51 protein-coding genes (2 of these 51 cut by a window edge) are annotated in these 56795 nt (G+C 71.3%); 31 read left to right on the top strand and 20 right to left on the bottom strand.

Annotated elements, in window-relative coordinates; all coding sequences use genetic code 11:
• A protein-coding gene (locus tag MKD51_RS13225) for a glycerol-3-phosphate dehydrogenase/oxidase (protein WP_240240763.1) crosses the window boundary here: on the bottom strand, positions 1-437 show its beginning. It extends 1132 nt beyond the left edge of the window; 437 of the gene's 1569 nt are visible here — the first part of the coding sequence; the start codon lies at positions 435-437; the stop codon falls past the left edge of the window.
• On the bottom strand, positions 434-1090 hold the full coding sequence (locus MKD51_RS13220) for a TetR/AcrR family transcriptional regulator (RefSeq protein WP_240240762.1): 657 nt from the start codon (positions 1088-1090) through the stop codon (positions 434-436). The genes MKD51_RS13225 and MKD51_RS13220 overlap by 4 nt, the downstream gene beginning before the upstream one ends.
• Positions 1091-1110: 20 nt before the next feature.
• On the opposite strand from MKD51_RS13220, the gene MKD51_RS13215 reads away from it, so the two are divergent.
• The 4 genes from MKD51_RS13215 (at position 1111) to MKD51_RS13200 (ending at position 6946) form a co-directional block, all read left to right on the top strand.
• Positions 1111-2790, top strand: coding sequence for an FAD-binding oxidoreductase (locus tag MKD51_RS13215; RefSeq protein WP_240240761.1), 1680 nt, complete (start codon positions 1111-1113; stop codon positions 2788-2790).
• On the top strand, positions 2783-3703 hold the full coding sequence (locus tag MKD51_RS13210; protein ID WP_240240760.1) for a diacylglycerol kinase: 921 nt from the start codon (positions 2783-2785) through the stop codon (positions 3701-3703). Before MKD51_RS13215 ends, MKD51_RS13210 begins: the two co-directional genes overlap by 8 nt.
• Positions 3703-5973, top strand: a complete 2271-nt coding sequence (locus MKD51_RS13205; protein WP_240240759.1) for an alpha-glucosidase — start codon at positions 3703-3705, stop codon at positions 5971-5973. Before MKD51_RS13210 ends, MKD51_RS13205 begins: the two co-directional genes overlap by 1 nt.
• A 97-nt stretch (positions 5974-6070) precedes the next feature.
• Positions 6071-6946, top strand: coding sequence for an LLM class F420-dependent oxidoreductase (locus tag MKD51_RS13200; RefSeq protein WP_240240758.1), 876 nt, complete (start codon positions 6071-6073; stop codon positions 6944-6946).
• Here MKD51_RS13200 and MKD51_RS13195 read toward each other — a convergent pair.
• The 4 genes from MKD51_RS13195 to hrpA all read right to left on the bottom strand — a co-directional run bounded on the left by MKD51_RS13195 (position 6943) and on the right by hrpA (position 14944).
• Entirely contained in the window at positions 6943-8679 is a 1737-nt protein-coding gene (locus tag MKD51_RS13195; RefSeq protein ID WP_240240757.1) for a hypothetical protein, read from the bottom strand. The two genes, MKD51_RS13200 and MKD51_RS13195, sit on opposite strands and share 4 nt — an antisense overlap.
• A 285-nt stretch (positions 8680-8964) precedes the next feature.
• Positions 8965-10167: an MFS transporter gene (locus tag MKD51_RS13190; RefSeq protein ID WP_240240756.1), complete on the bottom strand. Its 1203-nt coding sequence runs from the start codon at positions 10165-10167 to the stop codon at positions 8965-8967.
• A 125-nt stretch (positions 10168-10292) separates the two neighbouring features.
• The gene (locus tag MKD51_RS13185; protein ID WP_240240755.1) at positions 10293-10628 is read right to left on the bottom strand and encodes a DUF6804 family protein; all 336 of its coding nucleotides are present in this window, start codon (positions 10626-10628) and stop codon (positions 10293-10295) included.
• Positions 10629-10747: 119 nt separating this feature from the next.
• Complete coding sequence (hrpA, locus tag MKD51_RS13180; RefSeq protein ID WP_277603942.1) at positions 10748-14944, bottom strand: ATP-dependent RNA helicase HrpA; 4197 nt, start codon at positions 14942-14944, stop codon at positions 10748-10750.
• A gap of 165 nt (positions 14945-15109) precedes the next feature.
• Between hrpA and MKD51_RS13175 the strand changes: the two genes are divergently transcribed.
• Together MKD51_RS13175 and MKD51_RS13170 are read left to right on the top strand one after the other, a co-directional pair.
• On the top strand, positions 15110-16054 hold the full coding sequence (locus tag MKD51_RS13175) for a hypothetical protein (RefSeq protein WP_240240753.1): 945 nt from the start codon (positions 15110-15112) through the stop codon (positions 16052-16054).
• Between the two features lie 126 nt (positions 16055-16180).
• Positions 16181-16636, top strand: coding sequence for a GNAT family N-acetyltransferase (locus MKD51_RS13170; protein ID WP_240240752.1), 456 nt, complete (start codon positions 16181-16183; stop codon positions 16634-16636).
• Between the two features lie 214 nt (positions 16637-16850).
• Here the strand turns inward: MKD51_RS13170 and MKD51_RS13165 are convergent, their stop codons facing one another.
• From MKD51_RS13165 to MKD51_RS13155, 3 genes are all read right to left on the bottom strand, one after another.
• Entirely contained in the window at positions 16851-17780 is a 930-nt protein-coding gene (locus MKD51_RS13165) for an ornithine cyclodeaminase family protein (protein ID WP_240240751.1), read from the bottom strand.
• Positions 17777-19144, bottom strand: coding sequence for an MFS transporter (locus tag MKD51_RS13160; protein WP_240240750.1), 1368 nt, complete (start codon positions 19142-19144; stop codon positions 17777-17779). Before MKD51_RS13160 ends, MKD51_RS13165 begins: the two co-directional genes overlap by 4 nt.
• Before the next feature lie 144 nt (positions 19145-19288).
• Entirely contained in the window at positions 19289-19972 is a 684-nt protein-coding gene (locus MKD51_RS13155) for a GntR family transcriptional regulator (protein WP_240240749.1), read from the bottom strand.
• Between the two features lie 131 nt (positions 19973-20103).
• On the opposite strand from MKD51_RS13155, the gene MKD51_RS13150 reads away from it, so the two are divergent.
• On the top strand, positions 20104-20577 hold the full coding sequence (locus tag MKD51_RS13150) for a cupin domain-containing protein (RefSeq protein WP_240240748.1): 474 nt from the start codon (positions 20104-20106) through the stop codon (positions 20575-20577).
• An 87-nt stretch (positions 20578-20664) separates the two neighbouring features.
• On the opposite strand, the gene MKD51_RS13145 is transcribed toward MKD51_RS13150, so the two are convergent.
• Positions 20665-21171 (bottom strand): hypothetical protein, encoded by a 507-nt coding sequence (locus tag MKD51_RS13145; protein WP_240240747.1) that lies wholly within the window; start codon positions 21169-21171, stop codon positions 20665-20667.
• Positions 21172-21383: 212 nt separating this feature from the next.
• Here MKD51_RS13145 and MKD51_RS13140 point away from each other — a divergent pair, with 212 nt between their 5' ends.
• On the top strand, positions 21384-23132 hold the full coding sequence (locus MKD51_RS13140) for a DEAD/DEAH box helicase (protein ID WP_240240958.1): 1749 nt from the start codon (positions 21384-21386) through the stop codon (positions 23130-23132).
• Between the two features lie 47 nt (positions 23133-23179).
• On the opposite strand, the gene MKD51_RS13135 is transcribed toward MKD51_RS13140, so the two are convergent.
• Positions 23180-23803 carry a hypothetical protein gene (locus tag MKD51_RS13135; protein ID WP_240240746.1) on the bottom strand — a complete coding sequence of 208 codons (624 nt, stop codon included), beginning with the start codon at positions 23801-23803 and terminating at the stop codon, positions 23180-23182.
• 174 nt (positions 23804-23977) lie between these two features.
• Here MKD51_RS13135 and MKD51_RS13130 point away from each other — a divergent pair, with 174 nt between their 5' ends.
• Positions 23978-24754, top strand: a complete 777-nt coding sequence (locus tag MKD51_RS13130) for a hypothetical protein (RefSeq protein ID WP_240240745.1) — start codon at positions 23978-23980, stop codon at positions 24752-24754.
• Between the two features lie 15 nt (positions 24755-24769).
• Entirely contained in the window at positions 24770-25432 is a 663-nt protein-coding gene (locus tag MKD51_RS13125; protein ID WP_240240744.1) for a sortase, read from the top strand.
• 4 nt (positions 25433-25436) lie between these two features.
• Here MKD51_RS13125 and MKD51_RS13120 read toward each other — a convergent pair whose 3' ends face one another.
• Positions 25437-26180, bottom strand: a complete 744-nt coding sequence (locus MKD51_RS13120; RefSeq protein ID WP_240240743.1) for a hypothetical protein — start codon at positions 26178-26180, stop codon at positions 25437-25439.
• A gap of 5 nt (positions 26181-26185) precedes the next feature.
• Complete coding sequence (locus MKD51_RS13115; protein WP_240240742.1) at positions 26186-26803, bottom strand: hypothetical protein; 618 nt, start codon at positions 26801-26803, stop codon at positions 26186-26188.
• A 211-nt stretch (positions 26804-27014) separates the two neighbouring features.
• On the opposite strand from MKD51_RS13115, the gene MKD51_RS13110 reads away from it, so the two are divergent.
• Positions 27015-28520, top strand: a complete 1506-nt coding sequence (locus MKD51_RS13110) for an MmgE/PrpD family protein (protein WP_240240741.1) — start codon at positions 27015-27017, stop codon at positions 28518-28520.
• The gene (prpB, locus tag MKD51_RS13105) at positions 28521-29435 is read left to right on the top strand and encodes a methylisocitrate lyase (protein WP_240240740.1); all 915 of its coding nucleotides are present in this window, start codon (positions 28521-28523) and stop codon (positions 29433-29435) included. It abuts the gene before it with no gap.
• Positions 29436-29467: 32 nt separating this feature from the next.
• On the opposite strand, the gene MKD51_RS13100 is transcribed toward prpB, so the two are convergent.
• Positions 29468-30517 carry an Lrp/AsnC family transcriptional regulator gene (locus MKD51_RS13100; protein ID WP_240240739.1) on the bottom strand — a complete coding sequence of 350 codons (1050 nt, stop codon included), beginning with the start codon at positions 30515-30517 and terminating at the stop codon, positions 29468-29470.
• A 167-nt stretch (positions 30518-30684) separates the two neighbouring features.
• On the opposite strand from MKD51_RS13100, the gene MKD51_RS13095 reads away from it, so the two are divergent.
• The 8 genes from MKD51_RS13095 to MKD51_RS13060 all read left to right on the top strand — a co-directional run bounded on the left by MKD51_RS13095 (position 30685) and on the right by MKD51_RS13060 (position 39187).
• Positions 30685-31614 (top strand): polysaccharide deacetylase, encoded by a 930-nt coding sequence (locus MKD51_RS13095; RefSeq protein WP_240240738.1) that lies wholly within the window; start codon positions 30685-30687, stop codon positions 31612-31614.
• Between the two features lie 11 nt (positions 31615-31625).
• A complete protein-coding gene (locus tag MKD51_RS13090; protein WP_240240737.1) occupies positions 31626-32933 on the top strand; it encodes an MFS transporter in 1308 nt (435 codons plus the stop codon).
• Complete coding sequence (locus MKD51_RS13085) at positions 32933-33718, top strand: SDR family oxidoreductase (RefSeq protein WP_240240736.1); 786 nt, start codon at positions 32933-32935, stop codon at positions 33716-33718. The genes MKD51_RS13090 and MKD51_RS13085 overlap by 1 nt, the downstream gene beginning before the upstream one ends.
• Entirely contained in the window at positions 33715-34722 is a 1008-nt protein-coding gene (locus tag MKD51_RS13080) for a 2-dehydropantoate 2-reductase (protein WP_240240735.1), read from the top strand. Before MKD51_RS13085 ends, MKD51_RS13080 begins: the two co-directional genes overlap by 4 nt.
• Complete coding sequence (locus MKD51_RS13075; RefSeq protein WP_240240734.1) at positions 34719-35885, top strand: M20/M25/M40 family metallo-hydrolase; 1167 nt, start codon at positions 34719-34721, stop codon at positions 35883-35885. The genes MKD51_RS13080 and MKD51_RS13075 overlap by 4 nt, the downstream gene beginning before the upstream one ends.
• Positions 35886-36012: 127 nt before the next feature.
• The gene (locus MKD51_RS13070; RefSeq protein WP_240240733.1) at positions 36013-37095 is read left to right on the top strand and encodes an oxidoreductase; all 1083 of its coding nucleotides are present in this window, start codon (positions 36013-36015) and stop codon (positions 37093-37095) included.
• A 165-nt stretch (positions 37096-37260) separates the two neighbouring features.
• Positions 37261-38424 (top strand): acyl-CoA dehydrogenase family protein, encoded by a 1164-nt coding sequence (locus tag MKD51_RS13065; protein ID WP_240240732.1) that lies wholly within the window; start codon positions 37261-37263, stop codon positions 38422-38424.
• Between the two features lie 244 nt (positions 38425-38668).
• Entirely contained in the window at positions 38669-39187 is a 519-nt protein-coding gene (locus MKD51_RS13060; RefSeq protein WP_240240731.1) for a hypothetical protein, read from the top strand.
• A 136-nt stretch (positions 39188-39323) separates the two neighbouring features.
• Here the strand turns inward: MKD51_RS13060 and MKD51_RS13055 are convergent, their stop codons facing one another.
• Positions 39324-41354 carry a BCCT family transporter gene (locus tag MKD51_RS13055; RefSeq protein WP_240240730.1) on the bottom strand — a complete coding sequence of 677 codons (2031 nt, stop codon included), beginning with the start codon at positions 41352-41354 and terminating at the stop codon, positions 39324-39326.
• A 210-nt stretch (positions 41355-41564) separates the two neighbouring features.
• Between MKD51_RS13055 and MKD51_RS13050 the strand changes: the two genes are divergently transcribed.
• The 3 genes from MKD51_RS13050 to MKD51_RS13040 all read left to right on the top strand — a co-directional run bounded on the left by MKD51_RS13050 (position 41565) and on the right by MKD51_RS13040 (position 44400).
• Complete coding sequence (locus MKD51_RS13050) at positions 41565-42725, top strand: bifunctional 2-methylcitrate synthase/citrate synthase (RefSeq protein ID WP_240240729.1); 1161 nt, start codon at positions 41565-41567, stop codon at positions 42723-42725.
• Positions 42722-43564, top strand: coding sequence for an aldo/keto reductase (locus tag MKD51_RS13045; protein ID WP_240240728.1), 843 nt, complete (start codon positions 42722-42724; stop codon positions 43562-43564). Before MKD51_RS13050 ends, MKD51_RS13045 begins: the two co-directional genes overlap by 4 nt.
• Positions 43565-43854: 290 nt before the next feature.
• Positions 43855-44400 (top strand): DUF2695 domain-containing protein, encoded by a 546-nt coding sequence (locus MKD51_RS13040; RefSeq protein WP_240240727.1) that lies wholly within the window; start codon positions 43855-43857, stop codon positions 44398-44400.
• Between the two features lie 50 nt (positions 44401-44450).
• Here MKD51_RS13040 and MKD51_RS13035 read toward each other — a convergent pair whose 3' ends face one another.
• Positions 44451-46286 (bottom strand): phospholipid carrier-dependent glycosyltransferase, encoded by a 1836-nt coding sequence (locus MKD51_RS13035; protein WP_240240726.1) that lies wholly within the window; start codon positions 46284-46286, stop codon positions 44451-44453.
• A 77-nt stretch (positions 46287-46363) separates the two neighbouring features.
• On the opposite strand from MKD51_RS13035, the gene rsmI reads away from it, so the two are divergent.
• The 3 genes from rsmI to MKD51_RS13020 all read left to right on the top strand — a co-directional run bounded on the left by rsmI (position 46364) and on the right by MKD51_RS13020 (position 49364).
• Entirely contained in the window at positions 46364-47185 is an 822-nt protein-coding gene (gene rsmI, locus MKD51_RS13030; protein ID WP_240240725.1) for a 16S rRNA (cytidine(1402)-2'-O)-methyltransferase, read from the top strand.
• 121 nt (positions 47186-47306) lie between these two features.
• Positions 47307-48857 (top strand): methionine--tRNA ligase, encoded by a 1551-nt coding sequence (gene metG, locus MKD51_RS13025; RefSeq protein ID WP_240240724.1) that lies wholly within the window; start codon positions 47307-47309, stop codon positions 48855-48857.
• Positions 48858-48896: 39 nt separating this feature from the next.
• Positions 48897-49364, top strand: a complete 468-nt coding sequence (locus tag MKD51_RS13020) for an SRPBCC domain-containing protein (protein WP_240240723.1) — start codon at positions 48897-48899, stop codon at positions 49362-49364.
• Positions 49365-49412: 48 nt separating this feature from the next.
• On the opposite strand, the gene MKD51_RS13015 is transcribed toward MKD51_RS13020, so the two are convergent.
• Entirely contained in the window at positions 49413-50063 is a 651-nt protein-coding gene (locus tag MKD51_RS13015) for a hypothetical protein (RefSeq protein ID WP_240240722.1), read from the bottom strand.
• Between the two features lie 228 nt (positions 50064-50291).
• Between MKD51_RS13015 and MKD51_RS13010 the strand changes: the two genes are divergently transcribed.
• Positions 50292-51116: a TatD family hydrolase gene (locus MKD51_RS13010; RefSeq protein WP_240240957.1), complete on the top strand. Its 825-nt coding sequence runs from the start codon at positions 50292-50294 to the stop codon at positions 51114-51116.
• 57 nt (positions 51117-51173) lie between these two features.
• Here MKD51_RS13010 and MKD51_RS13005 read toward each other — a convergent pair whose 3' ends face one another.
• Together MKD51_RS13005 and MKD51_RS13000 are read right to left on the bottom strand one after the other, a co-directional pair.
• Entirely contained in the window at positions 51174-51755 is a 582-nt protein-coding gene (locus tag MKD51_RS13005) for a hypothetical protein (protein ID WP_240240721.1), read from the bottom strand.
• A 150-nt stretch (positions 51756-51905) separates the two neighbouring features.
• Positions 51906-52895 carry a hypothetical protein gene (locus MKD51_RS13000; protein WP_240240720.1) on the bottom strand — a complete coding sequence of 330 codons (990 nt, stop codon included), beginning with the start codon at positions 52893-52895 and terminating at the stop codon, positions 51906-51908.
• A gap of 99 nt (positions 52896-52994) precedes the next feature.
• On the opposite strand from MKD51_RS13000, the gene rsmA reads away from it, so the two are divergent.
• Both rsmA and MKD51_RS12990 read left to right on the top strand, forming a co-directional pair.
• Positions 52995-53900, top strand: a complete 906-nt coding sequence (gene rsmA / locus MKD51_RS12995; protein WP_240240956.1) for a 16S rRNA (adenine(1518)-N(6)/adenine(1519)-N(6))-dimethyltransferase RsmA — start codon at positions 52995-52997, stop codon at positions 53898-53900.
• Complete coding sequence (locus MKD51_RS12990) at positions 53900-54430, top strand: hypothetical protein (RefSeq protein WP_240240719.1); 531 nt, start codon at positions 53900-53902, stop codon at positions 54428-54430. The genes rsmA and MKD51_RS12990 overlap by 1 nt, the downstream gene beginning before the upstream one ends.
• Before the next feature lie 219 nt (positions 54431-54649).
• On the opposite strand, the gene MKD51_RS12985 is transcribed toward MKD51_RS12990, so the two are convergent.
• A complete protein-coding gene (locus MKD51_RS12985; protein WP_240240718.1) occupies positions 54650-55054 on the bottom strand; it encodes an MmcQ/YjbR family DNA-binding protein in 405 nt (134 codons plus the stop codon).
• Positions 55055-55171: 117 nt separating this feature from the next.
• Between MKD51_RS12985 and MKD51_RS12980 the strand changes: the two genes are divergently transcribed.
• Both MKD51_RS12980 and MKD51_RS12975 read left to right on the top strand, forming a co-directional pair.
• Complete coding sequence (locus tag MKD51_RS12980; RefSeq protein WP_240240717.1) at positions 55172-56095, top strand: 4-(cytidine 5'-diphospho)-2-C-methyl-D-erythritol kinase; 924 nt, start codon at positions 55172-55174, stop codon at positions 56093-56095.
• A gap of 313 nt (positions 56096-56408) precedes the next feature.
• A protein-coding gene (locus tag MKD51_RS12975; protein ID WP_240240716.1) for an ABC-F family ATP-binding cassette domain-containing protein crosses the window boundary here: on the top strand, positions 56409-56795 show its beginning. Its footprint extends 1440 nt past the window's final position; the window shows 387 of its 1827 coding nt (coding positions 1-387); it begins with the start codon at positions 56409-56411; its stop codon lies beyond the right edge, outside the window.

Genomic DNA, 56795 nt, shown 5'->3' with positions numbered 1-56795 from the left:
CTCGGCGTGCGGGCGAGTAGGCGGAGGCCGTCGCCGACGGCGAACCCGGTGCCGGTGATCACTGCCTGGCGCGCGGTGACCGACGGCACCAGGGGCAGCAGCTGCGGCAGCGGGCGCACCAGGTGCGGCGCGGTGCGCGTCATCAGCACGTGGCGCTCGATCGCGCTCTCGCGTGCGACCGCCACGTCGCCGCTCGCGAGGTAGCGCAGGCCGCCGTGCACGAGCTTCGAGCTCCAGCGGCTGGTGCCGAAGGCGAGGTCGTGCGCCTCGACGAGCACGACCCGCAGGCCGCGTGCGGCGGCATCGAGCGCGACGCCGGCACCCGTGACGCCGCCCCCGATGACGAGCAGGTCGACGGCGCCGCCGCTCGCGAGCGCATCGAGCTCGCGCCGCCGCCGTGCGGCGCTGAGCGCGGGGGAGCCGCTCGCGTCCGTCACGGCGACAGGTGCCCCTCGAGGGCGTGCCGCAGCTCTGCCTGCCACTGCTGCTCGTCGATGAGCGAGGTGACGATCCCGTGCGACAGGATCGCCGCCTGCGCGATCAGCAGCAGCATCACCGCGATGTCGCTGGGGGATCCCCGGCGCACGCTGCCGCCCTGCTGCGCCGTGGTGATCGCGGCCGCGACCCAGTGCAGCAAGACCCGCTGGCTCGCGCCGATGCGCTGCAGCGCGTAGCGCGAGAACGACTCGGGCTCGTGCTCGAGCAGCCGTGCGAACACCGGGTGGCTGCGGAAGCTCGCCGAGAATCGCAGCACGTCGCGCACGATCTCGTCGCGCGTCGTCGGTGCGGCGCCGAGGTCGTCGATGATCTGCGTGACCGCGCGCAGCTGCGCGGCCCGCACGATCGCGTCGGCGTCGGGCCAGCGGCGGTAGACGGTCGGGCGGCTGACGGATGCGGTGCGCGCGATCTCTGCGACGGTCACGCCGCGCGTGCCGCGCGTCGCGAGCAGCTCGGCGGCGGCGTCGAGGATGCGGTGCGCGCTGGCGTCGAGGGCCGGTGCGGTCTCGGGCTCGGCCTCGTGACTGTCGGGCCGGGCCGTGTCTGACGCGGCGCCGGAGGCGACGATCGCTGCAGCGTGACGATTTGCCATGATGTGTCACACTGTAACGCATGACCGACGACACCGCAGTCCCGGAGCGAGAGGCCTCGGCACCGATGCGCTGGAACGGCTGGGGCGACCCCGCCAAGGCGCGCTCGCTGCCCGCAGCCCTGCGCGCGCTGCTGCCGCTGAAGCTCGGCCGCATCCGCCCGCCAGAGCCGGCCGCGGCGCTCGAGGATGTCGAGCTCGCGCCCTCGGCGCTCGAGGGCGCAGCGGGCGAGGCGCTCCGCGACGAGCTTGCGGCCATCGTCGGTGCGACCCACGTTCGCACCGAGCGCGAGGCGCGCATCCGTCACGCCGGTGGCAAGTCGACCCCCGATCTGCTGCGCCGCCGCGCGACGCGCCAGGATGCGCCCGACGCCGTCGTCACACCCGCGAGCGACGCGGAGGTCGCGGCGATCCTGCGCCTCGCCGCCGAGCACGGCATCGCGGTCGTGCCCTTCGGAGGCGGCACCACCGTCGTGGGTGGGGTCGACCCGATCGCGGGAGGACGCCGCGCCGTCATCAGCCTCGACCTCGCCCGCATGAGCGGCCTCGTGTCGCTCGACGAGCTGAGCGGCGAGGCGACGCTGCTCGCCGGCACGACCGGCCCCGACGCCGAGGCCGCGCTCGCGGCGCGCGGCTTCGAGCTCGGGCACTACCCGCAGAGCTTCCTCTACGCGACGATCGGCGGCTTCGCGGCCACGCGCTCGTCGGGGCAGAGCTCTGCCGGGCATGGCCGCTTCGACGCGATGGTGACGGGCCTGCGCGTCGTCACACCGACGGGCGAGCTCGACCTCGGCCGTGCGCCCGGGTCAGCTGCCGGCCCCGACCTCGTGCGACTCTTCCTCGGATCCGAGGGTGCGCTCGGCGTCATCACCGCCGTGCGGGTGCGCGTGCATCCGGTGCCGGCCGTGCGGCTCGCCGATGCCTGGCGGTTCCCCGACTTCGCGACCGGCGCCGACGCGCTGCGCCGTCTGGCGCAGCTGGGCACGGGAGCCACGGTCATCCGCCTCTCCGACGAGGCCGAGACCTCCGTAAGCCTCGCCCAGCACGGCAAGATCGGCAAGGCGTTCGGCTCCGGCTGCAGCGCCGTCACGCTCTTCGAGGGCGAGGCCGAGATCACGGCAGAGCGCCGCGAGCGCACTGCCGCCGTGCTGACGGCAGCGGGCGGCACCCGCCTCGGCGAGCAGCCCGCGCTCGAGTGGGAGCGGGGCCGCTTCAACGCGCCCTACCTGCGCGACGCGCTGCTCGACGCCGGCGTCTTCCTCGAGACGCTCGAGACCGCGACGACCTGGTCGAACCTGCAGGCGCTGAAGGCGGCCGTCACCGAGGCGATCACCGCCGGGCTCGCCGAGGAGGGCGCGAAGTCGCTCGTGCTCTGCCACATCTCGCACGTCTACCCGACCGGCGCCTCGCTCTACTTCACGATCGCTGCGGGTCTGCGGGGCGACCAGCTCGCGGCCTGGGCGCGCGCCAAGGCGAGCGTGAACGACGTGATCCTCGCGCACAGCGGCACCATCACCCACCACCACGCGATCGGCCGCGATCACCAGCCGTGGCTCGAGCGCGAGATCGGCGAGGTCGGCATCCGCGTGCTGCGCGCCGTGAAGGCCGAGCTCGATCCCGCCGGCATCCTCAACCCGGGCGTGCTGATCGCCGACAGCCCGGGCATGCTCATCGCCGACGGTGCGGCGGGCCAGCATGGCTGACGCGGCTCCGCGCATCGCGGTGCTCGTCAATCCGACATCGGGTCGTGGGCGCGGCCGTGACGCAGCGGATGCGGCGATCGCGCGCCTGCGCGAGCTCGGTGCCGAGGTGGTCGCCTACGTCGGCGCCTCGGTCGAGCAGTCGCGCGAGCTGGTCGCCGAGGCCGTCGCCGCGCAGCCGACAGCGCTCGTGATCATCGGCGGCGACGGCACGCTCTCGACGCTGCTCGACGCGCTCGTCGGCACCGAGGTGCCCATCGCGCTCGTGCCGGCCGGCACCGGCAACGACTTCGCGCGCGCCATCGGGCTGCCGGTCGGGTCGGTGCACGCCGCCGACGCCGCGGCGCTCGCGCTGCGCGGCCGGCCGCGGCGCATCGACGTCGGTCGCGTCGAGACGGCGGATGCCGCCCGTCACTTTCTCACGGTCGTCGCGCTCGGCTTCGACGCGCGCGTGAGCGACCGCACGAACCGGCTGCGGTGGCCCCGCGGTCGCGCTCGCTACTACCTGGCGCTGCTGGCCGAGCTCGCGCAGCTGCGGCCCGTGCCGTTCCGGATCGCCGTCGACGAGGCGGCGGCGCGCCCGCTGCCTGGCACGCTCGTCGCGATCGGCAACACCGACAGCTATGGCGGCGGCATGCCCATCTGCCCGAAGGCGCTGCCAGACGACGGGCAGCTCGACGTGACGCATGTCGGCCCGCTCTCTCGCACTCGGCTGCTGCGGCTGTTCCCGCTGCTGCTCGCCGGGCGCCACCTCGAGCGGCCGGAGGTCATCTCGATGCGCGCCTCGCGCGTGCGCGTCGAGGCGCCGGGGCTGATCGCCTACGCCGACGGCGAGCGCGTCGGCACGGGCGCCGTGACGGTGACGCTGCGGGCAGGAGCGCTCACGATGCTGGTGCCTGCGCGGTCGGTGCGCTGATGGCGCAGCGCGCCTCGGGCAGGGCACGCCCACGCCGCATCATGCGGTTCGTCGCGCTCGGCGTGGCCGCGCTGCTCGTGATCGGCCTGGGGATCGTCGGTGTCAACTACGCCGGCCTCCCCTCAGACGACGTCGCGCCCATCGCGGTCGGCGAGCTCTCCGTGCAGGCGAGGTACGACGGCACGGCCGCGGCTGCTCCCGAGTCAGGGGACGACGGCGCCCGCCTGACCGTCTCAGACGACACCGTGCAGGTGCTGCGATCCGGCACGGTCGTCTGGGCGAGCGACGCGGGCCGCGCCTTCGTGACGGCCGCGGCCGGTCGCGTCGACGTCGAGGAGCACCGCGGCTACTTCTGGCCGACCGTGCACCGCGACCGGGTCTGGAGCGACCAGACGATCGACGCGGTCGCTCCGACCGCGGGCGGCTGGATGCTCACGGGCCGCCTCCTCTCCGGCGACGAGGAGACAGCGTACGAGGTCGCGATCATCGACGACGGCACGCGCGTGACGATGGAGGTCTCGGTGCCGGCCGCGACCTCCGTGGCCCTGCACTCCGGGCGAACCGAGCATGCCGGCGTGCACGGCTTCGGCGAGCAGTTCACCGACTTCGACCTCGACGGCCGCGTCGTGCCCCTCATGGTGCGCGAGCAGGGCGTCGGGCGCGGGCTGCAGCCGCTCACGTTCCTCGCGAACCTGACCAACCACGGCGCCGGCGGCACCGACGTCATGACCTACGCCGCCTGGCCCAGCTTCGTCACCGACGAGCTCCGCGGTCTGCGCGTCGCACCGACATCGGCGGGAGCGCACGCGTTCGCCGTCGCCGACCTCAGCGCGCCGAGCCGCGTCGGCGTCGAGCTGTGGAACCCATCCATCACCGTCGAGCTCTCCAGCGGCGCGACGCCGGCCGAGCTCGTCGCCGCGCAGCACGCGGACGACGCCCGCCAGGCACTGGCGCCCTGGACGCAGGAGGGCATGATCGTGGGCGCCCAGGGCGGCAGCGAGGCCGTTCGCGAGCGCGTCGCCACGCTGCGGGACGCCGGCACCGAGATCTCCGGCGTGTGGCTGCAGGACTGGGTCGGACAGCGCACCACGTCCTTCGGCGAGCGGCTGTGGTGGACGTGGCAGCTCGACCGCTCCCGCTATCCGGACTGGGAGCAGCTGGTGGGCGAGCTCAACGACGACGGCATCCGGGTGACGACCTACGTCAACCCCTTCGTCGTCGACGCCGCGCCCAAGGACGACCCCGGCATCCGCAACCTCTACGCCGAGGCGCGCGACGCGCAGTACCTCGTGCGCGATGCGACCGGCCAGCCATACGGACTCGATCAGGGCGACTTCACCGCCTCCCTGGTCGACCTCACGCATCCCGAGGCTCGCGACTGGTTCGCCGACGTGATCGCCGAGGAGGTGCTCGCGATCGGGGTCGACGGCTTCATGGCCGACTTCGCCGAGGGGCTGCCGGTCGACGCCGTGCTGCACGAGGGCTCGGCCGCGCAGCTGCACAACGCCTGGCCGGGGCTGTGGATGGAGACGGTGGCGGATGCGTGCGAGCGCGCGGGCAAGCCGGAGTGCGTGACGTGGTTCCGCGCGGGCTCGCTGGGCGCCTCGCCCGGGCTCGCGTGGACCGGCGATCAGCTCGTGGACTTCAGCCGCGAGGACGGCCTCGAGTCGGCGCTGCTCGGCACGCTCTCGGCCGGCGTCTCTGGCTGGCCGGTGGTGCACAGCGACCTGGGCGGCTACACCTCCATCAACGCGGTGGTGCAGGATCACCGGCGCACTCCTGAACTGCTGCAGCGCTGGGCCGAGTACGCGGCCTTCGGCCCGGTGATGCGCACCCACGAGACGAACCGCCCGGCGGTGAACCTGCAGCCGGATGAGGATCCGGCGGTGGCGAGCCACTTGGCAGAAATGACGCAGCTGTTCACGGCGCTCGGCGACTACCGCGCGCAGGTGCTGGAGGAGGCGGTGCGCACCGGGGTGCCCGCGATGCGGCACGGCTGGCTCGTCGCGCCGGGCACGGAGGCGGCGGGCGTCGACACGCAGTTCTTCCTCGGGCGGGACGTGCTCGTCGCGCCCGTGCTGCGGGAGGGCGCGAGCGAGGTGTCGGTGACCTTGCCGCCGGGGCGATGGCGCCACCTGTTCACCGGCGAGGTGGTCGACGGCGGGCAGACCCTGACGGTGCCGGCGCCGATCGGCCAGCCAGCCGCGTATGTCGCCGACTCGAGTGCGTGGGCGGATGGGCTCATCGAGTCCGTGCAGGCGATCGAGTAGGCGCTCTGGGGTGTTGCCGCTGCTGGCTGCCTGCATGGCAGCGGTGGATACGGTGGGCGTGACTCCTTGACCGCGCCGCCTTTCGATTGGAACCACGATGACTGCTGCTCCTGCTGCTCCTGCTCCTGCCGCTCCCGCCCTCGGCCGCGTCGGCTTCTGGCGCGGCGGTGGGCTGCTCACGCCTGAGCTGGCGGCCGCGGTGGAGCGGCTTGGCTATGGCACGATCTGGATCGGCGGCTCGCCGGAGGCCGACCTGGAGATCGCCGAGCAGCTGCTCGACGCGACCGAGCACGTGACGATCGCCACCGGCATCGTGAACATCTGGAAGTCCCCGGCGGCCGAGGTCGCCGCATCCTTCCACCGCCTCGAGCAGGCGCACCCCGGCCGCTTCCTGCTCGGCGTCGGCATCGGGCACCGCGAGGCGATCGGCGACACCTACCAGAAGCCGTACGCGGCGCTCGTGGAGTACCTCGACACGCTCGACGCCGAGGGCGTGCCCGCAGAGCGCCGCGTGATCGCTGCGCTCGGTCCGCGCACGCTCGCGCTCGCCGCCGAGCGCGCGGCCGGCACCCACCCCTACATGACCACGCCGACGCACACCCGCTTCGCCCGCGACATCGTCGGCCCCGACACGCTCATCGCACCGGAGCAGCGACTCGTGCCGAACACCGATCCCGTGGCCGCGCGCGCATCCGCCCGCGCCTTCCTCGACCGCTACCTGGCGCTGTCGAACTACCGCCGCACGCTCGAGTCCCACGGCTTCACCGCAGCCGAGCTCGACGACGGCGCGACGGACGCGGCGGTCGACGCGCTCGCGCCCCACGGCACCCCGGCGGAGCTGGCGGCAGCCGTGCGCGGACAGCTCGATGCGGGCGCCGACCACGTGTGCGTGCAGCTGCTGCCGGCGAGCGAGGATCCGCTGCCGGCGCTCGAGGCGCTCGCGGGCGAGCTCGGGCTGCGGGCCTCGCGCTAGTCGATCACGGACAGCGCGTGGAGCATGAGGACGCGCGAGGCGGACTGCTCCGATGTCACCAGGTCGCCTCCGCGATGTTCCACCATCCAGCGGGCGTGGCCCTTCAGCTGGTGCAGCGCGGCGCGCAGCGCGGCGTCGTCCACGTGGTCGAGCGTGCTGTCGAACATCGGCAGCACCGAGGCGGCAGAGAGAGGGCCTTCGAACCCGAGGCCGCGAGCGATGGAGAGGGAGAGGCTCGAGGGGCCCGCCACGACATCCTCGGCTCGGCCGTAGACGGTGAGCGCAGACATGGGCTCGAGTGGTCCGCCGAGTGCGCGCAGTCGCGTCTGGGCCTCTTCAGGGCTCAGGATGCGCTCGGCTCGGTCGTAGCGCTCGGAGACCAGCGCGGGAGCCAACAGCAGGGTCATGTCGACGATGCCCTGTTCCGAACCGGAGAAGCTGCCCTCGAGCCGCTGATGGGCGGCGCGAGCGAGATCGAGCTGCATGACGGGATGCAACCCCGTCATGTGCACGCCGATGTGCCCCGCGCCCGCGTGGATCGCATTGCGGTAGCCGAGGTAGACGAGCTCGCTGGCGTTCGTGTCCTTCGCGGATGCGCCGACCGATGCTGCGCCCTTCAAGAGCTGCGCTTCGACAGCGTCGCGGGCCGGGCCGGCCGCAGCGACGGCTTGGGCGAGCGCAGGGATCGTGCGCCAGTCCCAATTGCCCTTGTGGATCTCGGCGCCGATCCCCGTCAGCCCGAAGTCTCTCGTGCGGCCGCGGGAGCCGTTGCGAGGGCCGAAGCCGTCGTAGAAGCCGAGCAGACTCGCAGCCCACAGCGTCAGAGGGCCCTCCGTCGCCGGCGCCATGGTTCCGCCAGCCGGCTTGAGCCCTGAGCCCACAGCCGCCATGAGCTCGAGCGCGATCTCCCGGTCGACGTCGTTGCCGGCCGGCCGGGTGTAGAGGAGGACATCGTTCACGACATCCGTCGCGACGGCACCCGCGAGCACCACCCTCGAGTCGAGGCCGCCCGAGAGGCTCAGCGTGGTCGACCAGCCCTCGACGCCCGCCAGTGTCTGCACGATCCTGCCGACGTTGGATGCGCTGGTCCGCAGCAGCTCTGCCGGATCGCGGTCGGTGCGAACCCGGTCCGTCATCAGCGGTCCGGTCAGCTCGAACCGCAGGCGATGCCGGGTCTGACCGAGTCCTCGGCTTCCTGGCACGTAGAGGATCTCGTTGCTCAAGGTCTCGGTGGAGCACTGCTGGCTGGTGACGAGGTCCCTGACGGCTCGTGCGGCCAACACCTCTTGGTTGAGGGTGATGCGCGCACCGAGCGCTCGCCGCAGCGAGGCGAGCACGAGGAACGAGTCGGATGCGGCGATGAGGCCCCTGACCCGCGTGTGCGCGAGACGCGGCTGACCGAACACATCGCGGTCGATCGTGAGCCTGCCGTCGCTCCACGATGCGGCGATGTACTCACCCGCATGCGAGCCGGGATCGGTTCGCACCTCCTCCGGCGCATCGCGCCAGCCGTCGACCCCGAACACCATGCATCCGTGCACTGTCGACACGAGCGATCCACGGAAGAACTCGCTGCCGCGGATGGAGTGTGCCACCTCCTTGCTCACGACCACGAGCCTGCGTTTGCCCATGCGTTCGACGTGCACATCCGCCGGCGCAGCGTGCTGTCGGAGCCATGCGTCGATTCTCGAGTCATGACGTGCGTCGTGGACGACGAACAGGAAGTTGGACATGGGCCTCACCGTAGTGCCGAGCCCCTCACAACCGATCGATCAGCCTGCTGGAGTCGTCGGCCGCCGGTGGGTCCACCCGTCACCGTCGCGCAGCTACTCGACCCCACGTGCCGCGGCACGCGCCGCGCATCCGCCACCGCGTGCCCTTGCGCCAGACATGCGGGCATCGGCGCCCGATCGCGGCCGTGAAGCGCAGATGGTCACATCTCTGCGGAAGGCGCGGCGGCGGTGGAGCCGGGCGCGGCGCGATCGAGGGACGCGGGCGAGCTACGGCGGCCGCCGTGCCTAGCGCGGCAGCTCCACCGGCGCGGTGTCCGGCGGCTCGCCGATGCCGTGCCGCAGGTCGGGCTGGTGGCGGCGGAAGATCACCGCGACGGAGGCCGCGATCGCGACCATGACGACCGCCACCCAGACCGCGCCGACTCCGCCGACCGCGTCGATCGCGACGCCGGCGATGGCCGATCCGATGGCGGCGCCGAGCAGCTGGCCGGTGCCGATCCAGGCGTAGGCCTCCGGGGTGTCGGCGAACTTCACGGTGCCGGCGATGATCGCCGAGAAGGCTGCGAGGGCCGGCGCGGTGCCGACGCCGGCGATGAAGAGCGCGATCGAGAGGCCGACCACCTCGGTCATCGGCAGCGCGACCGCCATGCCGAGCAGCACGATCGAGAGCCGGATCGCGACCGACCACGGCGTGATGCCGCGGTGGCCCAGCGCGAAGCCGCCCATGAGCGAGCCGAGCGCCGAGACTCCCAGCACGATGCCCGCCTCGAGCGCGCCCTCGCCGAAGGTCGCCACGACGCCGGCCTCGACGGCCGAGAAGCCGCCGATGAACATCGCTGAGACGACCACCGAGAGCAGCACGGGCGGCTTGCGCAGCACCCGGCCGAGCTTGCGCGTCGTCGGTGGGATGCGCAACTTGCGCACCTCCGGCGAGGCGACGAACAGCACGGCGCCGAAGAGCTGGATGCCGATCGTCACCAGCAGCGTAGGCCCGGTGCCCATGGCGGCGACGAGCAGCGTCAGCAGCACGGGGCCGAAGACCCAGATGATCTCCTGCAGCGCCGCGTCGAACGAGAACAGCGGCGCCAGCAGGCGCTGCGGCACCATGCGCGGGTAGAGGGTGCGCACCGTCGGCACGACCGGTGGCATCGCTGCGCCTGCGACGATGCCTGCGAGCGCATCGGCCCACAGCGGCACCTCGAGCACCCCCATCGCCAGCAGCGCCGCGCTGGAGACGAGCGTCGTGAGGGCGAGCACCTGCAGGGTGCCGAAGCGACTCATGAGCCGCGACACGAACGGGCCGGCGACCGCCATGCCGATCGAGAAGGCGGCGAGCACGAGCCCGGCGGCCGTGTAGGAGCCGTGCTCGTGCTCCATGTGCATGAGGATGCCGAGCGAATACATGCCCGCGGGGAAGCGGGCGATGAGCTGCGCGAGCATGATGCGCGCGAGCCCCGGAACCCTCAGCACCTCGGCATATGTGCGCACCAGGACAGCCTAGGGTGCGGAATCGAGCCCGGTGCGACGTGTCCGTGGCATCGGTGGGAGTCGCTGTGGCCGTTGGGTTCGCTTCGGCCGTCTGGCCGGCTCAGCCCGCGTCGTCGCGGCCGAGCTCAGTCCTGGCGCGGCGTCTTGACGAGGAGCCCCGCGGCGAGGAACGCGAGCGCGACGAGGTAATGCGCGCCGATCCAGAGCGGGCCCTCGAGCTCGAAGGGCACGACGGGGTTCCAAGCGACGGCGATCACGGCGAACACCGGCACCCACCACCAGTGCTTCGCCTGGATCGCGAACCAGGCGACGATGAGCGCGAGGATCGCGACGACGTAGCGGAGGATGTCGTCCCAGGCTCCGGCGAGCCACGCCTGCGAGACCAGCAAGGCGAGGGCGGCGAGGATGCCGGGGGCGAGCGCGTTGCGCTGGAAGCTCGGGCCGTAGCGGTTCTGGTCCATCGCACCCAGACTATTGCGCCGCCAGGCCCGGAAGATCCCGCGACCTGAGGGCCTCCGGCTGGATAGTCCCGCTCGGTGGCCCGAGAATCCGGATCCTGCCGGCGGCGACGCTCGGCGGACTATGCGGTCAGGGTCTTGCGGATGCGCTGCAGGCTGACGGGGCCCGAGGTGCCGAGTTGCTGCGCGAACAGGCTCACGCGCAGCTCCTCCAGCAGCCAGCGGGCGGTGACCAGCCGGCGGGCCTTCGCCGACCCGGCCGTGCCGCTGGCCGCATCCGATGCCGTATCCGACGCCCCATCCGACCCTGGCGCATCCGACACCGCGGCATCCGCGACCGCCGCCGACAGCGGCAGCGTGCCGCCCGCCTCGGTGAACAGGGCCGTGGCCTGCTCGACCTCGGTCATCCAGGTGCGGTCGCGGTTGGCGGTCTCCGGCAGGCGCTTGACGCGGTGCTCGATCGCACGCACGTAGACCTCGAGGCGCGCCAGCCGCGAGAGCCCCGTGCGGCTGACGAAGCCGTCGAAGACCAGCTGCTCGAGGTGCGCGCGGGCGTCGGCGAGCGCCGCCATGTGGGCCAGGCTCGCGCCCTCGCGGATCGCGCGGTCGGCATTCCGAGCCGCGGTGAGGATGCGCGCCGCCTGGCTGGCGAGCGCGAACATCCGGTCGACGAGGCCGTCGGCGACGCGGGCCCGCAGCGCCTCGAACTCCTGCGCGGTGGCGGGCGTCTGGGCGCCGAGCTCCGCGTCGATGATCGCCAGCATGAAGTCGTCGAAGAGGCGGTCGGTCGAGGCGTAGGGGCTCGCACCGAGCGCGAGCTTCTCGGCGCCCGTGAGGTTCGACTGCACATAGGGCGACGGGCTCGGCACCTGCCGCAGCAGCAGCTGGCGCACGGCGGCACGCTGCTCGCGCAGCTGCACCTCGCGGGTCGATGCGAGCCTGACGCCGACGACGGCCTTGCCATCGGCCTTGCCGGTCACCGCGTACCCCGGGTAGGCGCGCACGGTGTTGCCGCCCTGCCGCACGTCGATGTGCGCGGGCAGATCCTCCACGAAGCCAGCCACCTCGTCGCGCTCGAGGTCGCTCGTCACCTTCACCGCGACCTTGGCGACCTGCGCCGTCGCCTGGGCGCCGAACCGGCGCTTGAGCGCCTCGAGATCCTTGTCCTGCCCGAGCCGGCGGCCGCGGGCGTCCTCCACGGCGAAGGTGGGCTTGAGGTGGTCGGGGATGCGTCCCCAGTCGACGTCGGTGGCCACCGACTGCACGTAGGCGGTGCGGGAGATGCGGGTCGCGAGCACGTCGGCGAGCGAGCGCGCCGGGCTGCCGGCTGCCGCCGCCGGCGGGATCGCCGGGAGCTCGGCGAGCATGCCGCGCGCCCAGTCGGCAGCCGGCACGACGTGCTTGCGGATGTGCTTCGGGAGGCTCTTGATCATCGCCGTCAGCAGCTCTTCGCGCATGCCGGGCACGAGCCAGTCGAACCCCGCGGAGCCGAGCCGCGGCAGCACTGCGAGCGGCACGTGCACCGTGAGGCCGTCGTCGACGGTGCCGGGCTCGAAGCGATAGCTGAGCCGCAGCCGCTGCTCGCCCTGCTGCCACTTCGTCGGGAAGAGCTCCTGGTCGACACGGGCATCCTCGCCGGTGAGATCCTCGCGCGTCATCGTCAGCAGCTCGGGGCTGGCCTCGCGCTCCGTGCGCCACCAGCCCTCGAAGGCGCGCGTCGAGGCGACATCGGCCGGGATGCGCGCATCGAAGAAGTCGAACACCGCCTCGTCGCCGACCAGCAGGTCTCGCCGCCGCTGGCGCTCCTCGAGCCGCTCGATCTCGCGCCGCAGCTCGCGGTTCTTGCGGTCGAAGTCCTGCGGAGAGTCCCACTCGCCCTCGACGAGCGCGTGCCGGATGAACAGCTCGCGCGCGTGCTCGGCATCGATGCGTGCGTACTGCACGCGGCGGCGCTCGACGATCGTCACTCCGAACAGCGTCACCTTCTCGTAGGCCACCACCGCGCCCTGCTTGCGCTCCCAGTGCGGCTCGCTCACCTGCCGCTTCGCCAGCTCGCCCGCGAGCGGCTCGGCCCAGGCGAGGTCGATGGATGCGACGGTGCGGGCGAAGAGGCGGCTCGTCTCCACGAGCTCCGCGGCCATGACGGCGCGGGGCGGCTGCTTGGCGAGGCCGGAGCCCGGGAAGATCTGGAACCGCGCCCCGCGGGCGCCGATGTACTCGGCCCGCTGCCGCATCCGCCGTCCCTGACGCCCGCCGCCGGCGTCGCCGGGGCGGGACTGCTGCGGCTTGCCGGTCTCGTCGACGACGCCGATGCGGCCGAGCAGGCCGGTGAGCAGGGCCTTGTGGATGGCGACGGCGTCGGCGGCGACGGCGAACGAACCCGCGCCCTCCGCGGGTCGAGGAGCGCGCGACGCTGGTCGAGTAGCGGACGCAGTGCGCGTATCGAGACCATGACCGGACTCGTCTCGATACGCGCCTTCGGCGCTACTCGACGACCGTAGGTCGGTGGAGCTCGACGATCGCGCGACCTCCCGCTTCAACCCCAGCGCGCGCGTCAGCTGCCGCACCACGTCCTGCCACTCGCGCACGCGCAGGAAGCTCAGGTGCTCGGTCTTGCAGAGCTTCCTGAACTGGTTGCCGGAGAGCCGCGCCTGCTGCTCCTGCAGATACCGCCACAGCGCCAGCAAGGTGATGAAGTCGCTCGTCGGGTCGACGAAGCGCGCGTGCTGGCGATCCGCCTCCTCGCGCCGCTCGAGCGGCCGCTCACGGGGATCCTGGATCGTCATCCCGGCGACGATCGCGATGACCTCGTGGGCGACATCCGCGTCTCGGCCGGCCACGGCCATCCGCCCGAACCTCGGGTCGACGGGCAGGCGGGCGAGCTCACGCCCGATCTTCGTGATGCCGCCCTGCTTCGAGATCGCGCCGAGCTCGAGCAGCAAGTCGTTGCCGTCCTTGATGTCGCGGGCGGCGGGCGGCTGCAGGAACGGGAACTCGGCGAGCGGGCCGAGGCCGAGGCTCGCCGCCTGCAGGATGACGGCCGCGAGGTTGGTGCGCAGGATCTCGGGGTCGGTGAAGGCGGGGCGCCTGTCGAAGTCGGCCTCGGCGTAGAGCCGGATCGCGATGCCGGGCGCCACACGGCCCGCACGGCCGGAGCGCTGGTTCGCGCTCGCCTGGCTGATGGCCTCGATCGGCAGCCGCTGCACCTTGCTGCGCGCCGAATAGCGCGAGATGCGAGCCGTGCCCGTGTCGATGACGTGACGGATGCCCGGCACGGTCAGGCTCGTCTCGGCCACGTTGGTGGCGAGCACGACGCGGCGGCGGATGCCCGCGCGGGCCGTGCGCTCGAAGACGCGGTGCTGGTCGGCGGCGCTCAGGCGGCCGTAGAGGGGGAGGATCTCGGTGGCTTGGCCGAGGCGCCCCTCGAGCGCCGACTGGGCGTCGCGGATGTCGGCCTCGCTGGGGAGGAACACGAGCACATCGCCGGCGTCGTCCCGGGCGATCTCGGCGAGGGCCGACTCGATGCCTTCGATCGGGTCGAGGTCGGCGGCCGGCTCGTCCTCCTCGCCGTCGTCATCCGCATCCATCGCCTCGCTCACGAGCGGGCGGTAGCGGATGTCGACGGGGTACGTGCGGCCGGAGACCTCGATGATCGGGGCGTCGTCGAAGTGCCGGGAGAACGACTGCGGGTCGATCGTCGCGCTCGTGACGATCACCTTGAGATCGGGCCGACGGGGGAGCAGCCGCTGCAGGTAGCCGATCAGGAAGTCGATCGTGAGGCTGCGCTCGTGGGCCTCGTCGATGATGATCGCGTCGTACTGCTTGAGGTCGCGATCGCGGTGCATCTCGGCGAGCAGGATGCCGTCGGTCATCACCTTGATGCGGGTGTCGGCGCTCACCTGGTCGGTGAAGCGCACCTTGTAGCCGACCTCGCTGCCCATCTCCACCTCGAGCTCCTCGGCGAGGCGCTCGGCGATGGTGCGGGCCGCGAGCCGCCTGGGCTGGGTGTGGCCGATGCTGGTGCGGCCGAGCTCGAGCAGCATCTTGGGCAGCTGCGTCGTCTTGCCCGATCCCGTGGCACCCGCGACGATCACGACCTGGTGGTCGCGGATCGTGGCCATGATCTCGTCGCGCGCCTCGCTGACCGGGAGGTCGGCCGGGTAGTCGATGCGCATCCCGCCATTCTCCCGTATGCGTGCGTTCTGCCCGCGCCCCGTGTGCGCTCCGTCCCGCGCCCCCTTCCGCGCTCCGTGCGTGCTCCCTCCCGCGCCCCTGTCCGCACACCCCTCACCCGCCCCCTTTCCGCGCTCCTCGCTCATTTCTTGCTGAGCCGACCCGTTCCGCCGACGGCGACCCGGTAGGCCGGGTCGCGAGCGGTGGAACAGGTCGGCTGCCGTGCGCAGACGTCGACGCGGCGGCCGCTCCCTCCACAAGGCAGGGCGCCAGGGCACGCGCCGTTCGAGAGATCTGGCATCGTCCGCGCCATGGAGACGGCGGAGGACGGCGCGCAGGTGCTTCGGGCGAAGGTGATCGCAGGGTCGGCGCCCGGGCTTCGGCCCGAGCGCGACGCACGGCTGACCCGCGTGCGGCACGGCATCTACGTCGCGACCACCGATCTCGCTGCCGACGATCGGGACGCCGCGTATCTGCTGCGCATCCAGGCCGTGCACGCCACCCGACCGCGCGCAGTCTTCGCCCGGGAGTCCGCACTCGCGCTGCATGGTGTGCCCTACGGCTTGGAGCCTGCAGCGGTCTACACGACCGGCGACCGGCGAACCGCGGGGACGAAGGCCGGGGTCGTGCATGCGCAGGTCCTGCTCGATCCGCGAGACCGCGACGCGGTCGGCAACAAGGCCGTGTGCACGCTGGCATATGCGCTCGCCGACGTCGCGCGCCGGTGCAGCGTGCTGGATGCGGTGTCGGCGATCGACGACGCGCTCCACGCCGGGAGGGTGACGAAGCAGCAGATCTTGGATGCGCTCGGTCGACAGAGCAGGCGCAATCGCTCGAGGGCGGAGTGGGCGATCACATTCGCGGACGGTGCCGCAGAGTCGGTCGGCGAGTCGTGGAGTCGGGTGCGAGCCTTCCAGCTGGGCTTCGCTGCGCCGGAGCTCCAGGTGTGGGTGACCGGCCGGAGCGGCGAGCGCCACCGGGTCGACATGCGGTGGGTGATCGCGGGTGGCCGCCCTGTGTACGGAGAGTTCGACGGCCTGATGAAGTACGGCGAGCTCGCCAACCGAGCCGGGAAGTCTGGCGTGCAGGCGCTCGCGATCGAGAAGGCGCGCGACGACGACCTGCTCTCCAGCGGAGATCCCGCGCATTGGGTCTGGGCGGATGTGCTGGAGCCGGCGCGTCTGGAGCGCATCCTGCTCCACCACCGCGTGCCACGGGTCCGCCCCCGGGTGCTCGACCTGTCCCGGGCGGCGTGATCGCCAGCCCGACGACCTGATGCACCGATCTCGACCTGGTGCACCAGGTCGAACAAGTCGAATCGGGTCGGCGACGCCGACTGGCTCGACTGCGCGCACTGCGGAGTGCGCGACTAGCGTGGGCGCATGAGCGAGATCAGCGTGCGGGCAGTGGTGGCGGAGGATCGGCAGCGGTGGGAGGAGCTCTTCCACGGCTACCGCACGTTCTACAAGAACCCGCACGATGACGCCGTCGCCGACCGCGTGTGGAGCTGGCTGCTCGACGCCGCGCACCAGAGCGAGGGACTCATCGCAGAGCTCGACGGCGAGATCGTCGGCTTCGCGCACTGGCGACGCTTCGCGCGGCCTTCCATCGGGCAGACCGGCATCTACCTCGACGACCTGTTCGCCGACCCCGCCGTGCGCGGCCGCGGCGTCGGTGCGGCGCTGATCGCGCGGCTGCAGCAGATCGCCGCGACGGAGGGTGCCTCGGTGGTGCGCTGGATCACGGCCGACGACAACGCCACCGCCCAGCGCCTCTACGACCGCGTCGCAACGAAGACGCGGTGGCTCACCTACGACGCAGCACCGACTGCTGGCTGACCAACGGCCGGCCGACTGCAAGCGCTCGCTGACCGACCGCTGACTGACTTCGAGCGCCGGCTGACTGCGACCGCTGGCTGACTGCGAGCGTTGGCCGACTGCGATCGTCGGCCGACTGGGAGCGCCGTATGTCTGCGAGCGCTGGCTGCCTGACCGACCGCTGACCCTCTCGTCCGCCGGCCGCCCCCAGCCGCACGCCGAGCGACATCCGGCTTCAGCGCTCGACGACGCCGATCGCCACCGCGAGGTCCTGCCACGACATGCCGGTGCCCTTGAACACGTTCGGCCGGTCGGTCGCACGCGTCACCTCACCGCGGGCGAGCGCATCGATGCCGACGAGGGCGGATGCGTCGAGGACGCCGGCGTCGACCGCCTGGATGACGTCGCCCGCCTCTCGCAGCGCGGCACCGGCCTCCTCGACCACCACGAGCGAGCGGCCCATCAGCCGCTCGTCGAGCTCGCGACGACCCGGCTCGTGCGAGCCCATCGCGACGACGCAGGCCCCGTCGCGCACGAGCGTGCCGTCGAAGAGCGGATGCTCTGCAGACGTCGCGCACACGACGATGTCGGCTTCAGCGACATCCGCTGCTCGTCCTGGCTCGGCCGCGATGCCACGCCCGCGCAGCTCGGCGCAGGCCGCGTCGACCTTGGATGGGCTCCGCCCGACGATGCGGATGCTCGACAGCGTCCGCACATCGGCCATCGCGATCGCGTGCTCGATGGCCTGAGGGCCGGTGCCGAAGACGACCAGGCGCTCCGCGTCTGGAGCCGCAAGCCCGTCGACCGCGACCGCCGAGACCGCGGGCGTGCGCAGCGCGGTGAGGCTCACGCCGTCGATGATCGCCACCGTGCTCAGCGTCTCGGTGTCGAGCAGCAGATAGGTCGCCTGGATCCTCGGCAGTCCGCGCTCCGGGTTGCCCGGCGCCACCGAGGCGATCTTGACGCCCGTCCACGCGCCGATCGTCGACGGCATCAGCAGCAGGTGACCGTCGCCAGCAGCGATGTTGCTGCGGGGCGAGTCGTCCGCCGGTGAGAAGCCTGACGTCAACGCTCTGGCGACCAGCTCCCGCGCACGCCGCGGCGTGATCCGCTCGCGCACAGCCGCTGCGCTGAAGGCCGTGGGGCCCTGGCCTGCGCCGCTCATGCCGAAGCCCCTTCCTTGCGCTCGGCGGCCATGACGGAGCCGTCGTCGAGGCCACGAGCGGCGAGCAGCTGCGTCTCGCGCCTGGTCGCCATGGGGGAGAGCGAGACCGCGACGATCGAGATGACGGCGACGGCGGCGATGTACACCGCGATCGGCACCCACGAACCGCCGAAGGCCGTGAGCAGCCACGTCGCAAGCAGCGGTGCGGTGCCGCCAGCCAGCGCGGCGCCGATCTGGTAGCCGAGCGTGATGCCGGTGTAGCGGACGCGGGTGGAGAAGATCTCCGACATGAGCGTGCCGAGCGTCGCGGTGACGGGCGGCCACACGACGCCGAGGCCGATGACGACGGCCGCGTACACACCCCAGTCCATGCCGATGTCGAGGAGCAGGAAGAACGGCGCCGCGAACAGGGCGATGAGCATCGCGCCCAGCAGGAACACGCGTCGGCGACCGATGCGGTCCGAGAGCGCACCCATCGCGAGGATCGCGATCGTGCTCACGAAGGCTCCGGCGCTGACCGCGTTGAGCACCGTCGAGCGCTCGAAGTCGAGCGCGCCGGTGGCGTAGCTGACCACGAAGGTCGCGAAGATGTAGAACGGCGCCGTCTCGACGAACTTCGCGCCGATGGCGACGAGCACCGAGCGCCAGTGGTCGCGGAGCGTCTCTGCGAGAGGGAGCTTCGCGACGTTCCCGGAGTCCTTCGCCTTCTGGAAGTCGGGCGTCTCGGCGAGGCCCTTGCGGATCCAGAGGCCGACGAACACGAGCACGACGCTCGCGATGAACGGCAGGCGCCAGCCCCAGGCATCGAAGGCGTCGGTCGGCAGCAGGCTCACGAGCGCGAATGCCAGCGTGGAGAGCAGCATGCCGATCGTGATGCCCGTCTGCGGCACAGAGCCGAAGAAGCCTCGGCGCTCCTTCGGGGCGTATTCGTAGGCGAGCAGCAGCGCGCCGCCCCACTCGCCACCGATCGCGAGGCCCTGGATGATGCGACAGAGCATGAGGAGGATCGGTGCCAGCACGCCGACCTGGTCGAACGTCGGCAGCAGGCCGATCGCGACCGTCGCCCCGCCCATGAGCGAGAGCGTGATGACCAGCGTCTTCTTGCGCCCGATGCGGTCGCCGATGTGTGAGAAGACGATGCCGCCGAAAGGCCGGATGAAGAACGTGAGCGACAGCGACACGTACGAGAGCATCAGCGAGAGCGCGGGGTCCTCTGTGGGGAAGAACTGCTTGTCGAAGATCAGCGCGGCCGCCGTCGCGAAGAGGAAGAAGTCGAACCATTCGATCGCGCTGCCGCTGAGGCTGCCGATCAGCACACGGCGATTGGTCGCCCGGGTGGGGGCGGATGCGGTGGTGGTGGCCATCGGAAGGGGCTCCTCGTCGTCGTTGACTGCGCGCGGCGTCGGGCTCGGCGCAGCTGCAACAGTACAACGTACAATTGCACTCTCCTGCAACCGCGAGATTGCGCGGATGTTGCGGGTTGGTTGCGTCGTTTGCGTCGAGCGGGTCTAGTGCTCGGGCTTGCCGGCCCAGACCCCGCGCACGTGGCCGAGGTGGGCTGCCATGAGCGCCGCAGCGCCGTGCGCGTCTCGCGCGTCGATCAGGTCGAGCAGCTGCGCGTGCTCTGCAGCGGTCTGCACGAGCCGGCCCTCCCGGTGCAGGTGCTGCAGCGCCGAGAGCCTCGACAGCCCTCGCAGCCGGCGCGCCTCCTGCACGATCAGGCGGTTGCCCGCGATCGCCAGCAGACTGAGGTGGAATGCGTTGTCGGCGGTGATGAACTCCCGCAGCAGCCCTTCGGCCGCCGTGCGCTCGAGCTCATCGGCGAGCGGACGCAGCGCCGCCACCTGCTCCGGCGTCGCGAGGCTCGCGACCCGCTCGATGGTCGGCACCTCGATGAGGGCACGCAGCTCGACGATCTCGTCCAGATCCTGGTCGCTGATCTGCACGACGCGATAGCCGCGATTGCGGATCGCCTCGACGTGCCCCTCCTTGACCAGATCGATCATCGCCTCACGCACGGGGGTCGCCGACACCCCGAGCATCTGCGCGAGGGCGGGCGCGGAGTAGACGGTGCCCGGCTCCATCGTGCCGGCGACCATCGCCTCTCGCAGCGCCTCGGTGACCCGAGCACGGATGCTCGCATGCGCGACGAGCGAGGGAACGACGGGATCCAGCCCCGAGACGTTCGTCATGCGCGCCTCCTGTGGTCGCCGATCTCCTGCCCAGCGTAATGCGGGGTCGGCGCGACACCGACGTCGCCCCCACCGCCGATCGGAGCGCTCCCTTGCTGGCGCTCCCCAGGTCGAGCGGGCATGATCCAGTCATGGAGATCCACGACAACGGTCCGCAGCGCAACGCGTTCGACATCGAGACCGCGACGCGCGAGAACACCAACTACCGCACGGTCGCCTGGAGCGGCGAGCACCTGCAGGTGACGCTCATGTCGATCGAGCCCGGCTCATCGATCGGCCTCGAGGTGCACAAGGGCACCGACCAGTTCCTCCGGCTCGACGCCGGCCAGGGGCGCGTCGTCATGGGCCCGTCGAAGGACGACCTGCCGTTCGAGCAGGACGTCATCGACGGCTGGAGCATCCAGGTGCCCGCCGGCACCTGGCATGACGTCATCAACACCGGCGACCAGCCGATGCGGCTCTACGCGATCTACGCCCCCACGCACCACGCCGCCGGCATCGTGCAGGCGACCCCCGCCGACGCCGAAGCCGACGAAGAGGCCGGCCGCGACGAGCCGCCGGCGTGGGCCGAGGAGATCGACACGAAGGGCGAGGAGAAGGCCTGAGCTCCCCGCAGCAAGCGCGACGCCCGCCGGATCACCGGCGGGCGTCGTCGCGTTCGGGGGTCGGATGCGTCCCGGCAGTCGGATGCGTCAGGTGCGCTGGCTGCCGTCGACGGCGCCGCCCTCCGGGGCAGCATCGACATCCGTCTCCGCCGCAGGCGTCGCCAGGTCGGGGTCTGCGCCGATCACGGTCGCGCCGTCCTGCGGCGCAGCGCCCACGGCGCCAGCAGCGCCCGTCGCGGCAGCAGCGCCAGCGCCAGCGCGCGCGGCCACCGGGTCGTCAGAGTCGTCGGTGTCGCCGTCGAAGGGGTTGTCGCCGATGAGCGGCGGCAGCTCCTCGCCGTGCTCGCCACGGCGCTCGAGGACGAAGATCGCGCTGAACATCGTGATGATCGCCAGGCCGACGAAGGCCCAGCCGAGGATGCTGTTCGCGATCAGACCCATCGGGTCGGTGACGCGCGTGTAGCTGAGGATCGCCAGCAGCGCGCCGACGGCGACCAGCACGCAGGTCGTCACGACGAACCACGTGGGCCGGGTGCGGCGCGTCGCGATGATGGCGCCGAGGACCAGTGCTGCGAGACCGAGCAGGTAGTGCATGCGGTCAGCCTAGGCGCACGCTGCGCAAAGCGCACCGAACGACGTGCGTGGCGCATCCACAGCGCGACACGCGCAGGCCCGTCCCGTTGGCGCCCGCACCTACGATGGAGCGAGTGACCAGCCAGACCGCCCAGCCGCATGCCTTCGGGCAGCCGGGCACTGGCCGACCCCCGAGCGGCCCCGCCGACGTCGCCCCCGCAGGGCACCCCGGCATCGGCAGCTGGGCCGCCGATCACCTCTCGCCCGCCTACCCCGAGCGCGCCGCCTGGGGCACCGCGCAGCCGCTGCGCGCCTGGCAGCAGGAGGCGCTCGAGCAGTACTTCCGCACCGAGCCGCGCGACTTCCTCGCCGCTGCCACGCCGGGCGCCGGCAAGACCACCTTCGCGCTCCGCCTCGCCTCCGAGCTGCTGCGTCGCGGTGCCGTGCACCGCATCACGGTCGTGGCCCCCACCGAGCACCTCAAGCAGCAGTGGGCCGACGCCGCCCACCGCGCCGGCATCCGCCTCGACCCCGACTTCGCCAACGGCGACGGCGACTACCCCCGGCAGTACCACGGCGTCGTCGTGACGTACGCGCAGGTCGCGGCCCGCGCATCCGTGCACGAGCGCATCACACGCTCCGCGGCCAGCCTCGTCATCCTCGACGAGGTGCACCACGCCGGCGATGCCCTCAGCTGGGGCGAGGCTGTGCTCGAGGCGTTCGGCCCCGCGACCCGCCGTCTCTCGCTCACGGGCACGCCCTTCCGCAGCGACACCTCGCCCATCCCGTTCGTCGAGTACATCCGCAACGAGCGCGGCATCCGTCTCTCCAGCACCGACTACGCCTACGGCTACGACGCGGCGCTGCGCGACAACGTCGTGCGCCCGGTGGTGTTCATGGCCTACGCCGGCACCATGCAGTGGCGCACGTCGATGGGCGACGAGATGAAGGCCACGCTCGGCCACGGCGACACGAAGGACATCACGAACGGCGCATGGCGCACGGCCCTCGACCCGGGCGGGGAGTGGATCCAGCAGGTGCTGCGCTCGGCAGACGTGCGCCTCACGCACGTGCGGCAGACGGTGCCGGATGCGGGCGGTCTCGTGGTCGCGACCGACCAGGCCCAGGCGAGGCAGTACGCACAGCTGCTGCGCGGCATCTCGGGGGAGGAGCCGACCGTCGTGCTCTCCGACGACGCGGGCGCCTCGGATCGGATCACCAAGTTCGCAGAGAGCGAGGCACGGTGGATGGTCGCCGTGCGCATGGTCTCGGAGGGTGTCGACGTGCCGCGGCTGGCGGTGGGCGTCTATGCCACGAGCTCTGCGACGCCGTTGTTCTTCGCGCAGCTGATCGGGCGCTTCGTACGCTCACGGCGCCGCGGCGAGATCGCGACCGTCTTCCTGCCGTCGGTGCCGCCGCTGCTCACGCTCGCTGCCGAGCTCGAGCGGCAGCGCGACCACGCGCTCGACCGCGAGCGCGACGACGACCAGCTGCTCGACGACGACCTCATGGCGGCGGCCGAGCAGGGCGACGGCGAGGGTCGCGAGGCAGCGCCGTTCACCTGGGAGCCGCTCGAGTCGAGCGCCACCTTCGACCGAGTGCTGTTCGGTGACGCAGAGTACGGCCAGCTGGTCGAGCCGTCCTCCGAGGAGGAGCTCGACTTCATCGGCATCCCGGGGCTCCTCGACGCCGAGGATGTCTCCGAACTGCTCAAGCGCCGGCACGCGCGCCAGGCCGCGCGGATCCGAGATCGTCCGCCGGCCGAGGCCGCGCCTGAGCCGCTCTACCGCAACATGCGCGAGGAGCGGCAGCTGCTCAACTCGCTCGTGGCGATCGTCGCGAAGCGGCGCGGCGAGGCGCACGCGCTCGTGCACGCCGAGTCACGTCGCATCTGCGGCGGGCCGCCCGTCGCGCAGGCGTCGATGCAGCAGTTGCGCGACCGCATCCACTACCTCCGCAAGGTGATGGACCGCGGGCGCTGAGCGAGGCCGGCCGAGACCGAGCGGGTCTCCAGCCTCAGCTCCAGCGCTTAGTCGTGCTCGACCCAGCAGCCCAGCACCGCGGTGGCGATCGCGTAGGCAGCCTGATCCTGCGTCATGTCACCGGCGAAGCCCTCCGGCAGGGCGGTCGCATCGACCACCAGCGTCTTGCCGTCGCGCAGGAACGAGACGATGCCCTCGTCGTTCGAGAACGACGGCAGGCCGAGGCCCAGCAGACCGTCGATGTCGTGTGCCCCGACGCTGCTCTGCAGCGCCGCGTAGTGCTCCTCGCCGGCAGCGGGATCCGTCGTGTCGTGCACCGAGAGCACCAGCGGCGCCCCGTCGACGTCGTAGGTGCAGGTGAACATGGGCGCATCCCAGGTCGAGGACGGGACGATCTCCTCGTCGAGCCTGAGGGTCGCGGTGACGGCCGTCACGACTTGGCCGGCACAGATCATGCGCGCGGCGTCGGAGGGCTCCTCGACGTCGGACTGGTGCGAGGCGTGGGCGTCGTCGCCCTCATGGCCCTCGTGCTCGGCTCCAGACATCACGGTGCCGTCCGGCATGGTGTGCGACGGCTCCGGCGCGGGTGCTGCGGGTTCTGCGGCACTGGCGCATCCGGTCAGGAGCATCGCGGCGACGGCGACGGCGCCGATCCAGGTGGTGCGGGTCATGGCATGCATCCGTTCTCTCGCTGTCATGTGCAGTTCGTGGCACCGCGCCGCGCGGATTGGAAAGATTGCGGAGCATGTGTCCCATCTTCCAATCCGCAATGAGGAGGGCGCCGAAGAGCATCACAGGAGGGCACAAAACCTTGCGCCCGAGATCCTTCGGAAGAGGTTCATCTCATGAAGAAGAAAGCAATCCTGTTCGCCGCCCCGATCCTCGGACTCGGGCTCGTCACGATGGGAGCGCTCCCGGCCATGGCCGCGGATGCCGCAGGTTCCTACTCGACGACGCTCGACGAGATCAACAACAGCGGTGCATCTGGCGAGGTCTGGATCGATGTCGAAGGCGACATGGCCACCGTCACGCTGAACGCGACCGGGCTGGCCGCCGAGTTCGATGGCGCCCCCTACCCGCACGTGCAGCACATCCACATCGGTGCACAGGGTCTGTGCCCCAGTGAGGATGCTGACGAGAACGGTGACGGCATCATCAGCACCACCGAGGGCGGCCCGTCCTACGGTGACATCGGCACCACGCTGTCGGTGGGCGATGCTGACAAGAGCCCCGCCGGTGGACTCGACCTGATGGCTGCACCGTCTGGTGACACCATCACGTACGAGGAGACCTTCCAGCTCGACCAGGCCACGCTGGACTCCCTGGCTGGCGACACGGCTGTCGTCGTGGTGCACGGTCTCGACCCGGCAACGCAGCCTGAGGGTGCAACGGAGCCGAGCGACCTGGTTCCCGAGCTGCCGCTTGCGGCAACCTCGCCCGCCCTGTGTGGTGCGCTCGCCATGGCTCCGGCCGGTGGCGTCGACACGGGTGTCGTCTCTGCAGTTGACAACGGCTCGAACGGAGCCGAGCTCGGCTTCGTCGTGCTGGGCGGCAGCCTGCTCGCCGCGATGGCAGCAGCTGGTGTCTACATCGCTCGTCGCCGCACCGCTAGCGACAGCTAAGCCTCAGTCTCTTCGATGAAGCTTCACGGAACGGGCCGTCGTCTCCGCCTCACGGCGGTGGCGGCGGCCCTCCTGCTGTCCCTGACCGCCTGCGGCACGGCCGGTGCCGACACGGAGCCGGCGGCATCGTCCGCCCCCGCCGCCCCGAGCGCGACTGCTGAGCCGGCCCCGCCCGACACGGCTCCGCCGACCGAGACTCCGACCGCCGAGCTGGCGATGGATGCCTCCACACCCGTGAGCGTGCACATCCCCGCCCTCGACCGCACCGCAGACCTCATTGAGACGGGGATGCGCGATGACCGCAGGCTCGAGGTGCCGCCGGACGAAGAGGGTTCCCCGGCCAGCTGGTACACCGGTTCGCCGACGCCCGGCGAGCGGGGCGCATCCGTCCTGCTCGGTCACGTCAACTCGCTCTCGGACGAGAGCGGCGTCTTCTACGACCTCCAGTCGCTCGAGCTCGGGGATGAGGTCAGCGTCACCCGCGAGGACGGCTCGGTCGCGACCTTCGAGATCTACCAGGTCGAGTCGTTCGCGAAGGACGAGTTCCCGACGCGTGCGGTCTACTACCCGGTGACCGGCGCCGAGCTGCGGCTCATCACCTGCGACAACCTCGATGGCTCGACCCCGGACTTCCCGAACAACTTCGTGGTCTTCGCAGAGCTGGTCTCGGTGGCGTAGTCGATCACGACACCCCGAAGTCGACGTGCGTGACGATCACGTCGTCGGCTTCGGCGTGGGTGTGCTCGAGCGCGAGGCCGTCGGTCGCTGACACCGCGTCGCCGACGACGCGGAACATCAGCTTCGCGGCGATCATGCCGTCGTGCCCCATGCGCACGTGCTCGACGTAGTCGCCCTCGCCCTGGGGCAGGTAGCCGTTGGCCTCGGCCCACGCCGCGAGCTCCTCGAGCACGAAGGCCGCGTCGCCGCCCTGCCCCTCGATGACCGCGATCGCGGTCGAGGCCGTCGCCGCCTGGCCGTCGATCGGCATGCGGAACGTCGTCGAGCACACCACCGCGTGCCCCTCGGTGACCTCCTCCGGGTGGAACGCCGTCACCGGCTGCGCCGCCGCCAGCTGCGACTCGTCGTCGCCCGCCCACGTCCAGCCGCTGAGCTCGAACTGCGACAGCACGAACGCGTCGCCGCAGTACATCGGGTCGATGTGACGGCGGTCAGCTGCGTCGGGGCCTGTTGCGGTGGGGTCGGATGCTGCAGGGTCGGATGCGTCGGGCTCTGCGCCCGGGTCGGGTGCGGCACTCGTCGGTGCCGCAGCCGGAGGCGTGCCCGTCGTCTCGGACGGCGCGGCTCCCGAAGGCGCCGCTGGCGAACTGGACGCCTCCGGCGGCGGCGTCAGGCACGAAGTGAGTGCCAGCGGCAGCAGCAGTGCGAGCGCAAGCGCGGCAGCCGTGGGGGAGCGCTTCGAACCCATCGGTCTCATCGCAGGTCGAGGTGCATGATCATCCAGTCGCCCGCCTCGGCGTCGCTCGCCTCGAGCATGAGCGCCTCTTCCCCCACGGCCGGGCCCTCCGCGCCGAACTCGCGCGCGTAGAGGTTCGCGACGAATCGCGTCTCGCTGGCAGCCGCACTGGCAGGCAGCTCCCAGAAGAGCCATGGGCCGCCGCCTGCGCTCGATGTCGCCGTGATCTGCTCATAGCCGGCGCCGCCCGCGAACGACTCCATAGCCGCATCGACGTCGACGCCCGACTCGACCACCGCCACCGATACCGTCCGGGTGCCCGACGGCGTCTCCCACGGCGCGGTGAAGGTGAGCGCGCACGCGACGTCGAGAGCCGCGAGCGCGTCCGCCGGCTCGAAGCCGGCCCGTGCATCGGCCTGCCGCCGTCGGTCGGCAGCGTCCCCCTCGAATCCGTAGCCGCTCGCCGCGATGAAGCCATCGGCGAAACTGTCGTCGCATCGCTCGCTGGATGCGGTTGCGGATGCGGTGGGCTCGGCCGCGACGGTCGGCTCTGCAGCGGTGGACGGGCCGGGCGCGGTGGGCGCAGTCGCGGCCGGCTGGGCGGCACATGCGCTCAGCAGCAGGGCCACTGCCATCAAGGGCAGGGACGCGCGAGCGCGACGTCGCATGGGGCTCCTCTCCGGTCTTCGTTCATTCAACGGGTGGTCGACGCAAAGCACTATCCGCGCGGCGCAACGATTCGGTCACGGACGCGCCCCGCGCATCCGCCCGCCTGACTCGATGACCGGCTCGATGACCGGACCGGCACGGCGGCGGCGCTCAGCGCGCATCGCTAGGCTCGGCACCATGCAGCAGCACGAGGTCAGAGCCCGGAAGAGCGCCGAGAACCTGCCCCGCGAGGAGCAGCTGGCATGGAAGATCGCGCAGGTCGCCGTCGACCCGGTGGAGGTCGACGCGGATGTGGTCGAGATGATCGCGAACCGCATCATCGACAACGCCTCGGTCGCGATCGCCAGCCTGAATCGTGAGCCTGTCGTCTCGGCGCGCGAGCAGGCGCAGCGGCACCCCTACGAGCCGGGCGCTGCGGTCTTCGGTGTCGAGGATCGCGTGAGCCCCGAGTGGGCGGCGTGGGCCAACGGCGTCGCTGTGCGCGAGCTCGACTTCCACGACACGTTCCTGGCTGCCGAGTACTCGCACCCGGGCGACAACATCCCGCCGATCCTCGCGGTCGCGCAGCATGTCGGCTGCGACGGGCACGCGCTCGTGCGCGGCATCGCGACGGGGTATGAGATCCAGGTCGATCTGGTGCGTGCGATCAGCCTGCACAAGCACAAGATCGACCACGTCGCGCACCTCGGCCCGTCGGCGGCGGCCGGCATCGGCACCATGCTGGGCCTGGAGGCCGAGACGATCTTCCAGGCTGTCGGCCAGGCGCTTCACACGACCACGGCGACGCGGCAGTCGCGCAAGGGCGAGATCTCCACGTGGAAGGCGCACGCGCCGGCCTTCGCGGGCAAGATGGCCGTCGAGTCGGTCGACCGTGCCATGCGCGGCCAGACGAGCCCCGTGCCGATCTATGAGGGCGAGGACGGCGTGATCGCCTGGCTGCTCGACGGCTGGGAGGGCGCCTACCAGGTGCCGCTGCCCGCGCCGGGCGAGCCCAAGCGCGGCATCCTCGACACGTACACGAAGGAGCACTCGGCCGAGTACCAGGCGCAGGCGTGGATCGACCTGGCGCGCAAGCTCTCGGCCGAGCGGCCCGAGCTGCGCGACCCCGAGGGCATCGAGTCGATCGTGCTGCACACGAGCCACCACACGCACTACGTGATCGGCTCGGGCGCCAACGATCCGCAGAAGTACGACCCGACGGCCTCGCGCGAGACGCTCGACCACTCCATCCCCTACATCGTCGCGGTCGCGCTGCAGGATGGCGGCTGGCACCACGTCGACTCCTACGCACCCGGGCGTGCGCAGCGGCCCGACACGGTCGAGCTGTGGAACAAGATCACCACGCTCGAGGACCCGGTCTGGACCGAGCGGTACCACGACCCCGACCCCGACAAGAAGGCGTTCGGCGGCCGCATCGTCATCACGCTCGCCACGGGCGAGACGATCGAGGATGAGATCTTCGTGGCGGATGCGCACCCGGCAGGGGCGCGCCCGTTCGGTCGTGCGGAGTACGTGCAGAAGCTGCGCACCCTCGCGCAGGGCATCATCGACGACGCCGAGATCGAGCGCTTCCTGGGCCTGGTCGAGCGACTGCCGGAGCTGACCGTCGACGAGGTGCGGCAGCTCAACGTCGTCGGGCCAGAGGGCACGATCGACGCCGGCACCACGAAGGGCCTGTTCTAGATGCTGTCGACCACCGTCACGCCGAACGAGAAGCGCAAGGCGCTGCGGGCGGGGCTCGCCTCCGGCACCATCCAGCGCTACCCGGGTGCGTTCACGCCGCTGACCGCGCCGCTCATCGAGCAGCTGGGCTTCGAGGGCGTCTACATCTCGGGCGCCGTGATGGCGGCTGAGCTGGGGCTGCCCGACATCGGCCTCACGACCCTCAGCGAGGTGGCCGAGCGCGGCCGGCAGATCTCTCGCATGACGGATCTGCCGACCCTGATCGACGCCGACACGGGCTTCGGCGAGGCGATGAACGTCGCCCGGGCCGTGCACGAGCTCGAGGACGCGGGCGTCTCGGGGCTGCACCTGGAGGACCAGGTCAACCCCAAGCGCTGCGGCCACCTCGACGGCAAGGAGGTCGTCTCCACCGACGTGGCCGCGCAGCGCATCGCCGCCGCAGTCAGTGCGCGCCGCGACAGCGACCTGCTGATCATGGCCCGCACGGACATGCGCGGCGTGCAGGATCTTGCCGCAGCCATCGACCGCGCGAAGGCGCTCGAGGCCGCCGGCGCCGACGCCATCTTCCCCGAGGCGATGGCGACGCTCGAAGAGTTCGCCGCCATCCGCGCCGCCGTGCAGGTGCCGATCCTGGCCAACATGACGGAGTTCGGCAAGAGCGCCCTCTTCACCCATCAGCAGCTGCAGGATGTGGGCGTCAACATCGCCATCCACCCCGTCTCGCTGCTGCGCATCGCCATGGGCGCGATCGAGCGTGAGCTCGGTGCGCTCAAGGAGACAGGCACACTGGACGGCGCCGTCGACCGCATGCAGACGCGCGCGCGGCTCTACGAGCTCAACGACTACGCCGCCTACAACAGCTTCGACGCGAGCGTGTTCGACTTCGAGGTTCCGGGCGGCCACACGGCGCCCTGAGCGCGGAGGCGCGCCCGCGCTTCGACGGCGGCCTACCGCCTGAGGACGTCCTGGGTCGCGGAGCCGAGCCGCATGCCGTCGCGGTCGACCCAGTACCGGCGCACGGTGCGCAGCGCCGTCGCGCTGGAGAGCGACGTCACACCCGGCAGCGCGCCGAGGTCCTGACGCAGGAACTCCGAGAGCGCAGCCGGGCCGGAGAACGAGGCCGCGAGGCTGACCGGCGCTTCGCCCGTCACCGTGCAGAGCAGGCGAATGGCGGGATGCGCGGCCAAGGTCTCGAGCGCGCGGCTGATGTCGCGCGGCCGCACGTCGAGCGATACGAACGCCATCAGGGGAAAGCCGATGAGGCTGGGCTCGATCTCGACACGGCAGGTGACCGCCCCGGTCTGCAGGAGCGTGCGGATCGCACGCGAGGCCGTGGAGGCGGAGACGCCGAGGCGCCGTCCGACCTCTGCAGCCGTGATGCGACCGTTCTCGCCCAGCAGCCGCATCGTCTGGAACTCCAGCTCCGTCAGCTCGGCGAGGCTCGCCAGCGGGGGCTGGTGCTCGACCGCGGCCTCCGCCTCGAGCGCGAGCTGCTGCCGCTGCGGCAGCCGCGGAAAGCGCCAGGCCTGTCCGACCTTCGCGGTCTCGAGGATCATGCGGCTGTCGATGGCGCGAATGCCGGGGATCGCGGGGATACGCTCGACCAGCAGCTCCTGGGGGTCGGAGCCGCGGAGCGGATACAGGTTGGCGTAGATGTCGGTCGAGCCGCTCGTCTGGATCACCGCCTGCACATCCGGGATGCCGAGCAGGGCAGCAGTCACGGCGTGCGACTGCCCGGGGGAGGAGGTGATCCACAGCTCGTACGGATTGCTGGAGACGATCAGGTCCCAGGCGAAGCGCCCGACGACGCGGAGCAGCCGCTCATCCTGCATGCGCGCGATGCGGCGGTTGGCGGTGCTGGTGGGGATGTCGAGGATGCTCGCGAGCGTCGCAGTGGGAACGCGCGGCGCGATGTGCAGGGCGGCGACGATGTCGAGGTCGACATCGTCGAGCAGTCGCGCGTCAGCGGAATCCCGGCGGGTGTGAGAGCGGTGCACCGGGCCAGACTATCCGCGGCAACCGTCATCCTCCATCGCCTTCTGGTGGACTTGCTCACGTAACGCGTTTGTAACGCTGGATATGCCCGATCGGGTTGTGATGAACGACGTTTCTGCTTAGTGTGGCTCCAAGCGTTGCGCAAGCACGTTGATGACGAGGAGCAAAGATGCCGCACGATCAGCAGCCCTGGCAGTGGGACGAGGCCACCTGGAGGGGGCACGTCGAGCACGTACGAGCCGGCGCGTCGCTCATGCACCACGATGTCGCCCGACGCTGGCCAGAGGGCGCGCGGACCGCCGTGCTCATCTCGTTCGACTCCGACCACGAGACGCCTGCACTGCGTGATGGCGAGACCTCGCCTGGTCGAATGGCGCAGGGCGAGTACGGGGCGCGCGGCGCGGTGCCCCGCATCATGCGGTTGCTGCGCGAGCACGAGGTCCGGGCATCGTTCTTCATGCCCGCCGTCTGCGCGCTGCTGCGACCGGACGAGGCACCTGGATACATCGCCGATGGCCACGAGGTCGGCGTGCACGGCTGGATCCACGAGCGCAACACCGCGCTCGGCCGCGACGACGAGCTCGCGCTCATCCAGCGCAGCCTCGACGTGCTCGCATCGCAGACGGGCGTGCGGCCGACGGGTGTGCGGACGCCATCCTGGGACTTCTCGCACTCGAGCCTGAACGTCATCAGGGAGCTCGGCTTCGACTACGACTCCTCGCTCATGGCCGACACCGAGCCCTACGAGCTGCTCGAGGACGGCCGCCCCACGGGCGTGATCGAGATCCCCGTCGAGTGGATCCGCGACGACGCTCCCTACCTGATGATGGATCGCTTCGGAGGCCTCCGGCCGCACATGCCGCCGCGGCAGCTGCTGCAGATCTGGATCGACGAGTACGACGCGGCGCGCGCCGAGGGCGGCATGTTCCAGCTCACGCTGCATCCGCACATCATCGGCCACCGATCGAGGCTGCTCGTGCTCGACGGACTCCTCACGCACATCCGTGACAGCGGCGACGCCTGGATCGGCACGCACGCCGAGCTGGCCTCCCACCTCCGTCCCTTCGTCGGCACCGACGTCACCCTCACCGAATCCTGAGAGAGCAGACCATGAGCACCACCGAGACTGAGGCCGTCCACGCGACACGGCTGAGCAAGAAGGGCCGCAAGGCCATCGTCGCCGGCAGCATCGGGAACGCGGTCGAGTGGGTCGACTGGGCGATCTACACGACGTTCTCCTCGATCTTCGCCCACCACTTCTTCCCGGCAGGCAACGACGCCGCCGCGCTGCTGTCGACGCTCGCGATCTTCGCCGTCGGCTTCATCATGCGGCCGGTCGGCGCCGCCGTCATGGGCGCGTATGCCGACCGCCACGGCCGCAAGAAGGGGCTCGTCCTCACCATCGGCATGATGGCCGCGGCCACGCTCGTGATCGGTCTCGCGCCCTCGTTCGAACAGGTCGGCATCCTCGCCCCCATCATCCTGGTGGTCGCGCGCATGGTGCAGGGCTTCGCGGCAGGCGGCGAGTTCGGATCATCCTCAGCGTTCATCGTCGAGTCGGCCGCGCCCTCGCGGCGCGCGTTCGCGGGCTCGTGGCAGCAGGTCTCGGTCGGGGCCGGCGTCCTGATCGCCTCCGGCATCGGGGCGGTCATCACCTCGACGCTCCCGGAAGAGGCCGTCGACAGCTGGGGCTGGCGGCTCGCGTTCGTGATCGCGGCATCCCTCGGCTTCGTGGGCCTGTGGCTGCGCAGCTCGGTCGAGGACACCGACTCCTTCGAGCTCGCGAAGAACCGGAACGCCGCCAGTGGCGAGCGCCGCAACGCCATGCTGCGCATGTTCCGCGAGCATCCGATGGCGGTGCTGCGCGTGTTCGGCATCACGATCGCCGGCACCCTGCTCTATTACATGTGGGTCAGCTACATGCCCACCTACGCAGCCGTGACGACGGGCATCCCGCTGAACGAGGCGCTGCTCGCGAACGTCATCGCGATGATCGTGTTCCTCGTGCTGCTGCCGTTCGCGGGAATCCTGTCCGACAAGATCGGTCGCAAGCCCACCATGTCGGCGTTCGCCGGCGGCTTCCTGATCTTCGCCTGGCCGGCCTTCCAGATGCTCGACGGGACCTTCTGGATGCTGCTGGTGGTGCAGCTGATCGGCATCGTGCTGCTGCTGGGCTACTCGGCCAACTGCGCCGTCATCATGGCCGAGCAGTTCCCACCGGAGGTGCGGGCGACCGGCATCGGACTGCCGTACGCGCTCGCGGTGGCCCTCTTCGGCGGCACCGCGCCGTACATCACGACGTGGATGGGCACGAACGGCCTGGGCGACTGGGTCTGGCTCTACGCCTCGATCGCAGCAGCGATCGGACTGGCCGTCTACCTGACGATGCCCGAGACCAAGGGCAAGAAGCTCGAATGATGCGACACGTGCTGATCACGGGTGCCGGGAGCGGCATCGGCAGGGCCATCGCACTCGCGTTCGCCGAGCTGGGCGAAGCGCTGACGCTGGTGGATGTGGATGCGGCGTCGCTCGAGCAGACGGCCGACGCCGCTCGTGCGTCGGGCGCACCGAGGTGCGACGTGCTCGTGGTCGACCTGCGCGAGCCCGGGGCGGCCGCGCAGGTGCTGGCATCGACGTGGTCGAGCGGGCCTGTCGACGTGCTCGTCTCCAGCGCTGGTGTCTACCCGGCGACGCCGTTCCTCGAGCTCGACGAGCGTGTGTGGGATCTGGTGCTGGGTGTGAACACACGCGCGCCCGTGCTGCTGACGGTCGAGCTGGCGAAGCGCGCGATCGAGGCGGGGAGGCCCGCGAGCGTCGTCAACATCTCGTCTGGCGCTGCGCTGCGAGCACGCCCCGGGGCCGCGCCGTACTCGACCTCGAAGGCGGCGCTCGAGGCGGCCACCAGGGCTTCTGCGCTGGAGCTGGGCAGGCACGGCATCCGCGTCAACGCCGTTTCTCCGGGGTTCGTCGAGGTGGACAGCGCCGTGAACCCCGTCACGGACGAGTACGCCGATGCCGTGGGCGACACGCCGCTCGGCCGCAGGGGCCGTCCCGCCGACATCGCCAAGGCGGTCGTGTGGCTCGCGAGCAGCGAGGCCGAATGGATCACCGGCGAGGTGCTGCGGGTCGACGGCGGATCGTCGACGGGCGCATGGAACCTGCCGCAGCATTGGAGCGCGATCGACATGGAGGAGCAGGCATGACAACCCAATACACCGTGGTCGGTGCGGGCGCGATCGGTGGCACGCTTGCCGTGCACCTGCACCTTGCCGGCGCTGACGTGCAGCTCGTCGACGCCGATCCCGCGCACGTGGCGGCCATCCGTGCCGGGGGCCTGCGCGTGCGGCACCCCGGGGGCGAGCTCTCTGCAGAGCTGCCCATCTTCACGCCCGATGAGGCGCCCGAGTCGCTCGGCGCTGTGCTGCTGGCGGTGAAGGCGCAGGCGACCGACTCGGTCGCAGCCTGGATCGCCCCGCGGCTGACGCCCGAGGGCTGGGTCGCGTCGTTGCAGAATGGCCTGAACGAAGCCACGATCGCGAGCCACATCGGCGCCGAGCGCACCGTCGCGGCCTTCGTCGACCTCTTCGCTGACGTCATCGAGCCGGGTGTCGTGCTCGACGGCGGCATCGGTGCCATCGCCCTCGGCGAGCACGCGGGTGGTGTGAGCGAGCGCGTGCGCACGCTCGCTCACGACCTGCGGCACTGGGGCGAGCCGATCGTCACCGGCAACGTTCCGGGCTTCCTCTGGTCGAAGCTCGGCTTCGGCGCGATGCTGGTCGCAACCGCGCTCGCAGACGAGGACATGGGCGTGCTCATCGATCGCCATCGCCCCGGCATGCACGCCCTCGTCCGCGAGGTGCTGACGGTCGCGCGCGCCGAGGGCATCGAGCTCGAGTCCTTCGACGGCTTCGAGCCGGACGCCTACCTCGCGGATCCGGCACGCGCCGAGGCCGCGACCGACGGCCTCGCCGCGTGGCTCGCGACACAGACCAAGAAGCGATCGGGCATCTGGCGGGACATCGCCGTGCGCGGTCGCCGCACCGAGGTGCCGACGCAGTACCGGCCGGTGCTCGATACCGCCGGCGGCCACGGCATCGCGACGCCGCTGACACAGTGGCTGATCGAGAAGATCGAGCTGCTGGAGACCGGTCGCATCGCCACGGACGAGGAGCATCTCGTCGAGCTCGATAGAAAGGCGACAGCATGAGCGACATCAGACAACTGGCTGCATCGGCGAGGCAGCACATGGTGGCCGACCTGACCGCGTACATCGAGTGCGAGACGCCATCCGACGACCGAGCGGCCCTCGCGGTCGGCCTCGCGTGGGTGCGCAGCTTCGTCAGCTCGCGGTTGGGCGAGCCCGAGGCCGTCCGCACCGTCGACGGCGGCGAGATGGGCGACATCGCGATCCTCGACTATCCGGCAAGCGCGGGCGGGGATGGCCGCATCGCCATCCTGGCCCACTACGACACGGTCTGGCCGCTCGGCACCCTCGCGAGCTGGCCCGTCGCGATCGAGGGCGACCAGCTCACGGGGCCGGGTGCGTTCGACATGAAGTCCGGTCTGATCCAGGCCGTGTGGGCGATCGACATCGCCCGCCGCGCTGGGCTCCCACTGCCGGCCATTCGGATCGTGCTCAACGGCGACGAAGAGGTCGGCTCGCTCGCCTCGCGTCCCGTGATCGAGCAGGCGGCCGGCGACTGCGACGCGACCCTGGTGTTCGAAGCCAGCGCCGGCGGCATGCTGAAGACCGCACGCAAGGGCGTCGGCATCTTCGAGCTGGTCGTGGGCGGCATCGAGGGCCACGCAGGCCTCGACCCCGACAAGGGCGTGAGCGCCATCCACGAGATCGCCCACGCCGTGCTGCAGCTGCACGCCGCGTCCGACCTCGCCGCGGGTACGACCGTCAACGTCGGGACCATCCGAGGCGGGTCGCGCTCGAACGTCACGGCGGGATCCGCATCCGGCATGGTCGACGTGCGCGTGTCCGACGAGGCTGAGCGAGAGCGCATCGACGGGGTGCTGCGCGGGCTTGCACCGCAGCACCCCGATGCCTCGATCGAGGTGCTGGGCGGTTGGAACCGCCCGGTCATGACCCGCTCGGCCGGGATCGCCGCGTTGTTCGCCCGCGCGAGCGCCTCCGCCGCCGCTGTGGGGGCGACGGTCGAGGAGACCTCGGTCGGCGGCGCGAGCGACGGCAACTTCGTCGCTGCGCTCGGCATCCCGGTGCTCGACGGTCTCGGCGCGGTCGGCGACGGCGCACACGCTCGCCACGAGTGGGTGAGCATCGACGGCATGGTCGAGCGCACCGCCGTGGTCGCGCAGCTGCTCGGCGATCTTGCCAGGCAGCCGTTGCGCGTCGCGCCCTGACCGATCCCGACGTGCGCCCGGCGCGCGTGCACGCGGGATAATTGCACTGCCGGCTCGCACGCCCGCCCCCTCGGCGTCGCGCCGCACCACTCCCATCAGCCAACGCATCCCGAAAGGTCGCTTCGACGTGAGCCTGCTCTTCTCGCCCGTGCAAGTCGGAGACATCGAGGCGCGCAACCGCGCCTGGGTCTCGCCCATGTGTCAGTACTCCTGTGAGCAGCAGGACGGCATCCCGACCGAGTGGCACCACGAGCACCTCGCCTCCTTCGCCCGCGGGGGAGCGGGGCTCGTCATGACCGAGGCGGCCGCCGTCGTGCCCGAGGGGCGCATCTCGCCGCAGGACGTCGGCATCTGGAACGACGCGCAGGCCGAGGCCTGGGCGCCCATCGCCGCGCGCATCCGTGCCCACGGCGCCGTGCCGGCCATCCAGCTCGCGCACGCGGGCCGCAAGGGCTCGACCTACCGCCAGTGGTCGGGCTCCGGCTCGGTGCCCGCCTCGGAGGGCGGCTGGGAGGCGGTGGCGCCGACTGCGGATGCGTTCGGCCGCTTCGCGACGCCGCGTGCGCTGGATCCGGCTGAGGTCGCGGCGCTGCCCGAGCACTTCGCCGTGGCAGCCCGCCGTGCCGTCGCCGCCGGCTTCGAGGTGCTCGAGGTGCACGCGGCCCATGGCTACCTGCTGCACCAGTTCCTGTCACCGCTGTCGAACCACCGGGACGACGAATGGGGAGCGGATGCCGACGGCCTGCGCGTCGAGCTGCTGCGCCAGGTGGTCGCAGCCGTGCGCGCCGCGGCGCCGGACGCCGCCCTCATGGTGCGCCTGAGCGCATCCGACTGGGTCGACGGCGGCATCGACACGGCGATGACGATCGAGCATGTGCGCGTCGCGACCGCTGCGGGCGCCGACTGGTTCGACCTCTCCTCCGGCGGGCTCGACCCGCGGCAGTCGATTCCGCTCGCGCCCGGCTACCAGGTGCCGTTCGCCCGCGCGGTGCGAGCGGCGACCGGCGCGAAGGTGAACGCGGTCGGACTCATCGACGAGCCGGCGCTCGCCGAGCAGGTGCTCGCCGACGGCGGCGCCGACGCGGTCATGCTGGCGCGCCCGTGGCTGCGCAATCCGCACTGGGCGCTCGTGGCAGAGGCCGAGCTCGACGGGGCTCCGGATGCGTCGGTCTGGCCGCCGCAGTACACGCGGGCTCGTCTGCAGGCCTGAGACCGCATCCGCAGCCGCCGCACGCCGGTCGGCGGCCCGGCGTGGCAGTCGGCCATGCCGTACAGTGCAACGGACTGCTCGGCGCGGAGCGAGGCCGGCTGGATCCCGATCGGATCATGGCATCTCGGCGCCCGATGGCGGTTCCCTCGAACCCAAGGAGACCGAATGCCGATCGACCTGTCCACCTATGCGCTCAGCGACGAGGAGCTCGACCTCGCGAGCGCCGTGCGCGATTTCGCCGATAGGGTCGTCGCGCCGGTCTCCTACGAGGCCGACCGCACGAAGACGCTGCCGATGGATGTCGTGGCCCAGATGGGCGAGCTGGGCCTGTTCGGCATCCCCTTCCCGGAGGAGCTGGGCGGACAGGGCGGCGACTACTTCGCCCTCTGCCTGGCGATCGAGGCGCTCGCGCGCGTCGACCAGTCGATCGCGATCACGCTCGAGGCGGGCGTCAGCCTGGGCGCGATGCCGATCTTCCGCTTCGGCACCGACGAGCAGAAGGCCGAGCTGCTGCCGCAGCTGCTCGCGGGTTCGGCGCTCGCGGGCTTCGGCCTGACGGAGCCGGAGGCCGGCTCTGACGCCGGCGCCACGCGCACCACCGCACGCCTCGAGGGCGACGAGTGGGTCATCAACGGCTCGAAGCAGTTCATCACCAACTCGGGCACGCCCATCACGAAGTTCGTGACCGTCACCGCCGTCACTGGCGAGACCGACGGCCGCAAGGAGATCTCCACGATCTTCGTGCCCAACGGCACCCCTGGCTTCACGGTGGAGGCGCCCTACGACAAGGTCGGCTGGCATGCCTCCGACACGCATCCGCTCACCTTCAACGACGCGCGGGTGCCGGCCGCGAACCTGGTCGGCCAGCGTGGCCGCGGCTTCGCCAACTTCCTGCACATCCTCGACGAGGGTCGCATCGCGATCGCGGCGCTCTCGACCGGCGCCGCTGAGGGCTGCCTCGAGGAGGCGATCGACTACGCGCACAAGCGCACGGTCTTCGGCGAGCCGCTCGCGGCGCGGCAGAACGTGCAGTTCGTGATCGCCCGCATGCAGGCGCGCGTGCACACCGCCCGGCTGGCGTGGCACCACGCCGCGCGACTGCGCGACGCGGGCAAGCCCTTCAAGACCGAGGCGGCGCTCGCGAAGCTCACGGCGAGCGATGCCGCGATGGACAACGCGCGCGACGCCACCCAGATCCTGGGCGGCAACGGCTTCATGAACGAGTACGTCTCCGCGCGGCACTTCCGCGACTCGAAGATCCTCGAGATCGGCGAGGGCACGAGCGAGGTGCAGCTGCTCGTGATCGCGCGCGCACTCGGCGTCGCCTGAGTCGCCAACCCCGCCTGAACCTCCCGACCCGCTCGCCCGGGCCCCGTGCCTGGCGAGCGACAGACCGGTACCGAATGGTCGCCAGAGCCGCACGAAGCGGCCATTCGGTACCGGTCTGCGTGCGCCGTGCCATCCGTGAGAGCCCTCTCATGCAGACCTCCTCCCGCCCTCACCTCGGCTGGCGAGAGTAGAGCCAGCACACAGCCCGGGTCGACCGGGGCACAGCACACGCAGGAGGAAGACCATGAACACCAAGTGGATGGCAATCGGCACCGTCGGTGCACTGGGGCTGGGCGCGATCGCGGCCAGCGCGGCAGGCATCGCGAACGCCGTGGAGCTGCGCTCCGCGGACGGCAGCGTCGTCGAGGCGGGCTCGCTGCGCGGCGACATGCTCTCGGGCGGCGCCGTGCAGATCAAGACCGCCGGCGACCACGCCTCGATCATCTCCGCGGTGTCGGCCGCCGACGCTCAGTCGACGGATGCCCCCTCTGCCACGCAGTCGGCCGTGACGCCGGTCTCCGCGAACACGCCCGCATCCGCTGCATCCGCGCCGGCGCAGCAGTCGCAGCCCGCACCGCAGCAGCCGCAGCCGCAGCCGCAGCAGCAGCACTCGGCTGCCAGCGCGCACTCGGCTCCTGCTCCGGCACCCGCCCCCGCCGCCTCGGCTCCGTCGCCCGCTTCGGCGCCGAGCCCGGTGTCGGCGCAATCGCTGGCCTCGGTGCCGTCGGCGCAGTCGGCCGGCTCCGCGGGATCGAACGACTGACCCGCACCGTCACACACGAGATGCCCCGCCTGCACGGCGGGGCATCTCGTCTTCTGCGGGGAGGGGAGCGGATGGAGTTGCGGGCTCAGCCCTTCGGCTCGTCAGGTCCGCCTGATGGGGCGATGGAACCGCGGGCTCAGCCCTTCGGCTCGTCGGGCCCGCCGTGCCCGCTCGGCTCCTCGGTCGCATCGGGCTGCGGGTGCCTGCGGGCCTCCCGCTCCCGCCGGTGGCGCTCGACGCGCTCCTCGCCGACGGTCAGCGCGTTGTCGCCGGATGCGGTGTGGTCGGGCCGATCGGGGCCCCTGCGCTGGATGCGCCCGGGCTCGAGGTTGCGGAGCACGTCGGCCGAGCTGATCGGGCCGGTCGTGGCATCCGTCCACCACTCCGTGAGCGTTGGGTCGCCGGTGTCGAGCCAGGCACCCGCGCCGTCGTCCGCGACGACCTCGCTGGAGCCGAAGACGAAGTCGTCGCCATGCTCCTCGATGCCGAGCCGCACGCCCTGCGCGATCGCCGCCTTCGCATACTTGCGCCGCAGCATGTAGGGGTCGGTGCGCAGCTCCTTCGCCCACGCCACCATCACCCCCATCACCACGAAGGCGAACGGCAGCGCCGTGACGACCATCAGCGACTGCAGGCCGCCGAGGGCTGTCTCGCCGCCGGCGACGAGCAGCGTTGCTGCGGTCACACCCAGCAGCACGCCCCAGGTGATCGTCACCCACATGCTCGGCTCGGGCTTGCCGCCCTGGCTCATGGATCCCATGACGATCGAGGCAGAGTCGGCAGAGGTGACGAAGAAGATCGTGATCGACACGAGCGCGAGCACCGAGGTGATGACGCCCAATGGCAGGTTGCCGAGCATCTCGAACAGCATCGCCTCCGACGATCCCGCCTCGCTGATGCCGAGCCCATCCATCTCCATCGCCATCGTGGTGCCGCCCACGATCGTGAACCAGACCAGGCAGATGATCGACGGCACGACGATCACGACGGTGACGAACTCGCGCAGCGTGCGGCCACGGGAGATCTTCGCGATGAACATGCCGACGAACGGCGTCCACGAGACCCACCAGGCCCAGTAGTAGGTGGTCCAGGTCGAGAGGAACGCCTGGGTGTCGGCGCCCTGCGAACCGCTGCGCATGAGCATGGTGCCGAGCTCTGAGAAGAACGACACCATCACCGAGGGCAGCAGGTTGAGCAGCAGCAGGGTGGGCCCGGCGATGAACACGAAGAGGCCGAGGATACCGGCGATGATCATGTTGATGTTCGACAGGGCTCGGATGCCGCGCTTGATGCCAGAGACGGCCGAGATGACGAACATGGCAGTCAGCACCGCGATCGCGCCGATGATGAAGCCGTTGCCGAGCTCGCCGAAGCCGGTGATGATCTCGAACCCGCGGCTGATCTGCAGCGCGCCGATGCCGAGCGAGATCGACGTGCCGCCGAGCGTGACGACGATGGCGAAGATGTCGATGATCGAGCCGATCCAGCCCTCGGTCTTCTGGCCGAAGATGGGCGTGAAGATGGCAGAGATGAGCGGCGAGCGACCGCGCCGGTATGCGGCGTAGGCGATCGCACCGCCGACGAGCGCGTAGTAGGCCCACGCCATCGGGCCCCAGTGCAGCAGCGTCTGCGCGAGCGATGCGTGCATCGCGTCGACCGTGCCGTTCTCGAACTCGAAGCCGTGCGGCAGCTCCATGAAGTAGGTGAGCGGCTCCATCGGTCCGTAGAAGAGCAGTCCGATGCCGAGGCCGGCAGAGAAGAGCATGGCGATCCACGAGACGGTCGAGAACTCGGGTTGCTCGTCATCCATGCCCAGCCGCACGCCGCCGGTTCGGCCGTAGCCGACGAACAGCATGAAGACGGTCACCGCCATCGTCAGCGCACCGAACATCCAACCGAAGTTGACGCTGACCCAGCTGAGCGATGCACCGCCGACCGCCTGGATGCTGTCCGGGTCGATGACGCCCCAGATGATCACGGCGGCGACGAAGGCGCCGGCGATCGCGAACACCGCCCAGTTGGTCGCAAACGACCTGCCGGTGCGCTCGACCCCAATGCCGGGGATCAGTGCGGGGTGCACGAGACCCGGCTCGGTGACCTCTCTCACCACTTGCTTGACCGGCGTCCTCGGCTTGCGGGGCGGGGTCTCGGCAGTGCTGTCGGGCATGGCTGGTCTCGTCTCGTCTCGGTTGTCAGGCGCATCGGTCTCGCCTGCCCGGGCGGGCAAGAGGCGACGCTATCGCGAGGTGCGCGACGGGTCCGCGCACCGGTTCGGATCGTTGCGTCATCGTGACCGTTCGTCGGGCGAACGACCTCGCCGCCCGCGTGGCATAGAGTCGATCCCGCGTCCCCGCCCATCCGTTCACCGAGGAGCACCATGGCCGAGCCAGACATCAAGAAGGGTCTCGCTGGCGTCTACGCCGACACCACCGAGATCTCGAAGGTCAACCCAGACACCAACTCCCTGCTCTACCGCGGCTATCCCGTGCAGGAGCTCGCCGCGACGCAGCCGTTCGAGGCCGTCGCCTACCTGCTGTGGCACGGCGACCTGCCCACCGAGACGCAGCTCGCCGAGTTCCGGACGAACGAGCGCGAGCTGCGCGCCCTGCCCGAGAACGTCAAGACGGTGATGGATGCGCTGCCGCTGACCGCGCACCCGATGGACATCGTGCGCACGGCCGTGAGCATCGTCGGGGCCAACGATCCCAACGCCGAGGACGCATCCGACGACCTCGCCAAGGCGTTCAACCTCTTCGCGGTGCTGCCTGCGATCGTCAGCTACGAGCAGCGCCGCCGCCGCGGCGAGCAGCTCGTCGAGCCGCGCGACGACCTCGACTACGCCGCGAACTTCCTCTGGATGGCGTTCGGCGAGGAGGCCGACCCGGTCGTGGTCGAGGCCTTCAACCAGTCGATGGTGCTCTACGCCGAGCACTCCTTCAACGCGTCGACCTTCACCGCCCGCGTCGTCACCTCGACGCTCGCCGACCTGTACTCCGCCGTCACGGCAGCGATCGGCGCGCTCAAGGGCAACCTGCACGGCGGCGCCAACGAGGCCGTCATGGAGGTCTTCCAGGAGGTCGGCGAGGCTTCGAAGGCGGATGCGTGGATGCAGACCGCGCTCGACGAGAAGCGCAAGATCATGGGCTTCGGGCACCGCGTGTACAAGAACGGCGACTCGCGCGTGCCGACCATGCGCGCAGCGCTCGAGCGCCTTGCCGAGCACTATGACGCTCCCGAGACGCTCGCGATGTACACCGCGCTCGAGCAGGCGATGGCCGATCGCAAGCCGATCAAGCCCAATCTCGACTTCCCGTCCGGCCCTGCATACGCGCTGATCGGCTTCGACGTGCCGATCTTCACGCCGCTGTTCGTCGCCGCGCGCGTCACCGGCTGGACGGCGCACATCATCGAGCAGCGCGCGAACAATGCGCTGATCAGGCCGCTGTCGGAATACACAGGCCCTGCCGAGCGTCACGTTGAGGGTGTCTCGGCAGCAGACCTGCCGGAAGACACATCGACCATCACGGAGGAAGCATGACGAACGAGAGCACGACGATCCCCACGCTCGAGCTGAACGACGGGCGCACCATCCCGCAGCTGGGCTTCGGCGTCTTCAAGGTCGACCCGGCTGAGACCGAGCGCATCGTCACCGACGCGCTCGAGGCCGGCTACCGGCACATCGACACGGCGGCCATCTATGGCAACGAGGAGGGCGTGGGCCGCGCGCTCGCGGCCAGCGGCATCGCGCGCGACGAGCTCTTCGTCACCACGAAGCTCTGGAACGACCGCCGCGGCGCCGCAGACACGCGTGCCGCGCTGGGCGAGAGCCTCGAGAAGCTCGGGCTGTCGCACGTCGACCTCTACCTGATCCACTGGCCGACGCCGCAGACGGTCAGCCCGGTGGAGACGTGGGAGACGCTCGCGACGCTGCGCGACGAGGGCCTGACCACGTCGATCGGCGTCTCGAACTTCGACGAGCGCTACCTGCCGGCGATCCTCGAGACCGGCGTCATCCCGGCGATCAACCAGATCGAGCTGCACCCGCAGTTCCAGCAGCGGGCCGCGACGGCGCTCGCTGCCGAGCACGCCATCGCCATCGAGGCGTGGGGCCCGCTCGGTCAGGGCAAGGTCGACTACGCGGCAACGGTCATCGGCGAGATCGCCGAGCGGATCGGTGCCTCGTGGGCGCAGGTCACCATCGCGTGGCACCTGGCATCGGGACGGATCGTCTTCCCGAAGTCGAACCGCCGCGAGCGCATGGACGAGAACCTGGCAGCTGCCGGCGTGCAGCTGAGCGCTGCCGACGTCGCGGCGATCGACGCGCTCGACCAGGGCGCGGCGGGCCGCGTCGCGAGCGACCCGGCAGAGGTGAACTAGCCACCTGCTGCGCGCCCCGACGGCAGGGGCGCGCCCGCTTCGCGGACCCGTTCCGCCGAACGCGACCTGGTACACCGGGTCGCGTTCGGCAGAACGGGTCCGCTTCGCGTGTGGCGCGGTGCGGCGGCGGTGGCGGTGCGGCGGCGGTGGCGGTGCGGCGGCGGTGGCGGTGCGGCGGGGGAGGCGGTGCGGCGGGGGTGCGTTGCGGGTGCGGTGCGGGGCTCGGCGCTGTGCACAGGTCGGTGCGCGGGTCGCGCGCGGGCGGGGGCCGCTGTGGCACGGTGCGCGGCATGGACGAACCCACCGCAGCCAAATCCACCGCAGCAGACTCCACCGCATTCGAACCCACCGCATCCGAATCCACCGCAGCCGAATCCACCGCATCCGACGCCGCCGGATCCGACCCCGCCGGATCCGACCCCGCTGCCGAGCCGATCATGGCGGAGGCGGAGGCTGAGGCGCATGTGCGCGAGCTGGCGGAGCTCTGGCTGGCTCCGCATGAGCGCGAGTGCCTCGGGTGCTACCTCGACCGCACCATCACCGCCTTCGGCTGCCAGGGTGACCTGCGGCTGGCGGCACGCTTCCGCGACCTGATCGCGCCCCGAGCGGTCGGGCTCGAGCGGCGCCTCGCAGATGCCGGCGGCTACTGCGACTGCGAGGTGCTGGCCAACGTCTTCCAGCCTGCCGCCCACCTGTGGACGCTCAGCCGCGACGAAGAGCTGCCGAACGGCGGCTGGGTGGACATCGAGCCTGAGCCGCCCGCCGTGATGCCGCCGTGCTCGGGCGTGCGGCGCGGCTCGACGCTGCCGTGCAGCCACTGGTCGACGTGGCGGTAGCCACGCAGGCGGCCGGTCCGCGGCCGGCCTGCGGGTGGGGCTGGTGAGCCCTACGGCCAGGAGGGCGGCCAGTAGCGCAGCCGGATCTGCGGCTCCGGCATCGCGATCCCGTACGCCACGGGCATGAACCACAGCGCGACCGCGATGCTCGCGACCAGCAGCACCAGCATCACAGCCCACGCGGCGGCTCTGCGCTCGACGTCGCCCTCGGGCAGGGCTTCGGCAGCCGGCGGGGGGATGGCGGCTGCGATGGCGGCGTCGAGCGCGGCGTCGGCGTCGGGGGCATCAGCGACGCCGGCATCCGTGCCCCATCGCTCAGCGACGCCGGAGTTCGTGCCCCATCGCTCAGCGACGCCGGAGTTCGTGCCCCATCGCTCAGCGACGCCGGAGTCCGTGCTCACATCCGTCGCCGCTGCCCGCGCCCGATGCACCGCGGGCCGCAGCCGCCCGACCGCGATCTGCAGCGCGTACGAGAGCCCGATCACGAGGAACGGCAGGAAGACGATCGCGTAGAAGAAGAAGATCGTGCGATCCGGGAACGCCAGCCACGGCCCGAAGCCTGCCGCGATCGCCAGCAGCAGGAAGCCGGCGGTGCGGTCGAGCGTGCGGCCCAGGTGGAAGAGCAGGAAGCCCAGCGCGATGATGCCGCCGTACCAGACCACCAGGTTGGGCAGCGCGGTGATCCACCAGACGCCGGTGCCCGTGTCGACCATCTCGAAGCCCGTCGGGCGTCCGAGCCAGAGCCACTCGATCGCGGGCGACTGGTAGGGGTGGTCGTTGTCGAGGCCGACATGGAAGCCGAGCTGCTGGGCGTGGTACATCCACAGCGACTGCAGGCCGAGCGGCACCCAGGCGAGCAGGCCGCCCCACCGCAGGTCGACGCGCTCCAGCGCGAGCTGCGAGCCCCAGCCGCCGTCGAACCAGCCGGCGAAGCTGGCGACGTAGATCGCGACCGCAGGCCCCACGAGCAGCACGAAGCTCGCGGGCGCTTGCAGCAGCAGGGTGCCGAGCCACGGGTGCCGGTAGCCGACGCGGCGCCGGTCGAGCGCATCCATGAGCACGCTCCAGAGCCCGAAGGCCGCGAGGAAGGCAGCGCCCGACCACTTCGTGGCGCAGGCAGCGCCCAGCAGGGCGCCGGCGATCACGATCCACGGCCGGCCCCAGATCGCGGCCAACCCGCGGCGTCGCCCCGCAGCCAGCGCCCGCACCGTGCGCGCGGCAGAACCTCGGCGGTCGAGCAGCAGTGCTCCGGCACCGGCCAGCACGAACACCGCAAGCAGCCCGTCGAGCAGCGCGGTGCGGCTCATGACGATCGCGAAGCCGTCGATCGCCATCCACAGCCCCGCGAGCGACGCGAAGGCGATCGAGCGCAGCATGCCGCGCGCGATCGCGTAGGTCAGCCCGACGAGCGCGATGCCGGCGAGCGCGCTCGGCAGTCGCCACCAGAAGGGGTCGCCGATGCCGAACACGGCCATTGCCATGCCGATGATCCATTTGCCCAGCGGCGGGTGCACGACGTAGTCGGGCTCGCTCGAGAGCCCGCCCGCGTCGCCGGCCTCGAAGCGCTCGTTGCCGTCGTCGCTCCAGTCGCCCTCGTAGCCGAGCTGCCACATCGAGAAGCCCTCTTTGACGTAGTACGTCTCGTCGAAGACCAGCTGGTGCGGGTGGCCGAGGCCCGACAGCCTCGCGATGGCGGCGATGCCGACGATGGCGACGGGCGCCGCGATCTCAAGGGTGCGACGGATGCGCGGCTCGCGCAGGCGCCGCTCGATGCCCGCATACGCATCCGTGACCCGCTCGCGCCGTGATCGGGAGGGTGCGGCACGGTCGTCCTCGGCGAGCGCGACGGCGGCGCGCGGGGCGTCGTCGTCGCTCGGCAGGGTCACACGGCCGATTCTCGCACCAGGTTCCCGGAGATCGGCCGGGGCCCGCCCAAGGCCCAGGCAGCACTAGCCTGGGCGCCGTGATCATCCTCGGCGCGACCCCCATCGGCAACCTCGGCGATGCGAGCGGCCGGCTGCGCGAGGCGCTCGCCACCGCGACCGTGATCGCCGCTGAGGACACCCGCACCGCGAAGCAGCTGCTGCGGGGGCTCGGCATCGAGTGGCAGGCCTCGTTCGTCGCGCTGCACGAGCACAACGAGGAGGCCGCCTCGCCCGCCCTTGTCGAGCGCGCTCGCGGTGAAGACGTGCTCGTCCTCACCGACGCAGGCATGCCCACCGTCAGCGACCCCGGCTTCCGGCTCGTGCAGGCCGCCGTCGCGGCGGGCGTCGAGGTCACCTGCCTGCCGGGGCCCTCTGCCGTGCTCACCGCCCTCGCGCTCTCCGGCCTGCCGACCGATCGCTTCGCCTTCGACGGCTTCCTGCCCCGCAAGGCGGGGGAGCGGGATCGCTTCCTGGCCTCCGTCGCCCGCGAGGAGCGCACGCTCGTGCTGTTCGAGGCGCCCCACCGGCTCGCAGAGTCGGTGGAGGCCATCGCCCGTGCGATGCCCGAGCGCCGCATGGCGGTCTGCCGCGAGCTCACGAAGCGCTACGAAGAGGTGCGCCGCGGCAGCGCCGCCGAGCTGCTGCCGTGGGCGAGCGAAGGCGTCAAGGGCGAGATCGTGCTCGTGATCGAAGGCGCCCGACCCGCGCTGACCGACATGGATGCGGCCGTCGAGCAGGTGCTGCGGCTCAAGGAGGGCGGGATGCGCCTCAAGGACGCCGCTGCAGAGGTGGCAGACGCCACCGGGCACGCGCGCAACGCCCTCTACCAGGCCGCCCTCACGAATCCGACCCCCGCGTAGCCACGCGGCGTCACACGCACCAGGCGGAGACCGGAGCCCGAGACGGGCTCCGGCGCTGGCGTCGCGGCTGAGGCCCGCAGGGGCCTCAGCGTTCAGCTCCAGCGCGCCTAGACTGGACCCCATGCCCGAGCGCTTCACCGTGACGACGCCGATCTACTACGTCAACGACGTGCCCCACATCGGCCACGCCTACAACGAGGTCGCGACCGACGTGCTCGCCCGCTGGCACCGCCAGCGCGGCGACGACACCTGGATGCTGACAGGCACCGATGAGCACGGACAGAAGATCATGCGCACGGCAGCCGCCAACGGCGTCAGCCCGCAGGAGTGGACCGACCGCCTGGTCGAGACCGCCTGGATCCCGCAGCTCGAGCTGCTGAACATCCAGAACGACGACTTCATCCGCACGACGGATGAGCGCCACAAGGTGGGCGTGCGCATCTTCCTCGAGCGCCTCAAGGCAGCCGGGTACATCTACCACGGCGAGTTCGAGGGGCAGTACTGCGTCGGCTGCGAGGAGTACAAGACGCCCGGCGACCTCGTGCCCGGCACCGGGGAGTTCGAGGGGCAGCAGGTCTGCGCCATCCACTCGCGCCCGGTCGAGACGGTGCGCGAGGCGAACTACTTCTTCAAGCTGAGCGAGTTCGCTGACCGGCTGCTCGCGCTCTACGACGAGCAGCCCGACTATGTGCAGCCCGAGCACGTGCGCAACGAGGTGCGGCAGTTCGTGAAGCAGGGCCTCAACGACCTGTCGATCAGCCGCAACACCTTCGACTGGGGCATCAAGGTGCCGTGGGATGAGACGCACGTCGTCTACGTCTGGTTCGACGCGCTGCTGAACTACATCACCGCCAACGGCTACGGCGTCGACGAGGCGAACTTCGAGCGCCGCTGGCCCGCGACGCACATCGTCGGCAAGGACATCGCGCGCTTCCACGCCGTCATCTGGCCCGCGATGCTGATGGCCGCTGGGCTGCCGATCTCCGATCATGTGTTCGGCCACGGCTGGCTGCTGGTCGGCGGCGAGAAGATGTCGAAGTCGAAGGCGACCGGCATCGAGCCGAAGCAGATCACCGACGTCTTCGGCGTCGATGCGTTCCGCTACTACTTCATGTCGGCGATCGCCTTCGGCTCCGACGGCTCGTTCTCGTGGGAGGACCTCGACGCGCGCTACCACTCGGAGCTCGCCAACGGCCTCGGCAACCTCGCCTCGCGCGTCATCGCGATGGTGCACAAGTACTGCGACGGCGTCGTGCCCGACGTCGCATCCGATGACGACATCGCGACCCTGGTGGCGGATGCGGTGGGTCGCGCCGACCGGGCGATCGACACCTTCCAGATCCACGAGGCGATCGAGTCGGCCATGTCGATCGTCGAGCGCCTGAACGGCTACATCACCGAGCAGGCGCCCTGGGTGCTCGCGAAGGATGAGGCGCAGCGCGACCGGCTCGCCGCCGTGCTGGCCTCGAACGTGCACGGCATCGGCGTGGCGGCGGTGCTGCTGGCGCCGGTCATGCCGGAGACCGCGCAGAAGCTCTGGACCGCCGTCGGCGGCGAGGGCGAGGTCACGGCGCAGCCGATCCAGGCGGCGCACGAGTGGCGGGGCACCGGCCGCGTGACGACGATGCCGCCGCTGTTCCCCCGCATCGAGCAGGACCAGCCCGCCGGCTGAGGCGTTGACCCGGTCGGGCGCTGCCGCGAGCATGGGGCCATGAGCGAGACCACCCATGAGCGCATCGGCGAGCAGTCGATCGTGCACCGCCGTGAGTTCGACGCACCCGCGGCCGCGGTGCAACGCGCCCACACCACTGCCGAGCTGTTCTCCCAGTGGATGGGGCCTCGCGGCTCGACCATCCGCATCGATCACTTCGACGCGCGCCGCGGCGGCTGCTTCGACTACACGGTCGAGATCAGCGGTCAGTGGCGCTTCTGGGGCTCGTACCACGAGGTGATCGCCGGCCGCATCGTGCACACCTGGGAGTTCCAGGAGGAGCCGGGCAGACCGACGCTCGAGACGCTGGAGTTCCGTGACCTGGATGGCGGGCGCTCGGTGCTCGAGGTCACGTCGAGCTATACGTCGAAGGCGGCCTGCGACGCAATGATCGAGTCGGGCATCGACGGTGGCATGGATGAGGACTTCGAGCGGCTCGACGAGGTGCTCTCGACGATGGCGCACTGAGCGCGTCGGCGTCGAGGTGGCGGCGCGCAAGCGCCTCCACCCGCAGCGTCAGCGCGCCGGCAACGCCAGCGTGAACTCGTACTCGAGGCCCTCGATGGCGACCTCGAGCTCCTGGCTCGCGTCGACGCCATCCGGAACCGCGAACGTGTAGGTGCGCGCGGCGTCGGGATCGCCGCAGCCCTCCTCGACGGCGAAGGCGATCGCGAACCGTGTCTCCGTCAGCGCGACGGGATCACCCGCCGTCGGCCAGCAGGCGCTGGTCGCGGGCAGCGAGATCGCGAGATGCTCAGGCCCCTCGACCCAGGTGGCGACAGCGCCCAGCCGCAGCACGTCGTCGATGGAGGCGCCGCTGTCGGCCGGGAGCCCCGGCTCGCCGGGATTGCTGCGCAGCATTGCGTCGAGCGTGCCCGTGCGCAGTTGGCTCGCCTCCTCGCTGGTCTCCACCGCGTCGTCCTCTGCCGCCTCGTCTGCGTCTTCCGAGGGCTCGACCTCGCTCGTCGCTGCCTGCTCCGACTCGGTGGCCGGCTGCGCCGGCGCCACCGAGTACTCCGACTCCGTCGCCGACTGGTCCGACTCCGTCGCCGACTGCGACGGGCCGCTCTCCGGCGCCAGTGCGTCTGCCGTCGGCTGCGCTGCGCTGCAGCCTGCGACCGCGAGCACGGTCGCCAGCGCGGCTGCGATGGCGAGACTTCTGGGCATGCCGGGAGGACCTCCTGCTGGGTGTGGCTTCGAGCAATGCTGGCACCGGATTCATGGCACAACCTGGACGGTCCCTCAGGATCTCCTGCAGTCCTTCCCTCCTAGGCTGGGCGCATGCCTGCCAGCCATGACGGAACCATGCCCATCCGCCTGCCAGAAGCACCCCGCGAGACGGTGCTGCCCGGCGGCGAGTACATCCGCGAGCGGCATGCCGACGCCAAGCGCGACATGACGCGCCCGCCGGTGCCGCAGCCGCTGGGTGTGCCGATCTACGACAACCACACCCACCTCGAGATCAAGGACGGCGAGGACTTCACGTACGCGGATGCGTTGGATGCGGCCGAGCGCGCCGGGGTCGCAGGCGTCATCCAGGTGGGCGGCGACGTGGAGTCGTCCGAGTGGTCTGCCGCGCTCGCGGCGCAGGATCCGCGCGTGCTCGCCGCGGTCGCCATCCACCCGAATGAGGCACCCGGCTATGCCAGCGCCGACACGCTCTTCGACGCGCTCGCGACCATCGATCAGCTCGCCGAGCAGCCGCGCGTGCGTGCCGTTGGCGAGACGGGCCTCGACTTCTTCCGCACCGGCGATGACGGCCGACGCGCGCAGTTCGAGTCGTTCGAGGCGCACATCGACATCGCCAAGCGGCACGGGATCGCGCTGCAGATCCACGACCGCGACGCGCACGACGACGTGGTCGAGACGCTGCTGCGCGTCGGGGCGCCGGACGTCACGGTGTTCCACTGCTTCTCCGGCGACGAGGCGCTCGCCAGGATCGCGGCCGAGCACGGCTGGTACCTCTCGTTCGCCGGCACCGTGACCTTCTCGAACGCCAAGAACCTGCACGCGGCGCTGCGGGTGGCCGACCGCAGTCGCATCCTTGTGGAGACGGATGCGCCGTTCCTGACGCCTGCGCCGTTCCGCGGCCGGCCGAACAGCCCCTACCTCACGCCCTACACGGTGCGCTTCATGGCCGAGCAGCTGGGCGTCGATGCGGATGTTCTCGCCGCCGAGACGGTCGAGAACACCCTGCGGGCGTACGGCAGCTGGGACTGAGTCCTCGTCTGACGTGGCGCGCGCACCGCAGGCGCTCGCGCCACGAGACGCAGGCGGTCACCGCATCGGCTGGATGTCGACGGTGATGTCGTCGTCGGTGTCATCGGCATCCTGCGTCCATCCGTCGACGGTCGCGGTCGTGATGTCTGCGCTGCCTGTCGGCACCCAGAACTCCCAGCCGAACACGCGCAGGTCAGCGGTGCAGGCCACGGCCGCGTCGGTCTCGGGCCAGTCGAACTCGATCTCGATCCGCCCGTCGTCGACCTCTGCAGAATCGCCGACAGGCTGGCAGGCCTCAGAGCCGCTGCCCGTGCCGATCACGTGGATGAGCGTGTGGTCGGCATCCGCCCAGGCGACGAAAGGCTCGTCGCTGGGCAGCTCCAGCGCGTCGTAGCTGCCGAGCACCGCGTCGTCGGTGATGCGGCTGGGCGATTCGGGCACCTCGGCGGTGGGCGGCGGAGACGGTGCTGGCGTGGCGGTGCTCGTGTCGTCATCAGGCTCGGTCGGCACCGGCGACCCCGTCGTGGTCTCAGTCGACTGAGACGTCGCGGGAGCGCTGGTCTCAGCCGGGCCTCCCGCCGACGCGCAGCCGGCGAGAGCGAAGGCCGCGATGACGGCGATGGGCAGGATCTTTCGCATGATCACTCCTTCGCGGCGCCCTCCGCGAAGCTCACGGGTGGTTCCGCGCTCCCACCGTGCCTGAGGCGACTGGACGCCCCCTGGATGCAGCGGTTGGGCCGGCGCGTCGGCCGTCCGCTCAGCTCGGCGCGAGGCGTGCGGGATGCCGCATCACGGCAGCTCGAGGACGTCGTCGGGCTGCACCGTGACCGTCGCGCTCGCGCCGTCTGACCCTGCCCCGGTGATCGTCACGGAGACCGGCATGGTGGCCGAGATCGCCTCTGGCAGCGTCACCCGCCAGCCGTACGTGCGGAAGTCGGCGCTGCAATCCACGTCTGCTGTCGTGCTCTCGAAGGCGAGTTCGACCAGGCCGGGACCGGTGGACGTCGCGCCGATCGGCTGTGGCACGCACTGCTCGGAGCCCGAGCCGCCCAGCAGCACGGCCAAGGAGACGCCCGGGTCGATCCAGCGCACGGCGACCGCGGGATCCTGCATCGGGTCGAGGCCCGGGTCGTCGGGCAGCTGCGCTGCGGGGATCGCGGTCGGCGCGGGAGCCTCGCCGGCATCGGGGATCTCGCTCGGCTGCGGGTCGGCCGGCTCGTCGAGCAGGTCGTCGGGACCGAGCTGGAGATCGAGTGCCGCGTCATCGCCCTGCAGGTTCACCAGTCGCACCCGCACGGGCTGAGCGCCGTCGACTGCCTCGGCCAGGCCAAGCTCCCAGCCGTGCACCCGGAAGTCCATCGTGCACATCAGGTCGGGGTCCGTCGGATCGAAGCGCACGACGATCGACGGCGCGTTCCGCTCCAGTCCCGCCGCGTGCGGCTGCGGGATGCACCCGCCGCCGCTGCCCGAACCGCCCACGAACACGGCGATCGACTCGCCCGGCACCGCCCAGCGCACGGCGACGCCCTGCTCAGACACCTCGTCCATCAGCCCGCTGGTCTCCAGGCGCGCATCGTCGATCGACACGGGATCGTCGCCCACGATGGCGACCGGGGGCGAGATGGGTTCGCTCGGCGCGCCCGGGGTGTTCTGCTGGATGGCGCAACCCGTGACGAGCGCGGCGGCCCCGACGAGTACGACGGCCGCGAGCATCCGCGACCCCCGTGGCAGAGCGGACGGCTGCAGTGCTCGCGTCCGCGACATCGACGTCGTGCGCATGGGGTGCTCCTTCGTGGTGCTGGGATGAGCATCATCGCGCGCGCACCTGTGATCTCTCTGCCGCCCTGCTCGGCATAGGCTCGACACGTGAGCGAGACGATCGACGGCGGGCCGCGCGGCGGGCCCCTCGACGGCAGGCGCAGCGCCGAGACCCTGTTGGGCGCATCCGAGATCCGCGCGCTGGCGACCGAGCTCGACCTGACGCCCACGAAGCGCTGGGGCCAGAACTTCGTCGTCGACGCCAACACCGTGCGACGCATCGTCAGGGTGGCGGATGTGTCGGGCCTCGACGTCGTGGAGGTCGGGCCCGGTCTCGGGTCGCTGACGCTCGGCCTGACGGAGGTCGGCGCCAGGGTCGCTGCCGTTGAGATCGACCCGCGGCTGGCCGAGCTGCTGCCGCAGACCGTCGCGCGCAAGCAGCCGGATGCTCGGCTGGAGGTCGTGCAGCACGACGCCCTCACGATCGAGCAGCTGCCCTTCGCGCCGCAGGCGATCGTCGCGAACCTGCCGTACAACGTCTCGGTGCCGGTGCTCATCCACCTGCTCGAGCGCTTCCCGTCGATCGAGCGCGCGCTCGTGATGGTGCAGTCGGAGGTCGGCCACCGGCTGGCGGCGCGGCCGGGCTCGAAGATCTACGGCTCGCCCTCCGCGAAGGTCGCATGGTGGGGGTCGTGGGCGCTCGAGGGCGATGTCTCGCGGCAGATCTTCTGGCCGGTGCCGAACGTCGACAGCGTGCTGGTCGGCTTCCGCCGCGGGCCGGCGATGGGCTCGGAGGCGCTGCGCAGGCGCACCTTCACGGTGATCGAGGGCGCGTTCGGTCAGCGTCGCAAGATGCTGCGGCAGGCGCTCTCTGGCCTCTACGGCTCCTCGGCGGCGGCGACCGAGGTGCTCGAGCGCGCCGGCGTCGACCCGACGCTGCGCGGCGAGGCCCTGGCGCTCGCCGACTTCATCCGGATCGCGGAGGCCGGGGTCGCTGGCTCCGAGGATGCGGCCAGGGAGGGCTGATGGTCGAGCGCATCGAGAAGAACATGGGCCCGGAGGCGCTGCGGGCGGCCACGGGGCGCGACCACGAGCAGTGGCGCGCGCTGCTCGAGGCCGCCGGCGCGCTGCAATGGACGCACGCGCAGACCGCGCGATGGCTGGTCGCCGAGCACGGCGTCGACGGCTGGTGGGCGCAGGGCATCACCGTCGACTTCGAGCAGCAGCGCAAGGGCAGGCTGCCGGGGCAGCAGGCCGACGGCACGTTCTCGGTGTCGGTGACGCGCACGGTGCCGGGGGAGCGGCTCGAGGCGCTCGCGGCGGTGCGCGCACGGATCGAGTCACGGCACGGCGCCGCGCATCGCGAGAACCTTGCGGCGTCGCAACCGGTCGTGCGCTGGCGGCTGGGCGACGGCACACGGCTTGCCGCCGCGGCGCAGCCGCCCAACAAGACGGGCACGCCCGTCACCCTGACGATCGAGAAGCTGGCGGATGCGTCGGCGATGGAGCGAGCGAAGGCCGAGATCGCGGAGATCCTCGCGGCGGTCACGGGCTGAGGTCCGCGCGCTGCGGCGCGCGGGTGCCCGTCTGCCCTGCGCTGTGACGCTTGCCTCGCGTTCGTGCTCGCGCTCGTGCTCGCGCTCCCGCTCGTGCCGCACATGTGTGGCAATCTGCCGCTACGGGCCACGCTAGAGCGCAGATGCCCACATGTTTGCGAGCCGCGGGTCTGGGGAGGCGTGCGAGCCGCGGGCCGGGGGAGGCGTGCGAGACGCGCGTCAGGGGGCGGCGTGCGGGCGGCGGGCGTCGAGCTCCGCGACCAGGCGCTTCGTCGCCGTCACGCGGAAGCTCGAGTCGAGCAGCTCGGCCACGCGCACCCAGTCGGGATCCTGCAGGTCGACCGCGACCCATCCGGAGGGCCCGAGGTAGGCGGGCACCAGCGCACCCTCGTCGAGCAGCGCGAGGCGCTCGTCGGGCTCGAGCAGCACGCTCAGCCGCGGCGGGTGCAGGCCGGCGTTGTGCTCCTGCTTGGTCGTGCCGCCGTAGTAGGCGAAGACCTTCGTCGTGAAGAAGGCGGGCCGGCCGTGCGAGACCTTCTCGGCCGCGCCGGGGAAGGCGAGCGCGAGCTCGCGCAAGCGCGCCAGCAGCGGGTCGTCGGCGTCGAACATGAGCGGATGCGCCATGGCGGGAGAGTAGCGCGCGGCGAGGATGTCGATCGATGCCGGAAGCGGGCGCACGCGCGGACGTCGGCGCTCAGGGGGTGTGCAGGCGAGGGTGTCCGTGGACAGTAGGTTGGACTCGTGGCACGCGGCAGCACAGTCCGGGCGAAAGCGCCCGGCAAGATCAACGTGCACCTCGGCGTGGGCGCGCTGCAGGACGACGGCTACCACGACGTCGCCACCGCCTACCAGGCCGTCAGCCTCTATGAGTTCGTGGAGGCGAGCGAGGCGCCCGACTTCTCGGTGCGCTTCTCGGGCCCGGTGCCGCACGCGCACCTCTCGACCGGAGCGGACAACCTGGCGATCCGGGCTGCGATGGCGCTCGCTCGCCGAGGCCGCGTCACGGGCGGCGTCGCGCTCTCGATCGAGAAGCACGTGCCGATCGCCGGCGGCATGGGCGGCGGATCCGCCGACGCGGCAGCCACGCTGGTCGCGTGCGACGAGCTGTGGGGGCTGCACCTGGGTCGGGAGGCGCTGCACGAGATCGCTCGCGAGCTGGGCGCCGACGTGCCGTTCGCGCTCGCGGGTGGCACCGCAATAGGCACGGGCCGCGGCGATCAGCTCTCGCCGGCGCTCGCGAAGGGGCAGTTCCACTGGGTGCTCGCCTACGCCGACGCCGGGCTGTCGACCCCGGACGTCTACCGTGCGCTCGACGAGCACCGCGCGCTGCACGCCGCCGACATCGCGCCGGCGCACGACGTGCCGACCGTGGATGCGCGGGTGCTGCAGGCGCTGCGCGCCGGCGACGCCGGCATGCTCGCCGAGTCGCTGCAGAACGACCTGCAGGCGCCCGCGCTGCGACTCATGCCGCGCCTGTCGGGCACGCTCGAGCTGGGGGAGCGATCGGGTGCGCTGGCCGGGATCGTCTCCGGATCGGGGCCGACCGTGGCCTTCCTCTGCGACGATCTGGAGTCGGCCATCGAGGTGCAGATCTCGCTCTCGACGGCGCAGCTCGTGGCGGTCAAGGTGACCGGCCCCGTGCCTGGCGCCCGCCTCATCGACTGACCCGCCGCATCCGGACCCCGCGTCCGGGCGATCGATTGGCGCTTCCCGCGATCGAGTGGCGCCTCCTGCGATCGAGTGGCGCTTCCCGCGATCGAGTGGCGCTTCCCGCGATCGAGTGGCGGCTCATGGCGCAGAGCGCCATTCGATGTGGGAAGGCGCCACTCGTTGCTGGGAGGCGCCATTCGATGTGGGGAGGCGCCACTCGTTGCTGGGAGGCGCCATTCGATGTGGGGAGGCGCCACTCGTTGCTGGGAGGCGCCACTCGAAGGGGAGCGCAGAGGGGTGCGCGCGCGTGCGGGACAATGGAGGCCATATGGCACATCTCCTGGGCGCCGAGCGCGTCGGCATCGCCTTCCCCACCCGCGTCGTGTTCGAGCAGATCTCGCTCGGGCTCGAGGACGGCGACCGCATCGGCATCGTCGGCCGCAACGGCGACGGCAAATCGACGCTGCTGCGCATGCTCGCCGGCAAGCTCGAGCCCACGAGCGGCCGCGTCACGCGCCGCAGCGGCCTGCAGATCGGCGTCCTCGACCAGCGCGACACGCTCGACGGCGACACCACCATCGGTGAGTCGATCGTCGGCGACCGGCCGGAGTACGAGTGGGCGGGCGATGCGCGCATCCGCGACATCCTGAACGGCCTCGTCGGCGACCTCGACTGGCACGCCCGCGTCGGCGATCTCTCCGGCGGCCAGCGCCGC

It is taken from the genome of Agrococcus sp. ARC_14 (assembly GCF_022436485.1).
GTDB lineage: Bacteria > Actinomycetota > Actinomycetes > Actinomycetales > Microbacteriaceae > Agrococcus.
This window is presented reverse-complemented; position numbering and strand designations above follow the sequence as displayed.

Coding starts and splice junctions, on each gene's coding strand:
- MKD51_RS13115 (WP_240240742.1), bottom strand. CDS start 26,803: ATGGCAGTGGCCCTGCTGCTGAGCGCATGTGCCGCCCAGCCGGCCGCG.
- prpB (WP_240240740.1), top strand. CDS start 28,521: ATGCTGTCGACCACCGTCACGCCGAACGAGAAGCGCAAGGCGCTGCGG.
- MKD51_RS13210 (WP_240240760.1), top strand. CDS start 2,783: ATGGCTGACGCGGCTCCGCGCATCGCGGTGCTCGTCAATCCGACATCG.
- MKD51_RS13060 (WP_240240731.1), top strand. CDS start 38,669: ATGAACACCAAGTGGATGGCAATCGGCACCGTCGGTGCACTGGGGCTG.
- MKD51_RS13170 (WP_240240752.1), top strand. CDS start 16,181: ATGAGCGAGATCAGCGTGCGGGCAGTGGTGGCGGAGGATCGGCAGCGG.
- MKD51_RS13095 (WP_240240738.1), top strand. CDS start 30,685: ATGCCGCACGATCAGCAGCCCTGGCAGTGGGACGAGGCCACCTGGAGG.
- MKD51_RS13050 (WP_240240729.1), top strand. CDS start 41,565: ATGGCCGAGCCAGACATCAAGAAGGGTCTCGCTGGCGTCTACGCCGAC.
- MKD51_RS13015 (WP_240240722.1), bottom strand. CDS start 50,063: ATGCCCAGAAGTCTCGCCATCGCAGCCGCGCTGGCGACCGTGCTCGCG.
- MKD51_RS13165 (WP_240240751.1), bottom strand. CDS start 17,780: ATGAGCGGCGCAGGCCAGGGCCCCACGGCCTTCAGCGCAGCGGCTGTG.
- MKD51_RS13145 (WP_240240747.1), bottom strand. CDS start 21,171: ATGCACTACCTGCTCGGTCTCGCAGCACTGGTCCTCGGCGCCATCATC.
- MKD51_RS13125 (WP_240240744.1), top strand. CDS start 24,770: ATGAAGCTTCACGGAACGGGCCGTCGTCTCCGCCTCACGGCGGTGGCG.
- MKD51_RS13075 (WP_240240734.1), top strand. CDS start 34,719: ATGAGCGACATCAGACAACTGGCTGCATCGGCGAGGCAGCACATGGTG.
- MKD51_RS13195 (WP_240240757.1), bottom strand. CDS start 8,679: ATGTCCAACTTCCTGTTCGTCGTCCACGACGCACGTCATGACTCGAGA.
- MKD51_RS13175 (WP_240240753.1), top strand. CDS start 15,110: ATGGAGACGGCGGAGGACGGCGCGCAGGTGCTTCGGGCGAAGGTGATC.
- MKD51_RS13200 (WP_240240758.1), top strand. CDS start 6,071: ATGACTGCTGCTCCTGCTGCTCCTGCTCCTGCCGCTCCCGCCCTCGGC.
- MKD51_RS12990 (WP_240240719.1), top strand. CDS start 53,900: ATGGTCGAGCGCATCGAGAAGAACATGGGCCCGGAGGCGCTGCGGGCG.
- MKD51_RS13010 (WP_240240957.1), top strand. CDS start 50,292: ATGACGCGCCCGCCGGTGCCGCAGCCGCTGGGTGTGCCGATCTACGAC.
- MKD51_RS13220 (WP_240240762.1), bottom strand. CDS start 1,090: ATGGCAAATCGTCACGCTGCAGCGATCGTCGCCTCCGGCGCCGCGTCA.
- MKD51_RS13155 (WP_240240749.1), bottom strand. CDS start 19,972: ATGACGAACGTCTCGGGGCTGGATCCCGTCGTTCCCTCGCTCGTCGCG.
- MKD51_RS13150 (WP_240240748.1), top strand. CDS start 20,104: ATGGAGATCCACGACAACGGTCCGCAGCGCAACGCGTTCGACATCGAG.
- hrpA (WP_277603942.1), bottom strand. CDS start 14,944: ATGAGCGAGGAGCGCGGAAAGGGGGCGGGTGAGGGGTGTGCGGACAGG.
- MKD51_RS13005 (WP_240240721.1), bottom strand. CDS start 51,755: ATGCGAAAGATCCTGCCCATCGCCGTCATCGCGGCCTTCGCTCTCGCC.
- MKD51_RS13065 (WP_240240732.1), top strand. CDS start 37,261: ATGCCGATCGACCTGTCCACCTATGCGCTCAGCGACGAGGAGCTCGAC.
- MKD51_RS13130 (WP_240240745.1), top strand. CDS start 23,978: ATGAAGAAGAAAGCAATCCTGTTCGCCGCCCCGATCCTCGGACTCGGG.
- MKD51_RS13040 (WP_240240727.1), top strand. CDS start 43,855: ATGGACGAACCCACCGCAGCCAAATCCACCGCAGCAGACTCCACCGCA.
- MKD51_RS13090 (WP_240240737.1), top strand. CDS start 31,626: ATGAGCACCACCGAGACTGAGGCCGTCCACGCGACACGGCTGAGCAAG.
- MKD51_RS13000 (WP_240240720.1), bottom strand. CDS start 52,895: ATGCGCACGACGTCGATGTCGCGGACGCGAGCACTGCAGCCGTCCGCT.
- MKD51_RS13080 (WP_240240735.1), top strand. CDS start 33,715: ATGACAACCCAATACACCGTGGTCGGTGCGGGCGCGATCGGTGGCACG.
- MKD51_RS13020 (WP_240240723.1), top strand. CDS start 48,897: ATGAGCGAGACCACCCATGAGCGCATCGGCGAGCAGTCGATCGTGCAC.
- MKD51_RS13120 (WP_240240743.1), bottom strand. CDS start 26,180: ATGGGTTCGAAGCGCTCCCCCACGGCTGCCGCGCTTGCGCTCGCACTG.
- MKD51_RS13045 (WP_240240728.1), top strand. CDS start 42,722: ATGACGAACGAGAGCACGACGATCCCCACGCTCGAGCTGAACGACGGG.
- MKD51_RS13085 (WP_240240736.1), top strand. CDS start 32,933: ATGCGACACGTGCTGATCACGGGTGCCGGGAGCGGCATCGGCAGGGCC.
- metG (WP_240240724.1), top strand. CDS start 47,307: ATGCCCGAGCGCTTCACCGTGACGACGCCGATCTACTACGTCAACGAC.
- MKD51_RS13110 (WP_240240741.1), top strand. CDS start 27,015: ATGCAGCAGCACGAGGTCAGAGCCCGGAAGAGCGCCGAGAACCTGCCC.
- MKD51_RS13160 (WP_240240750.1), bottom strand. CDS start 19,144: ATGGCCACCACCACCGCATCCGCCCCCACCCGGGCGACCAATCGCCGT.
- MKD51_RS12985 (WP_240240718.1), bottom strand. CDS start 55,054: ATGGCGCATCCGCTCATGTTCGACGCCGACGACCCGCTGCTGGCGCGC.
- MKD51_RS13185 (WP_240240755.1), bottom strand. CDS start 10,628: ATGGACCAGAACCGCTACGGCCCGAGCTTCCAGCGCAACGCGCTCGCC.
- MKD51_RS13205 (WP_240240759.1), top strand. CDS start 3,703: ATGGCGCAGCGCGCCTCGGGCAGGGCACGCCCACGCCGCATCATGCGG.
- MKD51_RS13055 (WP_240240730.1), bottom strand. CDS start 41,354: ATGCCCGACAGCACTGCCGAGACCCCGCCCCGCAAGCCGAGGACGCCG.
- MKD51_RS13135 (WP_240240746.1), bottom strand. CDS start 23,803: ATGACCCGCACCACCTGGATCGGCGCCGTCGCCGTCGCCGCGATGCTC.
- MKD51_RS13215 (WP_240240761.1), top strand. CDS start 1,111: ATGACCGACGACACCGCAGTCCCGGAGCGAGAGGCCTCGGCACCGATG.